Origin of the sequence: Flavobacterium sp. N3904, assembly GCF_025947305.1 — a bacterium.
Classification (GTDB): domain Bacteria; phylum Bacteroidota; class Bacteroidia; order Flavobacteriales; family Flavobacteriaceae; genus Flavobacterium.
On record NZ_CP110009.1, the window covers coordinates 1,730,147 to 1,775,000 of the forward strand.

The window sequence follows — 44,854 nt, forward strand, 5'->3', positions numbered from 1 at the left end:
TAGAAGAGTTGAAATTTGCCAACGCTCGTATGATATTTTGGTAAACAAAGTTGGTTTTCCTGCACAGGATATTATTTTCGATTTGAATATATTCCCCGTGGCAACTGGTATGGAGGAACACCGCTTGAACGCTTTGGATTTCTTTAGAGGAACCAAATGGGTTCGGGAAAATTTACCGCACGCACACATCAGCGGCGGGGTGAGTAACGTTTCGTTTTCGTTTAGAGGAAATGACACAGTGAGAGAAGCGATGCACTCGGTTTTCTTGTATCACGCCATTAAAAACGGAATGACAATGGGAATTGTAAATCCGGAAATGTTGTCGATTTACGATGAGATTCCAAAAGATTTATTGGAACATGTAGAAGATGTAATCTTGGACAGACGTGACGATGCCACAGAACGTTTATTGGACTTTGCAGAAAATGTAAAAGGCGATGCCAAAAGCAATGAAGTTGCTGTGCAAGAATGGCGTTCGGGAACAGTTCAGGAAAGAATCACGCATTCTTTGGTAAAAGGAATAGATGCCTTTATAGAAATTGATGTAGAGGAAGCTCGTTTAGCTGCCACAAAACCGATTGAAGTTATCGAAATCAATTTGATGACGGGGATGAATGTTGTGGGAGATTTGTTTGGATCTGGGAAAATGTTTTTGCCACAGGTGGTAAAATCGGCTCGTGTGATGAAAAAAGCGGTAGCTTATTTATTACCATTTATTGAAGCTGCTAAACAGGTAGGGGACAAATCTGGAAACGGAAAGATCCTGATGGCAACCGTAAAAGGGGATGTTCACGATATTGGTAAAAATATTGTTTCGGTGGTGTTGGCCTGTAATAATTATGAGATCGTAGATTTAGGTGTTATGGTGCCTCCCGAAAAAATTATTGCAGCTGCTATAGAACATGAAGTAGATATTATTGGATTGAGCGGATTGATCACGCCGTCTTTGGACGAAATGGTGTATCTCGCCAAAGAATTGGATAAAAGAGGAATGAAAATTCCAGTGATGATTGGTGGCGCAACCACTTCACGTGCACATACTGCCGTGAAAATTGCACCTCAATACAGAGAAACCGTGATTCACGTAAACGATGCGTCAAGAGCGGTTACCGTTGCTGGAAATTTATTGGATCACAATAGAAAAATTTATGCCAGCGATATTCGTGCCGATTACGATGCATTTAGAGAAACGTTTTTGAATCGTTCGCGCGACAAGAATTTCTTGACGATTGAGCAAGCCCGTAAGAATAAATTGCAATTGGATTGGAGGCATTTTGAACCTGTAAAACCAAAAGTTATTGGCGAGCAAATTGTTGAAGTGGATTTGGATGTGTTGGTTCCTTATATTGATTGGACTCCGTTTTTCAGAACTTGGGAATTGTTCGGGAAATATCCGGCGATTTTGACGGATGAAGTTGTGGGTGAACAAGCCACTTCTGTTTTTGCGGATGCACAAGCAATGTTGGAAGTAATTTTGAAAGAGAAAAAATTACAAGCCAAAGGAATCTACGGAATCTTCCATGCGAATCAAATCAATGATGACGATATTGAGTTGACTGATGAAAACGGAAAACCATTACAGACATTCTTGACTTTGCGTCAGCAGTCACAAAAAACAAAAGGAGCTCCAAATATTGCATTGGCCGATTTTATTGCACCAAAAGAAAGCGGAAAAGTGGATTATATGGGAGCGTTTTGCGTGACCACCGGTTTTGGCGTTGACGAATGGGCGGCTGAATTCGAAAAGGATTTGGACGATTACAATTCGATTATGGTCAAAGCTTTGGCTGACCGTTTTGCAGAAGCATTCGCCGAATATTTACACGAAAAAATCCGTAAAGAAATTTGGGGTTATGAGGCCGATGAGGTTTTAAGCAAACAGGCACTTATTGAAGAAGATTATAAAGGAATTCGTCCGGCACCGGGTTATCCTGCCTGTCCGGATCACTTGGAAAAACCAACTATTTGGAAACTGTTGAATGTGGAGGCAGCAATTGGAGTGACCTTGACCGAAAGTATGGCCATGTGGCCCGCTTCATCTGTTTCTGGTTATTATTTTGGAAATCCTGAAAGTAAGTATTTTGGTCTTGGAAAAATAAAAGAAGATCAGGTTATTGATTACGCCAAACGAAGAAGTGTTTCAAACGAAGTCGCTATGAAATGGTTGAATCCGAATATTGCAGATTAAAAATAGTTTAAAGTTGAAATTTTGTTTAAAGTTTAAAGGTTAAAGTTGTTCGAGAGAACCTTAAACCTTAAACCTTAAACTTCAAACTAAAGAAAATGAAAGTAACAGAACATATAGAAAATGCCAAAGGAGAAACGTTATTCTCTTTCGAAATTATTCCGCCGCAGAAAGGCAAAAGCATTCAGGAGTTATACGACAATATTGACCCGTTGATGGAGTTCAAACCGCCATTTATAGATGTAACTACTTCACGTGAAGAGTATATTTATGTAGATAAAGGCAATGGTTTACTAGAAAAAAAACTGACTAGAATGCGTCCTGGAACCTTGGGGATTTGCGCTTCTATTAAACATAAATACAATGTGGATACGGTTCCTCATGTGCTTTGTGGTGGTTTCACTAAAGAGGAAACAGAATATTTGTTGGTCGATTGTCATTATTTAGGAATTGACAATGTTATGGCGCTTCGTGGTGATGCGATGAAAGACGAACAGTCCTTTGTACCCAAAGAAGGTGGAAATAATTATGCATCCGACTTAGTGAGTCAAATTTATCAATTGAATAACGGAAAGTATTTACACGATGTAATGGACATCGACAACAAAGCCGATTTTTGCATTGGAGTGGCCGGTTATCCAGAGAAACATTTGGAATCACCTTCTCTAATTTCGGACTTAAAAAGGCTGAAAGAAAAAGTGGATGCTGGAGCCGATTATGTAGTGACACAAATGTTTTTTGATAATGCCAAATATTTTGAGTTTGTTGCCAAAGCCAGAGAAATGGGAATCACCGTTCCGATTATTCCAGGGATTAAGCCGATTGCAGTACAAAGACATTTACAAGTTTTGCCTCAAATTTTCCGTATCGATTTACCCGAAGATTTGATAAATGCTGTGGATAAATGTAAGAATAATGCTGAAATACGTCAAGTAGGAATTGAATGGGCCATTCAGCAATCCATAGAATTGAAAGCAGCAGGAGTTCCTGTTTTGCATTATTATTCTATGGGAAAATCAGAAAATATTAGACAAATAGCGAGCAAGGTTTTTTAAATAAAAAATTAGTATTAATTTCAATTTGAAATACTCGATTGGTTATTTTAACTGATTGAGTATTTCTTTTTTCTATAAAAATCTTTAGGCTGCTAATTTACTTCGTAATTTCCCTAAACATAGCTTCCAAATTCTTGTTCTTTTGATTGAGCTGTAATGTCTTTAAGCCATTGTCGTAAGCAAAATCAAAAACGGTTGGGCGCATATCTTTATCCGAAACAAAAATTAATTCCCAAGAACTGCCCTGAATGTTTTTATACGATTTTAAATGCGGAATTTGAGCAATAAGATTTTCTTCCACTTTCAAATCAAATTCGACTTCGATTACTTGTTCCTTATCGGCAGAGATTAAGTTGTCTAGTTTTTTGTCGGCAACTATTTTTCCTTTGTCGATTATGATTACTCGGTCGCAAATCGCTTCGACTTCCTGCATAATGTGTGTGGAAAGAAAAACCGTCTTGTCTTTCCCGACGTTTTTAATCACGTTTCTGATTTCGACCAATTGATTTGGATCCAATCCTGTTGTGGGTTCGTCTAGTATCAAAACATCTGGATTGTGCAATAAGGCATTGGCCAATCCAACACGTTGGCGATATCCTTTAGACAATTGTCCTATTTTTTTATGACTTCCGGTTTGTAAACCGGTAATCTGAATTACCTCTTCGATTCTTGATTTTTCTACTTTATAAACATCGGCATTAAAAGCCAAATACTCTCTCACATACAAATCCAAATACAACGGGTTGTGTTCTGGTAAATAACCAATAGAAAGCTGCACTGATTTTTCTTGGGTATTTACATCAAAACTATTCACTATTGCAACACCAGAATCTGCGTTAATATAAGTCGTCAAAATTTTCATCAAAGTCGATTTTCCGGCGCCATTAGGCCCTAAAAAACCAACAATCTCTCCTTTTTTAACAGCAAATGAAATGTTGTCTAATGCTTTTTGGGCGCCATAACTTTTCGAAATGTTTTTTACTTCTATTGACATAAAAATTTTATTTGTTGCAAAAGTAAATAGAAAATGTATAGTTCTCCATTAATAGACAAAATTTATATTTTGATTGATAAATAATCAAAATACTTAGGACAAATAAAATTAATTCGAATTGTATGAAAATTATTAATTACTGGCACAGTTCTTGTTAAATATTTACTAATTTTTAACAAATCAAATAAACTATGAAAAAAACATTAGTAATTCTTGCTTTGGCTATGATAAGCTTTGCAAATGCTCAAAAAGGGACGGTTTTGGTATCAGGAAATATGGGATTTGTTTCCCAGAAAGAGTCTACTCAATCGAATGACTCCAAAAATAAATATGTCAGTTTTTACCCGAAAGTAGGATATCAGTTCAAGGATAATTGGACTCTTGGAATTGAATCTGGATTCTCATCTGCTAAAAATGAGTATACTAGTCAGGAAAGTATATCTAAAAACTTCACAGCAGGGGCTTTTGTTCGATATTCAAAATCATTAAGTCCAATGTTTTTATTATATGCGGATTTGGGAGCTGGTTACCAGAATCGTAAAGTAACTGATACTTATCCATTACAGCCTAGCTCAACATTTACACTTGATGGAGTTTATATGAATTTGACCCCTGGTTTATTTCTAAACATTAAAAATAATTTTGGATTGAATTTTGGTATTGGGGGCTTGTTATATTCCGATACAAAGAGTAATCAAACTAACGGGAGTAATCAATATTTTTATTTCAATTTTGGTCAATCGTTTACTGCAGGAATTTCAAAAAACTTTTAATCTCTATTCTCTATAAATTTCAAAAAAGCATTCATGAAATCATGGATGCTTTTTATTTTTAGAATTAATTTCATTAAGATTTATATATTTACAATTAAACTAAATCAATATGGGAAATTATCAATCGGGCAGTTTCTTGAAAAATTACAGCAGTATTCTATTACTTCTTGGTGGAATAATGGTAGGTAGCATATTAGGTTTGGTTTTTGGAAATGGAGTTGAAGTCATAAGACCATTAGGCGATATCTTTCTGAATTTGCTTTTCACGGCGATCATTCCTCTAGTGTTTTTCACCATTGCTTCCTCCATCGCCAATTTGCAAAAAACCGAAAAACTGGGCAAACTATTTGCGATAGTTTTGGGAGTATTTCTAACAACTGTGATTATTTCGGCCATTATCATGCTGATTGGGGTTTTGCTTTTTCCCATTCATCAGGGAATAACAATCTCAAAAGTAGCCTTAGAAACCATTCAGGAAAGCAGCACGAGTTCTCAAATCACGCAACTTTTAACGGTAAATGATTTCTATGAAATATTATCTCGAAAAAATATGCTGGCACTTATATTGTTTTCTTTTCTAATCGGTTTTTCAACTTTGCGTGTAGGCGAAACCGGAAAAGATTTTGCTCGATTCCTGAATTCGGGTAACGAAGTGATGAAACAATTACTTCATCTCATTATGAAAACGGCACCTGTCGGTCTTGGCGCTTATTTTGCGTATCAAGTCGGAATCTTCGGGCCACAATTATTTGGTGCTTATGCCAAACCGTTGGCACTTTATTATGCTGTTTGTGCTTTTTATTTCATTGTATTTTTTAGTTTTTATGCTTTTTTCGCTGGCGGAAATCAAGGACTTAAGCTGTTTTGGAAAAACAACATCACACCGGCATTTACCGCCGTAGGAACTTGCAGTAGCATCGCAACTATTCCAGCCAATCTCGAAGCGGCAAAGCAAATGAATATTCCAAGCCACATACGTAATCTTGTAATTCCGCTTGGAGCGCCTTTGCACAAAGATGGTTCCAGTATGTCGTCGATTGTCAAAATTGCAGTTCTTTTTGCGCTGTTTGGCAAAGATTTAACGGATCCCTATACCCTAATTACAGCAATCGGTATCACTATAATAGTATCGATAGTCGAAGGTGGTATTCCAAACGGTGGTTATATAGGAGAGATTCTGGCCATAACGGTGTATGGATTCCCGATGGAACAAGCCTTGCCTGCCGCCATGATTATAGGGACCTTAGTCGATCCCATCGCCACTTTGCTAAATGCCAATGGTGATTTAATTTGTGCAATGGTAGTCACCCGAATCTCCGAAGGCAAGAAATGGATTTCCCAAAGTAACATCTAATCATACATTACCCCAGAAATGAGGCGTTTTTTCAACAACATTTAAAAGCAAAGGCACTCAAAAACACAATTTTTATATAAAAGGCGGTTATCCTTTTATTTTGTCGTTTGGAATTCAATAATTTTAGTGCTTAAAAAAGTGTTATTTTTATGAAATTATGACTCAGAATCCCTTTTAACAAACAAATCTTTTTTTGTTACATAAAAAATTATTTTTATTTTGGCTGACTCAAAATATGTTATACATTTGCATTAAATAATTGAAAAACAAAGAATACAATGTCAACTAACCGTTTTTATTTTAGCAACTCTTTTTATTTCTTCTTTAGGAAGTAAGGGATTGTGCTATGGTTATTTGAAAGATTAAAAAACAAATAAAACTAATATACAATCCTGATGAAAATCAGGATTTTTTTTTGACCCAATGAGAACGAAAATTGCAATACAAGGAATTAAAGGATCTTTCCACCATCAAGTGGCTCAAGACTATTTTTATCAAAATGTAGAAGTGGATGAATGTCTGTCTTTTGAGGAATTGGTAGCTAGTTTATTGTCGGGAAAATCAGATCAGGCAGTAATGGCTATAGAAAATTCTATCGCTGGACCGATCATTCCAAATTATGCGTTGATTGACAAAAACAATCTACACATTATTGGGGAGCACTATTTGGATATTCACCAAAATTTAATGGCACTCAAAGGTCAAAAGATTGAAGATATTCAGGAAGTACATTCCCATCCGATGGCTTTGTTGCAATGTATGGAATTCTTGAAAAAATATCCAAATATAAAACTGGTTGAGGACAAGGATACTGCCGAAACAGCTAGAAGAATTCACGAAAAACAGCTAACGGGAATTGCAGCTATTGCCAGCAAAACAGCTTCCGAAATGTATGATTTGGAAATCTTGGCACCAGAAATCCAGACAATAAACAATAACATGACACGCTTTGTTATTATTAAAAAAGAGAATTCGTTTGTAGCTGAAGAAGAAATCAATAGAGCATCCATCAAATTCGAGTTGGATCACAAACGAGGTAGTCTGGCAGCGGTGCTAAATGTGATGAGCGATTGCAAATTGAATTTGACCAAAATACAATCATTACCAAAAATTGAAACACCTTGGAAATATTCTTTTTTTGTGGATGTTACCTTCGATAAATATGAGGATTACGCCAAGTCCAAAGCATTGTTAACGATAATGGCCGAATATTTTAAAGTATTGGGAGAATACAAAAACACCAAACCATAATTTGGCATATAGTTAGAATTCAAAAGTAAAAAGGAAGCATAAAGCTTACGGCTTAAAGCCTAAAGCAAAAAAATAAAAATTATGATTACAACAGCAAAACGTCTCGATATCATTGAAGAATACTACTTCTCCTCCAAGTTGAGAGAAGTGAGACAACTGGCCTCAGAAGGGAAACCGATTATCAATATGGGAATTGGAAGTCCGGATTTAAAACCATCACAAGCAGTTATTGACGCTGTGGTTTCGGCAATGCAAGACGAAAATGCTCATCAATATCAAAGTTACCAAGGATTGCCGGAACTTAGAAAAGGAATGGCAGATTTTTATCAAAACAACTACGGAGTTGTCTTAGATTCTAATGTGGAGATTTTACCTTTAATAGGTTCGAAAGAAGGGATTATGCATATTTCTATGGCTTTCCTGAATGAAGGAGATCACGTTTTGATTCCGAATCCAGGTTATCCGACTTATAGTTCAGTGACAAATTTGGTTGGAGCCGTGCCGGTTTATTATGATTTGAAAGAAGTGAATAATTGGGAACCTGATTTTGAAGCTTTAGAAAAACTGGATTTATCAAAAGTAAAAATCATGTGGATTGGTTATCCGCACATGCCTACAGGAGCAAGAGGAAGTTTGGAGTTGTTTGCAAAATTGGTGGCTTTTGCCAAAAAACACAGCATATTGTTAGTCAACGACAATCCGTATAGTTTTGTTTTGAATGATAAACCAATGAGTTTATTGCAGGTGGAAGTAGCCAAAGATGTGGCATTGGAATTGAACTCTTTGAGTAAAACGTTCAACATGGCAGGATGGAGAGTTGGAATGGTCTTGGGAAATGCAACGCTTATTGACGCTGTTCTTAAAGTAAAAAGCAATATGGATAGCGGAATGTTTTACGGAATTCAAAAAGGGGCCGTTGAAGCTTTGAAAAGCGACCAATCTTGGTTTGACTCGATGAATGCCGTTTACACAAAGCGTCGTGTGTTGACAGAAAAATTGGCAGAGAAATTAGGATGCGAAGTGTACGCAGCAGGTGTTGGACTATTTGTTTGGGCGAAATTACCTGACGGAATAACATCGGCAGAGGATTTTATCGATAAAATATTATACGAGAAATCTATTTTTATCACTCCAGGAACTATTTTTGGAAGTAATGGAGAAGGTTACATTCGATTTGCACTTTGTGTAAAAGAAGAAAAAATACAAGAAGCAATTGATAGATTTTAGATAGAAATAAAATTGCTTAAAAAACGTGATGCCCTAGCCCTGATAGCAGTGGAAATCCTTTTACTTTTTCTTTTAAAAGTAAAAGATTGAAACGGATAGCAGGATTGGCTACAAAAAAATAGAACATGAACATATACGTAATTGGAATTGGATTAATTGGAGGATCAATAGCATTAGACTCAAAAGCATTATATCCACACACCAAAATTTTTGGGATAGATAGCAATGAAGACCACATCAAAGAGGCAATTGCTCTTGGTGTAGTTGATGAAGGAGCTGTTTTTGAAGATTTGGCTAAAGCTGATTTTGTAATTGTTTCCGTTCCTGTCGATGTAGCGATCACGCTTTTGCCAAAAGTATTGGATATTATTCCTGATACAACAATTGTTTTTGATGTTGGTTCAACCAAAACACCTATTTGCGAAGCGGTTGCCAATCATCCGAAAAGGAGAAATTTTATTGCTACGCATCCTATTGCGGGTACGGAATTTTCGGGACCATCGGCAGCAATAAGAGGATTGTTTGAAGGAAAGACAAATATTATTTGCGAAGTCGAGAAAACAGCTTTCAAATTGCAGGAAAAAGCATTATGGTTGTTTAATGCAGTGGGAATGAGAATTCGATATATGGATCCGAAATCGCATGATAAACACATTGCTTATGTGTCTCATTTGTCGCACATTAGTTCGTTTATGCTTGGTAAAACAGTAGTGAATAAGGAGAAAGACGAACAGGATATTTTTGACATGGCAGGTTCCGGTTTTGAAAGCACCGTTCGTTTGGCCAAAAGTTCTCCGGCAATGTGGACACCTATTTTTAAACAAAACAAAAAGCATGTTGTAAAAACATTGGAAGAATATATTGCCAATTTATCCAAATTTAAGGAGTTATTGGAAAAAGATGATTATGATGCAATTTATAACGAAATGCAAAGTGTCAATAAAATAAAAGAGATTTTAAACGGAATGAAGAAGTAGAGTAGGCAGTGTTCAGTTTGCTGTTAGAATTAAAATAAAATAAGAAGAATTAAAAATAAAAAGTAGTAAGTAATTAAAACAACAATCATCCATTCACGACTTCATCTTCGCCACGGCGAAAGGGTTGGGAGAGGAAAAAATTAAGAAAAGATGGAAAACAAGAAAGAAATGAGAAATTGGTTGAACGAATTCAATTTGACTCACCCATTTGTAATTGCAGGACCTTGTAGTGCTGAAACCGAAGAGCAAGTTTTGAAAATTGCTCATGAATTGAAAGATTCAGATGTAAGTGTTTTTAGAGCAGGAATTTGGAAACCAAGAACGCGTCCAGGAGGATTTGAAGGTGTTGGAGAAATTGGATTGAAATGGTTGAAAAAAGCCAAAGCAGAAACAGGTTTGCTTATGGGAACTGAGGTAGCTACTGCTGCACACTGTAAATTGGCTTTGGAAAATGATATTGATGTTTTATGGGTTGGAGCTCGTACAACTGCAAATCCGTTTGCGGTTCAGGAAATTGCCGATACATTAAAAGGAACAGATAAAATAGTTTTGATTAAAAACCCAGTAAATCCAGATATGGCTTTGTGGTTGGGTGGTGTAGAACGTTTGTATGCTGCCGGAATCAAAAACTTAGGAGTTATTCACAGAGGTTTTTCTACGTATGAAAAAACAAAATACAGAAACATTCCGGAATGGCAAATTGCAATCGAATTGCAAAACAAATTTCCCGATTTGCCTTTGATTATTGATCCTTCACATATTACAGGAAACCGTGATATGATCCTTGAAGTAACTCAAGAAGCATTGGATTTAAATTATGATGGTATGATTATCGAAACACATAATGATCCGGACAATGCTTGGAGCGATGCCGCCCAACAAGTAACTCCAGACGCTTTGAAACAAATTTTCAAAGATTTGAAAGTAAGAAAAGTGAGTGGTGATACCGATGATTTTACTAATAAAATGACCAAATTAAGAGCAAATATCGATGTTCTTGATGCTAATCTATTAGACTTACTAGGAAAAAGAATGAAAGTAGCTGACGAAATTGGTCAAGTGAAAAAAGACAATAATGTGGCTATTCTTCAAAACAACCGTTGGAACGAAATTCAGGAAAAAATGGTTGCCGAAGGTGCCAAAAAAGGACTGACAGAAGAATTTATCGTTAGATTATTCAAGGACATTCACCAAGAAAGTATCGGTCATCAAGAAAAAGTCTTGAATTCGTAAAAAGATTTTAGATTGAAGACTAACGATTTTTGACTTCAGATTTCGTGAGTAGAAAAATTTAGATTTCAATAAATCCCAAAGCTCAGGTTTTGGGATTTTTTGTTTATTTTGAAAGTCTTTCAAAATCGTTAGTCTACAATCATAAATGATTTATCTTTGCAAAGTCTTAGATTTTAAATCAGAAATCTAAAATCAGAAATCTAAAATTAATAATGACAGGACTCGTTTACAAATCTACAGGAAGTTGGTACACTGTAAAATCCGAACAAGGCGATTTTATAGAATGCCGTATGAAAGGGAAATTTCGCATCAAAGGAATTAAAAGCACCAATCCAATTGCGGTGGGCGATATAGTAGATTATGAACTCGAAGAATCATCAGATACTGTTACAGGAACCATTCATAAAATTCACGACAGAAAGAATTATATTGTGCGAAAGTCGGTTAATTTGTCGCATCAAATGCACATTATTGCTTCAAATATTGACCGTGTTTTTTTGCTGGTAACGATTAATAATCCTCCTACTACTTTCAATTTTATAGATCGTTTTTTGGTTACGGCCGAAGCCTATGGTATAGAAGCTATTCTGGTTTTTAATAAAATAGATACTTTAGACGATGTTACATTAGACGAACAATTGTTCATGCAACATGTCTATCAAGAAATTGGATATAAATGTTTGAGAGTTTCGGCTGCGGAAATGAAAGGAGTTGAAGTTTTGCAGGAAATGATGAAAGGCAAAGTAAGTATGTTTTCAGGACATTCCGGTGTTGGTAAATCAACATTGGTCAATGCAATGGAACCTTCTTTGCATCTTAAAACAAAAACCATATCCGAAGCTAGTAAGCAAGGACAACATACAACTACTTTTGCAGAGATGTATGATTTGTCTTTTGGAGCCAAAATTATAGATACTCCCGGAATTAAGGGATTTGGTATGGTCGATATGGATCCAGCTGAAATAAGCGGTTATTTTCCGGAATTTTTCAAATTGAAAGACCAATGTAAATTCAACAATTGTTTGCATAAAGAGGAACCACATTGTGCGATAAAAGCGGCACTGGAAAAAGATGAAATTGCTTGGTCTCGTTACAATAGCTATTTAAAAATATTGGAAGGTGATGATGAAAATTACCGTACAGATGTTTATAACGAAGATCGAATTATTAGTGATAAGTCTAGGGAGTAGCCAAATGTTAAACAGCTTTCGATTTTCAAAAAGTTAAAATATAAATAATGAAAGTAGTTTTGCAACGTGTTTCTTCAGCTTCTGTAACCATCGATTCTAAAATTGTGGCCAATATTCAAAAAGGATTATTGGTTTTAGTGGGGATTGAAGACAGCGACTCCCAAGAAGATATTGATTGGTTGGTGGGAAAAATTGCCAAAATCCGTATTTTTGATGATGAGAATCATGTCATGAATCTATCTGTTCAGGATGTTGATGGCGACATTATTGTGGTGAGTCAATTTACATTACATGCCTCTACCAAAAAGGGAAATCGTCCTTCGTATATAAAAGCTTCAAAACCAGAAATCGCCATTCCGTTATATGAAAATTTTGTAAAGCAAATCGAAAATGAACTTGGCAAAAAAGTACAAACCGGAATTTTTGGCGCCGATATGAAAGTAATGTTGATTAACGATGGTCCCGTTACCATACAAATAGACAGTAAAAATAAAGAATAAAATTAGGTTTTATTTAAACGAAATTTTCTTATATTTCGGAGCTAAATCTTTTTTATGACCTACAAGTTTGCTTCCGCGATTTCTATTGTTTTTTTATTTACTACCACATTTCTTTTTGCTCAAAAAAGTGATTTCAGTTCCCTAACCATTTCCGATAGTCTCAAAGAAAATGCCAATGCAATTGTTCGTTTGAACCAAATTGATATTGTTATCGCTTCTCAGCGCAGTATGAATATCAAAACCAAAAGAGTAGTTACCGTTCTTAATGAAAATGGATTTGATGCCACAGAAGCTTATGAAAATTATGATAAATCAAGACCTGTAAAGAGTATATTGGCAACAGTTTACGATGCTTTTGGGAAAGAAATAAAAAAAATAAAGAGAAGTGATTTTAGAGATGTGAGTGCAGTAAGTGGTAGTACATTATTCTCTGAAAGCCGCTATATTTATTTAGATTACACTCCAATTCAATATCCATTTACAATTGTTTTTGAAAGTGAAACAGAAACTTCCAATACGGCTTTTATTCCGCAATGGATTCCTTTAAATGATTATGCTGTAAGTGTTGAAAAAAGCATACTTACCATAAGTTTTCCTTCAGATCTTGGTTTTAAATATAAAGAATTCAATTTTTCGAATTTTAATATAAAAAAAACGGTAGATACATCAACAAAGCTTTCTTACGTGGCTCTAAAAATGTTAGCTCAAAAAGAAGAAACATCAAGTCCTTCAATTAACTATCTATTTCCAAAAGTGATGATGGGATTAGAATCATTTCATTTGGAAGGTGTAGATGGAAACGCTAAAACATGGAATGAGTTTGGGAAATGGTACAGCGAAAAGATTCTGACCGGGACAACAGATTTGCCCGAAGAAACAAAAGCCAAAATGAAATCGCTTGTGGGAGCAGAAACAGATCCCATTAAAAAAGCGCAAATTATTTATAAATATGTTCAGGAAAAATCCAGATACGTTAACATAAGTATTGGTATTGGGGGTTGGAAACCAATGCTGGCAGTTGATGTTGATCGTTTGGGATATGGAGATTGCAAGGCTTTGAGTAATTATACAAAAGCGCTTCTAAGTGCAGTAGACGTTCCTTCCTATAATGTGGTATTATATGGCAATCCAAGAAAGCGTGATATTGAAACCGATTTTGTGTCTATGCAGGGAAATCATATGATTTTGGCAATACTCAATAAAGATAAATATGTGTTTTTGGAATGTACCAGTCAAGTAGATCCATTTGGTTATCAGGGAACTTTTACCGACGACAGAAATGTTTTAATAATGAAACCTGAAGGAGGGGAGATTGTCAGAACAAAAATATATGACGATAAAGGGAATACTCAAATCAGTAAAGGGTCTTATACAATTGCAGAAAATGGAGATTTGTCGGGAAAAATTGGAATCGTTTCTGAGGGTTCCCAATACAATCAAAAATTTCATAATGATAAATTTTCTGCAAAAGAAATAGAAGAATTTTATAAAGAGTATTGGGGAACAATCAACAACCTGAAAATTAATAAAATCACTTTCAAAAACGATCCTGATAAAATAAGTTTTGCCGAAATTGCAGAGATAAGTGCTGCAAATTATGGTAATCTATCGGTCAATAAAATGATGTTTGCCGTAAATGCTTACAATCAAAATACGCAAATCATAAAAAGAATTCGGAACAGGAAAAATCCTTTTGAAGTACAACGAGGATTTGTAGATAATGATGAAATAGAGATTGCGTTTCCAGCCAATTTTTCAATTGAATTTCTTCCGACAAATGTGGAAATTAATACCAAATTCGGAGAATATAAAACTGAGATTGTAAAAAAAGACAATCACAATATAATTTATAAAAGAAACTTTTTTATTAAAAAAGGATTGTATACCAATAAAGAATACGATGAATATCGCCTTTTTATGGAACAAGTTTCCAGAAATGACAATGCCAAAATAATTTTAACCAAATCTTAATTTCAAAATGAAATCCAAACACCAAGCCCTTTTTTTATTTTTAATCCTATTTTGTTTCTATGCAAACGCTCAAGAATTTAAATTAGGAAAAGTCTCCATTGCCGAATTAGAGCAAAAAGTGCATCCCAAAGATACTGCAGCTGTAGCGGCAATATTATTTAAAAAGGGTGAAACAAAATTTGAGTATTCTCAAAATGATGGTTTTGTGATGTATACAGATGTTAAAATGCGTATTAAAATTTATAAAAAAGAAGGATACGAATGGGCAAACAATGAAGTTGAATATTATGTTGGAAGTAATGAATTAAAAGAAAGTGTTACTTTTTCTAATGCAATAACTTATAATTTAGTTGGCGGGAAAATTGAAAAAACTAAATTGAAAAGTGATGGTGAATTTGATGAGAAAGTTAACAAATATTGGAATAGGAGTAAAATAACGATGCCAAACGTAAAAGTAGGATCAATAATTGAATATGAATACACTTTGAAAACACCACGATATGGAACTATAAATAAATGGGATTTCCAAACAAGTATTCCAGTAGATTTTGTAGAGTATAAAACGTATATTCCAGAATTTTTTGTATATAACCCCAATCAAAAAGGATATATTTTTCCTAAAGTGAATACAGATAAAAAAGAAAAATCGATACTATTGGTAAGTAAAGAAGCTCCACATACAAATGTTGGAGGTTACGTGACAACTTCTGAAACAGTAAATTACGAAGAAATAATAACGACTTTTATTGCCGAAAATTTACTGGCGATGAAAGAAGAGGTTTTTGTTAATAATATCGAAAATTATACTTCAAGTGTTACACATGAATTAATGATGACCAAGTTTCCTAATTCATTTCCAAAAGCGTATTCCACTGACTGGAATACAGTGGTAAAAACTATTTATGACAATGATGATTTTGGATCGGAACTCAATAAAACAGGTTATTTTGAAAACGATTTGAAAGCAGTTGTTGCAGGTTTAACAAAACAAGACGAAATCATTTTAGCCGTTTTAAATTATGTAAAATCTTCTGTAAAATGGAATGACTACTACGGTTATTTTTGCAATGATGGAGTGAAACAGGCCTATAAAAACAAAACTGGAAATGTGGCCGAAATAAACTTAATGCTTACAGCTATGCTTCGTAATGCAGGATTAGATGCAAATCCTGTTTTAGTGAGTACAAGATCAAACGGAATAGCTCTTTTTCCTAATAGAACTGCTTTCAATTATGTTGTTGCTGCAGTAGAAACATCGGGTGGATTGATTTTATTAGATGCTACCGATAAGTTTTCTACACCAAATATTTTGCCGTTTAGAGATTTGAACTGGATAGGTAGATTAATTAGAAAAGATGGGACATCAGAGCAAGTTGATTTAATGCCAAATAAAGCTTCAAATGACTATATAACTATGAATTATTCTATTGCTGAAAATGGTCAAATTTCGGGGAAATTGAGAAGACAAAGAACAGATCACAATGCAAAGAATTTTAGGGAGAAAATTATAGGATTAAAACAAGATGATTATCTTGAGAAGTTGGAAAATGAAAATGACAAAATAGATATCATAGATTATTCCAGAGCAAATGAGCATGATCTGAAAATGCCAGTTATGGAAACATTTTCTTTTTCTGGTTCGAATATGTGTGAAGTTATTGGAGGCAAAATTTATGTAAACCCAATGTTATTCTTTACAATTTCACAAAGTCCTTTCAAACAAGAAGTTAGAGAATATCCAGTAGACTTTGGATATGCTTTTGAAGACAAATACATTATTAACATTCAAATTCCTCCAGGATATGTAGTAGAAACTCTTCCTGAAAAAGTATTTTTTACTATGGAAGATAATTTAGGCAGTTTTAAATATATGGCTAATATAGTTGAAAACAGCATTCAATTGTCAGTTTCGCACCAAATAAACACGCCAATAGTTTCTTCAGAGTATTATGCGATGCTTAAAGAATATTACCAAATTATGATTGCCAAAGAGACCGAAAAAATTGTTTTAAAAAAAGTATAATTAATGAAAAAGTATAAAGTAGTAGTTGGTTTGTTACTTATTGTTTTAAGTATTAACGTGCACGCACAAGAATTTAAATTAGGAAAAGTCACTATTGCCGAATTACAACAAAAGCAGCATCCAAAGGATACTTCTGCGGTGGCAGCAATTTTATTTGAAAAAGGGTCTGTGCATTATGAAGATTTAGTGACAATTACTACGGTTAAAACCAAGATTAAAATTTATAAAAAAGACGGCTTCAATTGGGCAAATAAAGAAGTAGCACACTATCTGCAAGGAGAAAGAGTTGCTTTCTCGGATGCAATTACTTACAATTTGGTCGATGGTAAGATTGAAAAAACGAAACTAAAAAGCGAAGGCGAATTTGAGACAAAAATCAATAAATATTTTGGGCAAAAAAAAATTGCTATGCCTAATGTAAAAGAAGGTTCAATTATTGAATTTGAATATACAATACGGTCTGAAAATTTTGGATCATTACGAGATTGGTATTTTCAGACAAGCATTCCTGTAAATTATACAGAATATAAAGTTAAAACTCCAAAATTTTTAACTTTCAATAAGAGGTCAAAAGGATTTATTTACCCTAGACTTTCGTCAGAACCAACTTACAATCAAGAGACTTCTACCGTTTTTACATTAGAAAATGTTCCTGCGTTGAAAGAAGAGACTTTGGTTAATAATATTGATAATTATAAAGCAAGTGTTTCTTATGAGTTGGCATTGGTGAATATCCCAGGCTATGCTTACAAAGAATTTGCTACAGATTGGAACGCTGTAGTAAAAACCATATTTGAATATGATGATTTTGGTCCTGAACTTAATAAAACAGGTTATTTTGAAGATGATTTGAAGGCTGTTATTGCAGGTTTGTCAAAACAAGATGATATTATTGTTGCCGTTTTAAATTATGTGAAATCTACGGTGAAATGGAATGATTACAAGGGTTATTCTTGCAATGATGGGGTTAAACAAGCCTATAAAGATAAAACTGGAAATGTGGCTGAAATTAATTTAATGCTTACTGCAATGTTGCGTACTTCGGGGTTAAAGGCAAATCCCGTTTTATTGAGTACACGCGACAATGGGATTACATTATTTCCATCAAGTACAGCTTTTAACTATGTGATAGCGGCTGTTGAAACTCCCGAGGGTTTAATATTGTTGGATGCAACAAGTAAGTTTTCCACTCCAAACGTTTTGCCATTTGAAGATTTAAATTGGTTTGGAAGATTAATTAGAAAAGACGGTACATCAGAAGAAGTAGATTTGATGCCAAAAAAAGCTTCGAATGATAATATAACAATGAACTATGCAATTGATGCTACAGGAAAAATAACGGGAAAATTAAGAAGGCAAAGAACAGATCATAACGCCATGAAATTTAGATTGGAAGTAGAGAATGTAAAAGAAGATGATTATTTAGAGAAATTAGAAAACGAAAACGAAAAAATTGAAATCGCAGATTATAGAAGAACCAATGAGAAAGATGTTCAATTGCCGGTAACGGAAACTTGTTCTTTTTCGGGTACAAATTTATGTGAAATTATAGGCGAAAAAATGTATATCAGCCCGTTGTTGTTTTTTACCAAAGAACATAATCCTTTCAAACAGGAAACGAGAGAATATCCTGTTGATTATGGGTTTCCGTTTATAGATAAATACACTATAAATATTGATATTCCGGAAGGATATGTGGTGGAGTTACTTCCTAAATCGGCTCAATTTAATATGGAAGATGATTTAGGCAGTTTTAAATTCTTGTCCAATGCAGCGGGAAATAAAATTCAATTTTCGGTTTCTCACCAAATAAACACTCCTATTGTTTCCGCAGAATACTATTCGATGCTAAAAGAATATTATCAGGGAATGATTGCGAAAGAAACAGAGAAAATTATTCTAAAGAAAGTGTAGTTGATGAGAAATTTTAAAATAATTTTTAGCTTGTTATTTTTCTTTTTAACTATAAGCACGAATGCCCAAAACTTTGAATTAGGCAAAGTATCAGTTGCCGAATTAAAAGAAAAGCAGCACTCTAAAGATACAAGTGCTGTTGCTGCAATACTGTTTAAAAACGGGAAGACTACTTTTACTTATTCGGGAGACCGCGGTTTTACAGCAATCACCGAAGTAACGATGCGAATTAAAATCTACAAAAAAAAGGGGTACGACTGGGCCAATTTTTCAGTGCCTTATTATGTAGGATATGAGCATTACAATGATGATGTTGTTAAATTTTCCAATGCGGTTACTTATAACCTTGTAAATGGAGCAATTGAAAAGACAAAGCTGAATAGTGAAGGAAGCTTTAAAAAAAATGTAAATGAGTATTGGAATGAAGCTTCAATAACATTGCCAAATGTAAAAGAGGGTTCAATTATTGAATTTAAATATGTTCTAAAATCGGAAAACATAGTAAAGTTTCCAGTTTTTAATTTCCAGTATGAAATTCCGGTAAATAGTGCCGAATACATAACCAGTATACCTTATTTTTTTACATATAAACCCATTCGTATCGGTTATTTTGATCTAAAAGTAGATGCAAAAGTAGTGGATGGAAGCTTTAATTTTGAGGATAAAAACCATCAAACGGTGATGTTGAGTTTCAAACAAATCAGAAGCAAGTATACAGCAGAAAATATCCCTGCACTGGAAGAGGAAAGTTTTGTTGACAACATTCAAAATTACCGATCTTCTGTACATCATGAGCTTGAAAAAACAAATTTTCCAGATGAAAAGGAAAAAAATTATTCAAAGGATTGGGATGGAGTAACCAAGACCATTTATGCCGAGAAAGAATTTGGAAAAGAATTAGAGGAGCGGGACTTTTTTTTAGATAACATAAAAGCTATTTTAAAAGGCATTGATTCGAAAGAAGAAAGACTTAATGTCATTTTTAAATTTGTTCAAAATAAAATGAACTGGAACAATGAAAATGGCTATTATACCGATAAAGGAGTCAAACAAGCTTATATAAATCAAATTGGTAATGTTGCCGAAATCAATTTTATCCTCATTGCGATGCTAAAGTCAGCCGGGATAGAGGCAAGTCCAGTTTTGGTTAGCACTCTTGAACATGGAATTCCTGTTTTTCCCAATAGAACCGTTTTTAATTATGTAATTGCTGCGGCAAATATTGATGGGAAAGAAATTTTATTGGATGCTTCGCATAAATATACAACGCAAAATATTTTGCCACTAAATGTGCTGAATTGGACCGGACGTCTTATTAAACAAGAAGGAATTTCGCAAGAAATTGATTTAGTGCCTACAAAACCATCGGCTAAATATTATACTATAATGGTAAAAGTAGATAATGCTGGTAAAATAGAAGGAAAATATAGAGTTCAAAAGACAGATTATGAGGCCTATAGTTTTAGAGATAAATATGCTGAAATGAATACAGACAATTATCTTGAAAAAATTGAAAATGATCTCAATGGGATTAAAATTAAGGATTATACTATTGAGAATAAAAAAAGTGATTTAGACAAACCTGTTATAGAAACTTTTACTTTTGCATCTGATAATCATTGCGAAGTGATAGGTGAAAAATTATTCATCAATCCGATGTTGTTTTTTACTCAATCTCAGAATCCTTTTATACAGGAAGTAAGACAAATGCCTATTTATTTTGGTTATCCTACACAAGAAAGATATAATATAAGTTTTGAAATTCCAGAGGGATATGCTGTAGAATCGCTTCCTCAGCCAATGAAGATTTTTTCAGATGGAAAAGAGTTGTCTTTTTCAATCAATACAGTTTCTCAAGGGAACAGAGTTCAGATTTTAGTAACTAAGGAGATAAATATGGCTATAGTTTCTGCCGATTTTTATGGAGCAATTAAAGAATTTTATCAAAAAATGATTGACAAGCAAAACGAAAAAATTGTACTTAAAAAAATACAACCATGAACCTAAAAAATGCCCAGCTAGACGTTGATACTTGGATCAAAGAACACGGAGTTCGTTATTTTAACGAATTGACAAATATGGCACAACTTACCGAAGAAGTAGGCGAAGTAGCCCGAATTATAGCCCGTCGTTACGGTGAACAATCCGAAAAAGAAAGTGACAAAAACAAAGACCTTGGTGAAGAATTGGCCGATGTAGTTTTCGTAGTATTGTGTTTGGCTAATCAAACAGGAATCGATTTGCAATCTGCTTTTGACAAGAAGATGGATTTAAAATCTGTTAGAGACAAAGACCGCCACAAAAACAACGATAAACTAAAATAATGTTATAAGTCAGGGCAAAGTTTTGGTACGTCCTTTTTTTAAAATAAATTTGGCAAACACATCTATCAACTCATCCAAAATGAATTTACTGTTACAAACTTCCCAACTCGATTTACAAGACCAAATTGCAATTACTGGTTCTAAAAGCGAAACCAATCGACTTTTATTACTTCAGGCATTGTATCCAAATATTACTCTTGCCAATACTTCAAATTCTGATGATAGCGAGGTAATGCAAAAGGCTTTGGTAGGGAATGAAGAAATTGTAGATATTCATCATGCAGGAACAGCGATGCGTTTCTTAACAGCCTATTTTGCTGTAAACGAAGGTCGCGAAGTGGTATTAACAGGTTCACAAAGAATGACAGAACGCCCAATCAAAGTGTTGGTTGAAGCTTTACAGCAATTAGGTGCCCAGATTACTTATGAAAAAGAAGAAGGTTACCCGCCTATTCGAATCAAAGGACAAAAAATTACTGCTCATAAAGTAAGTATTCCTGCCAATGTGAGCAGTCAGTATATATCTGCATTGCTTTTGATAGCGCCAAAGTTGGAGAACGGAATCGAACTGACTTTGGTTGGTGAGATTACCTCGGTTCCCTATATCAAAATGACTTTGGCATTGTTGAATGACTTAGATATTCAAACCAGTTTTATTGGAAACATAATTAAAGTATATCCTAAGAAAGAAGTAACAACCAAAGTAATGACCGTAGAATCTGATTGGAGTTCGGCATCATACTTTTTTAGTTTAGCGGCGCTAGCAAAAACGGCTTCTATTTCTTTAACGAGTTACAAAGAAACCAGTTTACAAGGAGATTCAGCTTTGGTTGAAATTTACAAACAAATGGGAGTAACTTCACATTTCGATGGAGATAAATTGACTTTGACCAAACAGGAAGATTTTGTTTGTGCCGACTTGAATTTAGATTTAAATAATACTCCCGATATTGCACAAACGATTGTAGTTACTTGCCTTGGACTTGGAATCGGTTGTTATCTTACCGGTTTGCATACTTTAAAAATCAAAGAAACCGATAGGCTGGAAGCGCTTCGAATTGAATTGACAAAACTGGGAGCCAATATCTCGGTAACTAATGATAGTTTGACATTAATTGCTACAAAAAGCATCAATCCAGAGATCAGAATCGACACGTATAACGACCACAGGATGGCGATGGCATTTGCTCCATTAGGATTAAAAGTACCAATTATCATCAATAATGCTGATGTAGTGTCAAAATCCTATCCTGATTTTTGGGAAGATCTAAAAAAAATAGGCTTTTTAATGATTCAAAAATGGTCATTTACGTAGGCTTTTGTTCGGTTTCCTGTCAATTCATTATTATGTAGCGTCTAGGGCAAGAAAAATAAACACCTAAACACTTGACAACGCCTATCTCACAATCGTATATTTGCATCCGAAAGATTTTTAAGTTCAGTTTAAACAACTTGGAACTTGAAACTTTAAACTTTTAAACAAACAGCAAATGAAATTATCTCACTTTCAATTTAATTTACCAAAAGAACTTCTTGCAGAATATCCAGCCGAAAACAGAGACGAGTCTCGTTTGATGGTTATTGACCGCAAGAAACAAACGATAGAACATAAAATGTTTAAAGACGTTATCGATTATTTTGATGATGGTGATGTTTTGATTTTAAATAATACTAAAGTTTTTCCAGCTCGTTTGTATGGAAATAAAGAAAAAACTGGAGCGAGAATTGAAGTGTTTTTGCTTAGAGAACTAAACGCAGAACAAAGACTTTGGGATGTTTTGGTAGATCCAGCTCGTAAAATCAGAATCGGGAATAAATTATACTTCGGAGACGACGATTCTTTAGTTGCTGAGGTAATTGACAACACTACTTCTCGTGGTAGAACCTTGCGTTTCCTTTACGATGGTTCTTACGAAGAATTCAGAAATAAATTGACAGAACTAGGAGAAACTCCTATTCCTAAATATATTAGCCGTGACGTAACTCCAGAAGATGCTGAGCGTTACCAAACAATTTATGCCAAAGAAGAAGGTGCTGTGGCAGCTCCAACTGCTGGTTTGCACTTTTCTAAACATTTGTTGAAGAGATTAGAAATCAAAGGAATCAAATTTGCCGAAGTAACTCTTCACGTTGGTTTGGGAACTTTCAATCCTGTAGAGGTTGAGGATTTGTCTAAACATAAAATGGATTCTGAAGAGTTGAAAATTACTCAAGAAGCTTGTGATATTGTAAACGCTGCCAAAGCGGCTAAGAAAAGAATCTGTACCGTAGGAACAACTTCTATGCGTGCTGTAGAAAGTTCAGTTTCATCACAAAATACTTTAAATCCTTATGACGGTTGGACAAACAAATTTGTTTTTCCTCCTCACGATTTTAGTATCCCAACATGTATGATTACCAATTTTCACACACCAAAATCTACTTTATTAATGATGGTTTCTGCTTTCTGTGGTCATGATTTAATGAAAAGAGCATACGAAGAAGCAATCAAAGAAGAATACAAATTCTATTCTTACGGAGATGCCATGTTGATTATCTAATCACATTCAAAACTAAATACAAAGTCTCGTCAGCAATGGCGAGATTTTTTTTTCTGCAAACGTTTCTACAAACTGAATACTGCTATCTGATCACTGCCAACTGAATAAGGGCGTATTACGGGCTGTCCATTACAAGTTTTTACCCAAAACCAAAGTAATACTAGCACTCCGGGAGCTTCCTCTGGTCGCTTCCTCGTTGCTGTATTACTAAATGGTTTCAGGTAAAAAATTTTCATTTCCATCCCTAACGCAATTCGTTTCCATAAGAACTTCGTTGCTTTAAATGTAAAATACAGATTGAAAATATTTGAATTATTATTAAATTAATTTTTTTTGCTGACGATTTGTCTTTTTTCTTTATTCTGACATCTTTTCTCTGTTTTCTTTTTTCTATTTTTACGACTTTAAAACACCCAAAAAATGGATTTTCAAAACAGCTTAGAATTTGCACAACTACTCGATGCGCAAGATCATTTACATAAATACCAAGACGAATTTATTTTTCCAAAAGTCAATGATAAAAAGGTAATTTATTTCACAGGTAATTCTTTGGGATTGCAGCCCAAAAGAACAAAACAATATGTTGACGAAATAATGAACGATTGGGCAAATCTAGCCGTTGAAGGTCATTTTTATGCCGAAAAACCGTGGTGGGATTATCAAGAACGTTTTGCCAATCCGTTGAGTAAATTAGTTGGTGCTTTGCCAAGCGAAGTCACTGTGATGAATACTTTGACCGTAAATCTGCATCTTTTAATGGTTTCCTTTTACAGGCCAAAAGCCAAACGTTTCAAAATCATTTGCGAAGAAAAAGCCTTTCCTTCCGATCAATATATGTTTCAAAGCCAAGTGCATTTTCACGGTTATAAACCTGAAGATGCTATTGTAGAAATCAAACGTCGCGAAGGAGAACACAATATCCGTTTGGAAGATATTTTAGCAAAAATAGAAGAAGTAGGCGAGGAGCTGGCTTTGGTTTTAATAGGTGGAGTCAATTATTACACGGGACAAGTTTTCGATATGAAAACCATTACTGCCGCTGGACACAAACAAGGTGCTTATGTAGGTTGGGACTTGGCTCACGCCGCCGGAAATATTAAATTAGAATTGCACGATTGGAATGTTGATTTTGCCTCTTGGTGTAGTTACAAATACATGAACTCAGGACCAGGGAATGCTTCGGGTTGTTTTGTTCACGAAAAACATCACGACAATAAAGATTTGCCTCGATTTGCAGGTTGGTGGGGACATAACAAAGAACGTCGTTTCAAGATGGAACCCATTTTTGACCCAGTTCAAGGAGCGGGAGGTTGGCAAATAAGCAATCTGCCAATTTTGTCATTAGCACCTTATTTAGCTTCTGTTGAAATGTTTGACGAAATTGGAATGGATCAGTTAATCCTTAAAAGGGATAAAATTACTTCCTATCTAGAATTTATTCTGAACGAAATAAGCAAAGAAGTTCAAGGTTCCTTTGAGATAATTACTCCAAAAGAGTCATCCGAAAGAGCTTGTCAATTATCGGTCTTTTTGCATGGAGAAGGGCGAAGTCTTTTTGATTACTTGATGAAAAACGGCGTAATCACCGATTGGCGCGAACCCAATGTGATTCGTCTTGCACCAGTTCCTTTGTACACTTCTTATGAAGATATGTTTCACTTTGGACAAATTTTGAAAAAGGGGATTTTAGCAAAATAAAAAAACGGGAATAGTTGTAAAGACAATTCCCGTTTTTTTTGAAAAATAAATTTTTATTCTTTCTCTTTTGGAAATGGTTTCGTTGGGATTCCCTGTCTGGCATATTGAAAACGGTCTATGAGTTTGGGTAAAAAATAGCCGTCAACACCATTCAGGGCCATTACGTTACCTTTGTCCAGTTGCAACCAACCATCTTTGTGTTCTAAGATTTCGTCATAAAAAATATGCTCGATAGAGGCGATAATGTGGATTGTATTGTTTTCTTTGATGAGATATTCGTTTACAAATTTGCAATAAAGCTGTACAGGACTTCCTTTTACAAAAGGGATATTAATGCCTTCTTTGTATTCTTCTTCTAAATTGGTTTTGTCAAATTCTGAGATACCAGAATCATAATTTGCCGAAGTATGATGCGCATCCGCAATCATGTCTACGGTTACATGATTTACGGTAAAATATCCAGTTTCCATTATGTTTTTATAAGTGTCTCTTGGCACAATTGTGGGGCGAACAATAAATCCTATAAGTGAAGGACTACTGCCTAAATGTGTGACACTACTAAAAATGGCAACATTTGTATTGCCTTCGATGGATTTTGTGGCAATTAAATTGGCTGATTTAAATCCAGTACATGAATTAATTAGATTCAATTTTTCAATCTTCTCCATCTGAGAAATGGTATCTTTTGAAATGTGCTTCATGTGTTTTTAAATTTAGACAAATATAAGCAACGAGAATTTATTCCTATTAATTTTATTGAAAAAGCTCAATAATAAGATTGAATTTTAACTTTTATTATAGATATTGTCAATTTTAAACAAAAATAATAATAATAATGCGAAAAGTGATTCTAAAGCAATTTTATTTATATTTGATAAAAATTACTTAGTTTTAAAATTAATAGTTGAATTAATTGACCCGTTATTTTTTAATAGTATAAAAAATTAAGACTTAAAATCACCCCCAATGAAAAAAACAAAAAAAGGCCTACTGATTTTTCTTTTTTTAATACTTGGCTTAATTGGCATTTTTGTTATTTATGATTTATATCAAAAACCAAAATATGAGGGTAAATTACCTTTAAAAAATATTCAAAAAGAAACAACCGTTTATTTTGATGATTTTGGAGTGCCACATATTTATGCAACCAATCCAAAAGATGCAATGGTTGCTCTTGGATATGTGCATGCACAGGATCGATTATGGCAAATGGAATTATTAAGACGTATTGTTCCGGGCCGTCTCTCCGAAATATTTGGTTCAGTAGCTTTAAAAAACGATAAGTTTTTCGTCGGTTTAGGGATTGAAGAAGCTTCTCAGCAAGCAATCAAAAATTTAAATAAAAATGGCCCTGCTTATCAATTGACGATGGCTTATTTGGACGGAATCAATCAATACATCGAGCAGGGAACAACGCCTGTAGAATTTCAATTATTAGGCGTAAAAAAACAAAAGTTCACCATTGACGATGTGTATAATATTTTTGGATATATGTCTTTCAGTTTTGCAATGGCTCAAAAAACAGATCCGTTATTGACAGATATTCGAAACAAATATGGTATGGATTATCTAAAAGATTTTGGAATAGACGGCTCTTTCAACACAACTCGGATTAGAATTGCAAAGCAAAAATCTCAAGAATATACTGCAATCTCCAAATCAATTGCGTCACTTCTGGATCAATCTCCCGTAGCTCCTTTTGTTGGAAGTAACAGTTGGGTTATTGCTCCTCCAAAAACAAAAAACAAGAAAGTAATCTTTGCCAATGATCCGCATATTAATTTTTCACAACCAGGTACTTGGTATGAAGCGCACATAAGTACACCGCAATTTGAATTGTACGGATGTTACCTAGCAGGAACACCTTTTCCTTTATTGGGACACAATCGGGATTATGCATATGGTTTGACCATGTTTGAAAATGATGATGTTGATTTTTATCAAGAAGAAAATAATCCGAAAAACAGTAACCAATACATAACTGCAAAAGGTTTTCAGAATTATAGCATTAGAAAGAAAACAATAAAAGTAAAAGACACCTCTGATGTAAATTTGACTATAAAAGTAAGTCAGCACGGCCCCGTTATGAATGATTTATTGACAGGCCTAAAGAGTGATAAACCAGTAGCAATGTCTTGGATTTACACCCAACAACCCATCAGCAGTATTGAGGCTATTTATGCGATTTCGCATTCCAGATCAATGACCGATTTTCAAAATGGAGTTGCGCTTATTGCTGCACCAGGACTGAATGTGATGTATGGTGATGCCAAAGGGAATGTGGGTTGGTGGGCAAGTGGAAAACTCTATAAACACAATCCAGATGTGAATACCAATTTTATACTCGACGGGACAAGCGGAAAAGAGGAAATTGCAACCTACTTGGATTTCTCCAAAAATCCATCGGGTGTTAATCCAGATTGGAATTATGTGTATTCAGCAAACAATCAGCCTGAAGCAATAGATGGGTTTTTGTATCCAGGCTACTATCTTCCCGAAGACCGGGCAAAAAGAATCACACAATTGTTAGAAGAAAAATCAGATTGGGATAAGAAATCGGTAAGTAAAATGATAGTTGACAACACTTCTGCAATTGCTCCAATAGTAGTAAAAAGTTTGATTTCAAATCTGAATTTCAATTCGCTTTCCAAAACAGAAAAAGAAGCAATAACCATTTTGGAAGGATGGAATGGTTCAAACAACTTGAAAGATGTAGCACCAACGATTTACAATAAATGGATTTATTTGTATCTAAAAAATACTTTTCAGGATGAGTTGGGTTCTGATGGGTTTAAGCAATTTTTAGGAACCCATATTATGAAACAGGTTGTTGCCAGACAAATCTTGAATGTAAATTCGCCTTGGTGGGATAATATCAAGACCAAAAATCAAAAAGAAACCAGGACTCAAATTATAGCGCAATCTTTCAAAGAAGCAATAAATGATTTAGAAAAACAATTAGGAAAAAATCCAGCTGATTGGGAATGGAAAAAAGTTCATATTGTAGAATATGAACATCCAATTGGGAAAATTGCACTATTGCGACCTTTTTTTAATGTTGGTCCTTTTGCGGTTCCTGGTTCGAACGAGGTGATTAACAATCAATATTTTGATTTTGTAGAGGATGGATTTTATAAAGTAAAAGGCGGTCCATCAAGCCGAAGAATAATTGACTTCTCCGATATTGAAAATAGTTTAGGAATTTTGCCAACCGGTCAATCTGGAAATCCATTTAGTACGCATTATGACGATCAGGCAGAGTTGTACAATGCGGGGAAATTCAGAAAAATGAAAATGAACAAAGAAGAAATCATTAGAACATCAACAAAATTGATTTTTTATCCTAAAAAGAAGTAATATTAATCCCAGATGTATTTCCAAGAACCATCTTTTTGTTTTTTCCAAACGGTATGAAAAATGCCTTTGTAAATTTGTTCTTTTCCGGAAGCATCTGTAAATGTCCAAACGTATTTCCCATAGCTCGAAGCCATATCACCAGCATCAGAAACGGTTACGGCATCAGGAGACCAAGTAACAGTTGGATTTTTAATCTTTTGATTTAAATAATAATTTTTAATATTGGCTTTTCCAATGATTAAAGTATCGTGTTCTCTTTTTATTACGGCATTAGAATCGGCAAATTGATAAAAGCCTTCGGCAGGTCCCTTTTCGGCAACTAACTTTTCAAAATCTTTTTCAGTTTTGACAATCTCTAACTTTGCATATGTTAGGTTTTTAGTTTCAGACTTTGGTGAGCAACTATTCAAAATGAGGAGAATAAAGCAGAGTTTGATTATTTTTTTCATGAGTTGAAATTATTTTTTAAATATAAAATATACCGCCAAAATCAAACATAAAAAACCAGCAAGATGATTCCATCGTAAGGTTTCGTTTTTAAAAAACAGTAAAGAGAACAATACAAAAATGACTAAAGTAATCACCTCTTGAATTACCTTGAGCTGCATCAAAGAAAAAGGACCTCCATTGCCTTCATAACCAATTCTGTTGGCGGGAACCTGAAAGCAATATTCGAACAAAGCCAAACCCCAACTTATTAGAACAATGGTAATCAAACCTGCATTCTCAAACCATTTTAACTCTTTGAATTTAAGGTGTCCGTACCAAGCCAATGTCATAAACACATTTGATAGTATTAATAAACCAATTGTGGCGTATGCTTTCATATTATTTTATTCTAAAGGAAATTTGGAGTTGTTTTATTTTTTAAACATTTTAGACAAAATACCAAAAGCACCTCTAATAAAAGTAGCGCTGGTTACTACTTTCAAAACCGATTTTGTAACCACACTTGCTGTACTGGGTTCGGCACTTTCTTTCTTGTTTTCTTGTTCTGTGACTGCTTGTTCTTGTGCTGATTCAATTTTTTTGGTCAGCATCTCATAAGCGCTTTCGCGATCGAGAACTTCACTGTATTTTTTAACCAACTTTGATTTAGCATTAATTTCTTGAATTTCTGCATCGGTCAAAACATCCATTCGGCTCATGGGAGCACGCATCATGGTGGCCACAAGAGGGGTCGGAATTCCTTTTTCGTTCAAAGCCGTTACAAAAGCCTCTCCAATTCCTAAACTGGTTAAAACTTCGTCTGTTTTGTAATATGCGGAGGTCGGATAATTATCTGCAGATTGTTTGATTGCTTGTCTGTCGTTGGCTGTAAATGCCCTCAAGGCGTGTTGTATCTTCAATCCGAGTTGTGCCAGAACACCACTTGGTATATCCATTGGGTTTTGAGTTACAAAATAAACGCCAATTCCTTTGGAACGAATCAATTTTACTATGGTTTCAATTTGCTCTAATAATGCCTTGCTGGCTTCATTAAAAATCAGATGTGCTTCGTCTATAAAAATAACCAATTCCGGTTGATCTGCATCTCCTTTTTCGGGCATTTGTTGGTATATTTCGGCTAATAAACTCAACATAAAAGTCGAAAATAATTTAGGTTTGTCTTGAATGTCGGTTAGCCGAATAATATTAATATATCCTTTTCCGTTTTCATCCAGACGCATTAAATCATCAATTTCAAATGACATTTCGCCAAAAAACAAATCAGCTCCTTGTTGCTCTAGCTCAATTATTTTTCTTAAAATAGTTCCCGTAGTCGAGGTCGATATTTTGCCATAACTTTCTTCAATTTCATCTTTTCCTTCGTCGGTAATATAATTAATAACCTTTTTAATGTCTTTTAAATCCAACAATGGCATTTTTTTATCATCGCAAAATTTAAAAATAACCGAAACTACGCCAGCTTGTGTGTCATTCAGATCTAATATTCTGGAAAACAAAACAGGTCCAAACTCTGAAACGGTAGATCGAAGTCGCACGCCATCTTGTTTTGAAAGTGACATTAATTCTACAGGAAAACTGGAAACAGAATAGGGAATATTCAGCTTTGCATGACGTTCTTTTATAAAATCTTTTTCTTCGCCTTCTTTGGCAACACCACTAAAATCACCTTTTATATCCATCATTAAAACAGGAATTCCAAACGATGAAAGCTGTTCGGATAATACTTGAATGGTTTTTGTTTTTCCTGTTCCGGTAGCACCGGCAATTAGTCCATGACGGTTGAGTGTTTTTAATGGAATTTTGACGGGTGTATTGGATAAAGTTTCGCCGTCTAAAATTGCTCCGCCTAATGTTATACTTTCGCCTTTGGACAAATATCCGCTATTTATATACTCTGAAAAATCTTCTTTTTTACTCATGGTAAGTGGATGTTAAAATCAATTGCAAGTTATTGATTTTTTTTCAAAACCTATAATTAAGGATTTACTGTAAAAAATATTCTTAAATCACGCGTTATTCTGTAATTTGTTTTTTTTCTATTTTTCCTGTTTTTTTGAATAAAAATATTCAGAACACTTAAAAATACTTTTTTTTTGAAACAATTTTATCGAATAATTGAATAAAATGATCAATTATCCTTAAAAAACGTAATAGTGTGTTGTTAAGAATAAAATAATTTGTAAGATTAGTTAAAAAAAAGTTTTTTTATTTCAACTAAAAATTTAAATTTGCTCCTATACAAGTTTATTATAACTAAAAATAAATATTTAAAATTAAGAAAAATGGCAAACGTTAAAGTTAAAAAAGAAAGCACTTCAAACGGTGGAGGAATGGTTTCAGGGATTATTATTGCAGCATGTATTTTTGTAGGTTGGTTAATCTGGTCACAAGTAATGGGGGATCCTTCGAATTTTGAAGGATTGGATCCAGAAAAAGGACATCCAATTAATGTGTTAGGTCAAGTTTATAAAGGAGGATTTATAGTACCAGTTTTATTAGGTATGTTATTGATGGTTTTTGTTTTTTCTATCGAAAGATTTTTTGTTATTGCGAAAGCTGCTGGAAAAGGGAATTTAGATAAATTTATGAAAACAGTTCAGACTAGCATCAAAACTGGTGATATCGATGGAGCAATTGCTACATGTGACAAACAACAAGGTTCTGTTGCAAATGCAATTAAATCTGCATTAGTTAAATATCAAGAGGTTAAAAAAGAAGGATTCAACAGTGAAGAAGCTGCTGAAACAATACACAAGGAAATTGAAGAAATTACTTCTCTTGAAATGCCAATGTTAGAAAAAAACATGACTATTATTTCTTCTTTAGTTTCTTTAGGAACACTAGGAGGATTATTAGGAACAGTATCTGGGATGATTAAAGCGTTTGGTGCTTTGGCTTCTTCTGGAACTCCAGATCAAGCTGCACTTGCAGTTGGTATCTCAGAAGCTTTGATTAACACAGCTACAGGTATCTCCACATCTATTACAGCGATTGTTGCTTACAATTTCTTTACTTCAAAAATTGATGATTTGACTTACTCTATTGATGAGGCTGGAACTACAATTGTAAATACTTACAGACATTTCAGAGGTAGTTTAAAACAATAATTAATTTTTGATAAATTTTATCAAAATAATAGACATAAATAATGGCTAAAATAAAAATGAAAAAAAAATCCACATCTACCGATATGACGGCGATGTGTGATGTTGCGTTTCTTTTGCTTACGTTCTTTATTTTGACTGCCACTGCTAAAACACCTGAAGTATTACCAGTTGATACTCCACAGTCTACTGTGGATACAAAATTACCTGCTGATAATTTGTCAACTTTGACAATTGGTAAGGCCAATGGGAAAACTGCTGTGTTCTTTGATTTAAAAGGAAGAGATGTTCGTAAAAAAGCGCTTGAATTGATGGGCCAAAAATACAATATCGCTTTTTCTGAAGCAGATGCTGAAAAATTTGCGTTAATGGAAAGTTTTGGTGTGCCAATTTCAAATTTGAAACAAATTTTGGATATGAAGGCAGCAGACAGAACTAAAGCGGGACAGCCTGGTATCCCTAAAGATTCATTAGACAACCAATTGAAAGATTGGGTTTTATATTCTCGTAAAGCAAATATAGAAATTAACAACAAGGAATTGCAGTTTGCAATAAAAGGAGATGCCAAGGAGCAATATCCAGCAATCAAACAAGTAATGGATATTTTGCAAGATCAAAAAATCAATAGCTTTAATTTGGTTACGGGTTTAAGAGGAAAGAATTTTTAATTAAAAAAGATACACTAAAATGGCTGAATTAAATACCGGCGACGGTGGAGGCGGAAAAGGTGGCAAAGTAAGAAGTAAAAAACAAAACTCAAAGGTAGATTTAACTGCCATGGTGGATTTGGCTTTCTTACTAATCACATTCTTTATGCTTACCACTACGTTGTCTAAACCTCAATCCATGGATTTGACGTTGCCAGATAAAGAAAAAGATAATACTCCTCAGAGTAATATTAAAGTAGATGAAAATCGCACGATGACTTTATTGCTTGGAGAAAACGGAAAATTGGTACGTTATGTAGGAATGTTGGATAAACCTCTAGCGGCTCCAAAAGATTTTACGTATGGTAAAGATGGGATTCGCAAAGAATTAATTGACAGAATGGGAAAAGTAATCGCATATTCAACTGCTAAAGGGAAACCAAAAGACGGGATGATTGTAATTATCAAACCTAGTAAAAAATCGACCTATCGTAATTTGGTTGACGTTTTGGATGAAATGGCGATTGTTGGCGTAAATGCTACAGGATCTTATGCTATTGTACCTGAGTTTTCACCGGAAGAACAAAAATTGTTAGAAGCCAAAAAATAATTTTTTGCTAATAACCTAATAATTATAAAAAATGAAATTAGATTTAATAAAAAATCAATGGATTGAGATCGTTTTCGAAGGTCGTAATAAGCTTTATGGAGCTTACGAACTAAGAAAATCGAATCGTAAGACTTCTATGAGAGCGCTTATCATTGGTAGTATTCTTTTTAGCCTTGCCGTTAGTGCTCCGCTTATTGCGAGTTACTTGCCAAAAGGGGGTGAAGAAGTTGATACCGATATCAAGATTACTGCTGTAAAATTGGCACCTAAGAAGAAAGTAGAAGATGTAAAAGATCTTGCGCCTCCACCTCCACCTCCACCAAAACAAGATCAGGTTAAATTTGTTAAGCCTGTTGTTGCAAAAGCTGAGGATGTTACTGAAGATCCACCAAAAATGGATGATATCAAAGACAAAAAAACTGGGGCTGAAACAATCAAAGGGGATCCAGACGCACCACTTACTGTTGAAGAAGTTGGTAATGGACCAGTTGTAGAAGTTATTGAAGAAGACACAAGTGTTCACTCATTAGCTGGAATTGAACAAAAACCTGAGTTTCCAGGTGGTATTGAGAAATTTTACGCATTTGTGGGTAAAAATTATACTCCACCAGAAGAAGAAGGTCTTAAAGGAAAAGTATATGTAACTTTCGTAGTTGAAAAAGATGGATCTTTAACTGATATCAAAGTAATACGAGATATTGGTTATGGAACTGGAAAAGAAGCTATCAGAGTTTTAAATAAATGTCCGAAATGGCTTCCTGGAGAACAAAATGGTAAAAAAGTAAGGGTGTTATACTCTCTTCCAATTACTATTCAATCTGCAGAGTAATGTTGAATAATTTATTTAATAATATCAAGAAGAAATCGCTTATTGAGCGATTTCTTCTCATTATAACCATTTTGGTTTTCCTGAGTTATTTTTTTATGGGGCTCATGGTTATCTTTTGGTCAAAATTTCCTTTTGATATAACTATGAATTATAGAATTGCATTAGGAACAGTTTTGATCGTTTATTCTATTATTCGTTTTTTTCGATTTTATAATGCTAATACAAATAAATGAATAATTATGTCTGGAAATAAAAAATATGTAGTTTTAATTTTTATGTGCCTTTTATTTGCTTATTGCAATCAAAAAGGGGAAGAGTCAAAAAATGAAGAAACTATTTTAAAAGGGACAGCTACAATTTTTGTAGACGAAACGATAACTCCAATTGTAGAAGATGAAGTAATGGTTTTTGAAAGTAAGTATGATGCAAAATTCACCTTAGTTTCAAAATCAGAATCCGAAATTCTAAATTCATTATTTGATAAAGAAGCTAAAATCGCGGTTTTAGCCCGTAATTTATCTAAAAAAGAGTTAAATATTTTCGAACAAAGAAAAATACTTCCTAAAATAACTAAATTTGCGACAGACGCAATTGCATTGGTGGCAAATAAAAACAGCAATGACACGTTGATAGCTTTGAAAGATGTTGTCGGATTTATGAAAGGAGAAAGAACTTCAAAAATCAAAGGTCTTGTATTTGACAATCCAAATTCTAGTACTGTAAGATATATTAACACTTTGGCAGGATTGAATCAAATTCCAGAAAATGATGTTTACTCTTTTAAAACGAATAACGAGGTTTTAAAATATGTTTCCGAGAATGATGGTATGGTTGGAATTGTTGGTGTAAATTGGTTGTCTCAGCCTAACCCATCAATGGAAAAAGTAATTTCTAATATCAATGTTTTAAATGTTAAAGGAATTGGCGGAAAAGATTTTTATTCGCCTTCTCAAAATAATTTGGCAGAAGGAACGTATCCTTTGGTACGAGATTTGTATATTATAAATTGTCAAGGAACTTCTGGTTTAGGAATGGGATTTGCTTCTTTTGTAGCGGGGGATATTGGTCAAAGAATCGTTTTAAAATCAGGATTGCTTCCTGTAGTGATTCCAGCCAGAAAATTAAATATAGTAAGAGAAAAAGAAAATAAAGAAGAAAAATAAATTAATTTAAACAAGATGAATAAAGTTAAAGTTTTAAGTTTTGCTTTTTTGGCTTTTGTTGCAATCAGTCATGCGCAAGATATTAATCAAGCCAAAAAAGCAATTGATGCTGAACAGTTTGAAAGTGCAAAAACGATATTAAAATCAATAATAAATGCAAAACCTACTAATGGTACAGCATCTTTTTATTTAGGGAATGTATATATGTTGCAAAACAATATAGATTCTGCCAAAATTTATTATCAAAAGGGATTGGAAGGAAGTGAAGGAGCAAAACTTAACAATATTGGTTTTGGTTTAATCGATCTTGACAATGGAAATGAAGCTGCGGCTGAAGAGAAGTTTGCGTTAGCAACCAAAGATCTGAGAAAAAAAGATATTGAAGAGTATTTGTACATTGGTCGTGCCTATACTTTTTCTACAAAGCCAAATTATAAAAAAGCTATTGAAGTTCTAAATAAAGCTAAAGCAATTAATCCTCAAGATCCACAATTAAATTTGGCACTTGGAAATGCTTATTTTGGAGATAAAAACCAAAATGATGCTTATTCTGCATATAGAAATGCTTATACTATTGACAATACTTTAATCAGAGCTAAAATGCAATTGGGTGTTTTGCTTAAAGGAGCAAAAGCATATACAGAAGCTATAAAAGCATTTGATGAAGTTATTGCTATTAATCCAAATTATGGTCCTGTTTATAGAGAATTAGCTGAAACTTATTACTTATGGGGTAGAAATGAACCATCAAAATATAGAATTTATGTGGATAAAGCCCTTGTAAATTATGAAAAATATTTGTCTTTGACAGATTATTCTATTCATTCCAGAATGAGACATGCTGACTTTTTAGTGCTTGCGGGAGAATACAAAGCATTAGAAGCGGAAGCTAACAAAATGGTTGAGTTGGACAAAGTTAATCCTAGAATTTTACGTTATTTAGGATTTTCGGCCTATCAAAACGGAAATTATGATGTTGCCATAAAATCATTGGTAAGTTTTATTGAAAATCCCTCAAATAAAGTTATTGCTTTAGATTATCAAACTTTGGGTTTTGCCAGAATTAAAAAAGCTGTAGGTGAGGATGGTAAAGCGGTTGATAACGATTTGTTTGATAAAGGTGTTTTAGACGTTAAAAAAGCATCTGAGATGGATCCTAATGGCTTATCAATAAACTTAAGCGAGTTAGGAAAAAAATTATATGAATTAAAATTATACAAACAAGCTGCTTCACTTTATGAAATAGCAGTTGCTAACAAAGAATCTAAAAATTATGTTTTAGACAATTTTTATCTAGGTAATTGTTTGTATTTTGATAATACCAGAAAAGATATTGTTAAGCCTGATCCAATTGCTTTGCAAAGAGCTGATCAAGCATACGCAACTGTAATAGAAGCTTCTCCAAAAACCCAAGATGCTTATATTTATAGAGCTAGAACAAATAGTTTATTGGAAAATGACGAAATGACTATTAAATACTATAACGATTATGTTACTATAGTTACTGAAAAAGGACCAGAAGAGTTGGCAAAACCAGCAGTAATTAAAAAAATAATTGAAAGTTATAATACTTCTGCTGCTAGTTACGCAAACACTGATAAGGCTAAAGCAATTGAATATTTTAATAAAACTTTGGTTCTAGATCCTGCTAATGAATATGCATTAAGCTCATTAAAAGCTTTAAAATAGCTTTAATTTTAATTTATTAAAAAACTGATAGTTTCAAAAAAGCTATCAGTTTTTTTTTGAAATATGTTTTTCTTCAAACTAAAAATCTGAAATCTAAAATCTGCAATCTAAAATCATAAATTGCCTATCTTTGCATCCTAAATTAAAAAGATGTTATCAAAAGAAGTCCAATTAGAAGTTAATAAAGGAACCATGCTGCCGTTAATGGAAGAGTTTTACACCATTCAGGGAGAAGGTTTTCATACTGGAACAGCTGCTTATTTTATTAGAATAGGAGGTTGCGATGTGGGTTGCCATTGGTGTGATGTTAAGGAAAGTTGGAATGCTGAATTGCACCCGCCTACTAGTATTGAATCAATTGTTGAAAATGCTACCAAATATGCTGATACGATTGTGATTACTGGGGGGGAGCCATTAATGTGGGATATGGCACCATTAACGCAAAAATTAAAAAACAAAAAATTAAAAGTTCATATAGAAACCTCAGGAGCTTACCCATTAAGTGGAAATTGGGATTGGATTTGTCTTTCTCCTAAGAAAAATAAATTGCCAACTCAAACGGTTTATGACAATGCAAATGAACTAAAAGTAATTATTTATAATAAACATGACTTTATTTTTGCCGAAGAACAGGCTGAAAAAGTAAATAATAATGCAATTCTTTTTCTGCAACCAGAATGGAGTAAGAAAGAGGAAATGACACCTTTGATAGTTGAGTATGTCATGAATAATCCTAAATGGAGAGTTTCATTGCAAACTCATAAATATTTGAATATTCCTTAATTCTTTTTTCATCTTAAATTTCTTAAATACTAGTTTTTAGGGAGTTGTATTTAAAACTTGTTTTCTTGTTAATTTTCTTAGGCTTATTTCTATTAAAAAGATAACGATAACAAATACAGTCGGTTATGTTTTGTTGGTATTAATATGATAATTTTACATTTATATTTTTACATATTTATCTTTTTTTATCTATATTTTTTTTATATTTACTAAAACCTACTGAAGGTTGCTAATGGTTTAATGTCTCTTGGCAATCGTAAATATTAAAATATTTATATCATGAAAAGAATTCTACTTTCAGCTATTACTTTGTTTATAGTGCAATTTGCCTCTGCACAAGCTAATACTACTATGATTGATGATGCCCCTTACAATTATGAAGATGTAGAAATCAGACCTGAATTTCCTGGAGGATACGATGCATTTATGAAATTTATTGGAACAAATTTCAAAATGCCGGAATATGAGGGAAATGGAGGTACTTTAAAAGTGGCTTTTATCATCGAAATTGATGGAACTGTTACCAATGTAAAAGTGGTTAAAGATCTTGGAGAAGGAACAGGGCCAGAAGCCAAAAGAGTAATTTCTATGTCTCCGCGATGGTCTTCAGGTGAATTTAGAGGAAAAAAAGTTAGGGTACTTTATGAGTTGCCTATAAAAATTGCGAGTCAAGGATAGCATTTGTTTCAAGCAATAAAGAATGATTTATTCAAAACCAAATGCTGTCATGCATTTGGTTTTTTATTTTGAAAAATATTTCTACCATCCTTTTCTTTTCTTTAGCTCTGTAATATGGGCAAGATGGTGATTTCCATGCCAAGCATAAGTTCCAATTAATTCTTGTATTTGAATTTCTTTATTATGTTCAGGGTGTATAAATGACTTTTTTAATTCGGCATGATTGAAACTTTCCATCAAATAGGCCAATCTATAATGGAGTCCTTCCAATAATAATAAAGAGGGTTGAATTGGCATCGTTAAGTTGTCTTCTAATTGTGCCCATCGATCTTCATAGTAGAATTTTATAACTGGAGTCTCTTCAGTCAAAGTCCATTTTAATCGAATGTAACAATTCATATGACTGTCGCTGCAATGATGAATAACTTGTCTAATCGTCCATCCTTCTTGACGATATGGTGTATCTAGTTGTTCGTCTGACAAATGGGCAACTTCTTTTTTTAGTCTTTCTGGAAATGAAGCTATTTCTTTAATTTTGTCAGTAATATACACTGTTGAATATGTTTCAGGGGCTTCAAATTTCCCAATCGGATATTTTAATTTTTCTAACTCTGAATTGTCCATAACTATTTGAATTAAAATTGTTTGTTTTTCTTTTAAATAGAAAGTTTTGCTAAATAATCATAATGTTCACCTTCTAAAACTAATTCGCATTGCAATCCATTTGCGAAAGCTGCATTTTGCAATGTATTGTAATCAAGGAACAACCAATCTAGTGGTAATTCTTTTTCGCCTTTGTATGTAATAGTAAATATAGTTTCACCATAATATTCATTTTCTGATGGTATCCATTTACCACCATCTTCATCTTCGTCAAACATATATATAATGTCTGAAGAATCGATGAGGATTTGTCCATTAGGATTTAATAGGCTTTTTAGTTTTTGCAAAAAAACAGCTGTTTCTTTTAGTCTTCCAAATATTCCGGTGCCATTCATCAACAATAAAATGGTATCGAATTTTTCGTTTTCCAATGTCATTATATCTTGAACTCTTGCATTTTTCAAACCACGAAGTGTGCACGCTTGTATTGCATTTTCAGAAATATCGATAGAAGTCACGTCAAGATTCCTGTCATTTTGCAAAGTCAAACTATGACTTCCTGCACCACATCCTACATCGAGAATTTTTCCTTTGGCTAATTGTAATGCTTTTTGTTCAATTATTGGCATTTCATCATAACTCCTAAAAAGATAGGAAACGCTCATCTCGTCTTCTTCTGAAATCGAAGTTTCTGTAATTAAATCCTCGGGTTGGTTGTTAGTTTGATAATCCAGTATGGCTCTTCCGAAAAGGTCTTTCATAAAATTTAGTTTCAAGTTTAAATTTCCGAGTTTAAAGTTTAGTACTTTTGCCAAATCATCAATAAATTTCGGCATTGAAACCAGCTTTAAACGAATTAGGAAAACTAGCCAAAGATAAGCATATCGAAAACAAAAAGTATTTTGATAAGCTAAAAAAGAAAACGCCAAAGAATTTAGATTATGTAATGCAAGACATTCATGATGCCGAATTCAAAAAAACCAATTGTTTGAAATGTGCCAATTGTTGTAAAACTACCGGGCCATTGTTTACTTTGGCAGATATTGAGCGTATTTCGAAATTTTTAAAGCAAAAGCCACAACAATTCATTGAGCAATATTTGAGAATTGATGAAGATAAGGATTATGTGTTGCAAAGTGTACCTTGTACTTTTTTGGATCTTGACAATAGTTGTTTTATTTACGATGTGAGGCCAAAAGCCTGTCGAGAATTCCCTCATACGGATAGAAAAAAGTTTCAGCAAATAACAGATTTAACACTTAAGAATGTCTCAATTTGTCCTGCGGCATTTAATATAGTTGAAGAAATGAAAAAGAAATTGCCGCTCTAAACGATTACTTTTTGGAATTAGTGGTAATTTAAAGTTAACCAAATGGTTTTGCTAAGCGTTAAATGAAACTTTATGTATATTTGTTCAGTCCCTCAAAATAAAACAATTTGAATTTAGAATATTTCATAGCCAAAAGACTTATAACCGCCAAAGATTATAAAAGCAGTATATCAGCACCCATTATTAACATTGCAATTTCAGCCATTGCAATAGGAATGATTATGATGATCGTGTCGGTAGCCACGGGAATTGGTTTGCAAAATAAAATACGCGAAAAAATATCTGCTTTTAATGGCCAAATTATAATTTCAAATTATGATAACAACCAGTCTGAGATTACCTTGTTGCCCATTGCAAAGAATCAGGATTTTTATCCAAAGTTCACTTCAGTTCCAGCGGTAAGTCATGTGCAGGCAATTGCTAGTAAAGCCGGAATAATAAGGACTGAATCTGCTTTTGAAGGAATTATTTTCAAAGGTGTCGGGACTGATTACCAATGGGAGAATATAAAAGAGTATCTGGTTTCGGGTAAATTGCCAGATTTTTCTAAAAGCATCAACAATGAAGTGGCGATTTCTCAATTTCTTGCCAATAGATTAAATCTAAAAGTAGGCGATTCTTTTAACACCTTTTTTATAAAAGAGGACCAAAATCAATTGCCAAATGTTCGTAGATTCAAAATTACAGGAATATTCAATTCTGGATTTCAGCAATTCGATGCTACCTATATAATAGGTGATATTCGGCACATACAACGAATCAATAAATGGTCGCCCAATCAAATTGGAGCATTTGAGGTTTTTGTGAAAGATTTTAGTAAAATTAAAGAAACTGGAGAACAGGTGTACAAAATGACATCTTCGACACTAGATACAAAAACCATTATTGAAAAATACAGTTACATATTCGAGTGGTTACAATTGTTTGATTTCAATATTATTGTCATATTGGTAGTAATGATACTCGTAGCAACAATAAACATGGTTGTTGCTTTATTGGTTCTCATCTTAGAACGTACTCAGATGATTGGTATTTTAAAAGCATTAGGAGCTAATAATTGGTCTGTTAGGAAAGTATTTCTATACAATGCTTTCTATCTAATAGTAAGAGGATTGTTTTGGGGAAATATCATAGGGATTTCATTGTTGTTACTTCAACAATATTTTGGTATAATAAAACTCAACCCCGAAAATTATTATGTCAACCAAGCGCCAGTGTATCTTAATTTGGGATATATCTTGGCTTTAAATCTGCTTACAGTAACAATTTGCGCTTTGGTGTTATTGATTCCTTCCTATATAATCACCAAAATTACCCCAGTCAAAGCTATTCGTTTCGATTAAGTATTAATAGTTGCAGTAATTAGGAGCTGAAAACCTGCTATTCGTTACAATCTTCTTGTGCCGAACCCCGGCACAAAAAGGATTTTCCCTTCCATCAGGGCTATGACCTTTGTTTGGGAAGAAAATAAGAAAAAAAACATACACCTATATATAGGTAGCAATAATGTCGACAGGGAATTGATATCATGAATTGACACAAAAACGCACCAGCCAACAAAAAAAAACACTCTTCGCCGAGGCCAAGACACTCCCGAAACAAGGTAAAACCGTTCAATTTATCAAAAACACCTATTAGAAAATGGTAAATTCACAAAAAGGTTGTGCTGTAAATTGTGATATATCAATGTGTTAAAAAATAAGTGTAAAATTAAAGCAAAATAAATGTAAAAAGTCATTGTTTAAACGGATAAAGGGACTACTTTTGCACCCGCAACAGCGCATAAGTTCTTTAATATTCTGATAAGCCAAACGAAATTAACACTGAAAATAAATTTTCAAAAAAGATTTCAAAAAGCTTGTGAGAGAAGAAAAAGCTTTGTACTTTTGCACCCGCTAATCGAAAGACTAGTGAGTAAAAAAAGAAGAATACGTTCCTAGACATATTGAATTGACAGCCGTTTTAAGAGAGATCTTAAAACAAAAGAATAAGAGTAATAGAATCGATAGATTTGAATATTGACCACTAGAATTGGAGTCGAATAACAATAGCTTAAGCAATTAAGCAAACAATATACGATGAAGAGTTTGATCCTGGCTCAGGATGAACGCTAGCGGCAGGCTTAACACATGCAAGTCGAGGGGTATAGTTCTTCGGAATTAGAGACCGGCGCACGGGTGCGTAACGCGTATGCAATCTACCTTTTACAGAGGGATAGCCCAGAGAAATTTGGATTAATACCTCATAGTATAGCGACATCGCATGATGATGCTATTAAAGTCACAACGGTAAAAGATGAGCATGCGTCCCATTAGCTAGTTGGTAAGGTAACGGCTTACCAAGGCTACGATGGGTAGGGGTCCTGAGAGGGAGATCCCCCACACTGGTACTGAGACACGGACCAGACTCCTACGGGAGGCAGCAGTGAGGAATATTGGACAATGGGCGCAAGCCTGATCCAGCCATGCCGCGTGCAGGATGACGGTCCTATGGATTGTAAACTGCTTTTGCACAGGAAGAAACACTCTCTCGTGAGAGAGCTTGACGGTACTGTGAGAATAAGGATCGGCTAACTCCGTGCCAGCAGCCGCGGTAATACGGAGGATCCAAGCGTTATCCGGAATCATTGGGTTTAAAGGGTCCGTAGGCGGTCTTATAAGTCAGTGGTGAAATCTCCCCGCTCAACGGGGAAACGGCCATTGATACTGTAGGACTTGAATTATTAGGAAGTAACTAGAATATGTAGTGTAGCGGTGAAATGCTTAGAGATTACATGGAATACCAATTGCGAAGGCAGGTTACTACTAATGGATTGACGCTGATGGACGAAAGCGTGGGTAGCGAACAGGATTAGATACCCTGGTAGTCCACGCCGTAAACGATGGATACTAGCTGTTGGGAGCGATCTCAGTGGCTAAGCGAAAGTGATAAGTATCCCACCTGGGGAGTACGTTCGCAAGAATGAAACTCAAAGGAATTGACGGGGGCCCGCACAAGCGGTGGAGCATGTGGTTTAATTCGATGATACGCGAGGAACCTTACCAAGGCTTAAATGTAGTTTGACCGGACTGGAAACAGTTTTTTCGCAAGACAAATTACAAGGTGCTGCATGGTTGTCGTCAGCTCGTGCCGTGAGGTGTCAGGTTAAGTCCTATAACGAGCGCAACCCCTGTTGTTAGTTGCCAGCGAGTCATGTCGGGAACTCTAACGAGACTGCCAGTGCAAACTGTGAGGAAGGTGGGGATGACGTCAAATCATCACGGCCCTTACGCCTTGGGCTACACACGTGCTACAATGGCCGGTACAGAGAGCAGCCACTGGGTGACCAGGAGCGAATCTACAAAACCGGTCACAGTTCGGATCGGAGTCTGCAACTCGACTCCGTGAAGCTGGAATCGCTAGTAATCGGATATCAGCCATGATCCGGTGAATACGTTCCCGGGCCTTGTACACACCGCCCGTCAAGCCATGGAAGCTGGGGGTGCCTGAAGTCGGTGACCGCAAGGAGCTGCCTAGGGTAAAACTGGTAACTAGGGCTAAGTCGTAACAAGGTAGCCGTACCGGAAGGTGCGGCTGGAACACCTCCTTTCTAGAGCCTTAGTGTTAGTATTTATACACGCTGAGGAAAGAAGACGAAAAGACTATTGGTTACAAAGATTGAAATTTTATTACTCTTGCTGTTAATTTAAAAAACATGTGCTAAATAAGCACAAAAATAAGAATGAAGAGTGTCTCGTAGCTCAGCTGGTTAGAGTACTACACTGATAATGTAGGGGTCGACAGTTCGAGTCTGTCCGAGACAACAAAACAGTTACGAATTTGTAAATTACGAATTACGAATTGAAAAAGTTCATAAACATAGATTGAAAGGAAATTCTAGGGTTGAAAGATTACGAATTACAGCAATTCATAATTCATAATTCACAATTCATAATTAAATTGGGGGATTAGCTCAGCTGGCTAGAGCGCCTGCCTTGCACGCAGGAGGTCAACGGTTCGACTCCGTTATTCTCCACTATTCTAGTGAATAGTAAAGAGTGAATGGTAATTAGTTTAGACTAATCACTACTTACTAAGTACTAATCACTAAGAAAAAAGTTCATTGACATATTGAGATAAGAAATAATAAAAAGTAGAAAGCAGTTTTTATACTTTTTAAGTATAGAAACGAAAAAAAACGGTCGTAATTAAGTTTACGATTGGTACAATAAGCAAAATAAGGGCGTATGGGGGATGCCTTGGCTCTCAGAGGCGATGAAAGGCGTGATAAGCTGCGAAAAGTTACGGGGACGGGCACACACCGATTGATCCGTAAATACCTGAATGGGGCAACCCACTATGTTGAAGACATAGTACACCGATAGGTGGGCAAACCCGCTGAACTGAAACATCTAAGTAGGCG

Annotated in this window: 36 protein-coding genes, 2 tRNA genes and 2 rRNA genes (2 of these 40 cut by a window edge); 33 read left to right on the forward strand and 7 right to left on the reverse strand. The window is 34.4% G+C overall.

Features of this window, described 5'->3' with window-relative positions:
- Both metH and metF read left to right on the forward strand, forming a co-directional pair.
- Positions 1 to 2,188, forward strand: partial view of a methionine synthase gene (gene metH, locus OLM57_RS07105; protein WP_264566532.1) — the 3' portion only. 494 nt of this gene lie to the left of the window's left edge; only the last 2,188 of its 2,682 coding nucleotides appear in the window; the start codon falls outside the window, past its left edge; it ends in the stop codon at positions 2,186 to 2,188.
- 95 nt (positions 2,189 to 2,283) lie between these two features.
- The gene (gene metF / locus OLM57_RS07110) at positions 2,284 to 3,240 is read left to right on the forward strand and encodes a methylenetetrahydrofolate reductase [NAD(P)H] (protein ID WP_264566533.1); all 957 of its coding nucleotides are present in this window, start codon (positions 2,284 to 2,286) and stop codon (positions 3,238 to 3,240) included.
- 97 nt (positions 3,241 to 3,337) lie between these two features.
- On the opposite strand, the gene gldA is transcribed toward metF, so the two are convergent.
- Positions 3,338 to 4,234 carry a gliding motility-associated ABC transporter ATP-binding subunit GldA gene (gene gldA, locus OLM57_RS07115; protein WP_264566534.1) on the reverse strand — a complete coding sequence of 299 codons (897 nt, stop codon included), beginning with the start codon at positions 4,232 to 4,234 and terminating at the stop codon, positions 3,338 to 3,340.
- Positions 4,235 to 4,425: 191 nt separating this feature from the next.
- On the opposite strand from gldA, the gene OLM57_RS07120 reads away from it, so the two are divergent.
- From OLM57_RS07120 to kynU, 16 genes are all read left to right on the forward strand, one after another.
- Positions 4,426 to 5,007: a porin family protein gene (locus tag OLM57_RS07120; protein WP_264566535.1), complete on the forward strand. Its 582-nt coding sequence runs from the start codon at positions 4,426 to 4,428 to the stop codon at positions 5,005 to 5,007.
- 109 nt (positions 5,008 to 5,116) lie between these two features.
- Positions 5,117 to 6,361, forward strand: coding sequence for a dicarboxylate/amino acid:cation symporter (locus tag OLM57_RS07125; RefSeq protein WP_264566536.1), 1,245 nt, complete (start codon positions 5,117 to 5,119; stop codon positions 6,359 to 6,361).
- A gap of 423 nt (positions 6,362 to 6,784) precedes the next feature.
- On the forward strand, positions 6,785 to 7,612 hold the full coding sequence (locus tag OLM57_RS07130; RefSeq protein ID WP_264566537.1) for a prephenate dehydratase: 828 nt from the start codon (positions 6,785 to 6,787) through the stop codon (positions 7,610 to 7,612).
- Between the two features lie 81 nt (positions 7,613 to 7,693).
- A complete protein-coding gene (locus OLM57_RS07135) occupies positions 7,694 to 8,839 on the forward strand; it encodes a pyridoxal phosphate-dependent aminotransferase (RefSeq protein ID WP_264566538.1) in 1,146 nt (381 codons plus the stop codon).
- Between the two features lie 125 nt (positions 8,840 to 8,964).
- Positions 8,965 to 9,816, forward strand: coding sequence for a prephenate dehydrogenase (locus OLM57_RS07140; RefSeq protein ID WP_264566539.1), 852 nt, complete (start codon positions 8,965 to 8,967; stop codon positions 9,814 to 9,816).
- 150 nt (positions 9,817 to 9,966) lie between these two features.
- Positions 9,967 to 11,049: a bifunctional 3-deoxy-7-phosphoheptulonate synthase/chorismate mutase type II gene (locus OLM57_RS07145; protein ID WP_264566540.1), complete on the forward strand. Its 1,083-nt coding sequence runs from the start codon at positions 9,967 to 9,969 to the stop codon at positions 11,047 to 11,049.
- Between the two features lie 212 nt (positions 11,050 to 11,261).
- Positions 11,262 to 12,239, forward strand: a complete 978-nt coding sequence (gene rsgA / locus OLM57_RS07150; protein WP_264566541.1) for a ribosome small subunit-dependent GTPase A — start codon at positions 11,262 to 11,264, stop codon at positions 12,237 to 12,239.
- Between the two features lie 47 nt (positions 12,240 to 12,286).
- Positions 12,287 to 12,739, forward strand: a complete 453-nt coding sequence (dtd, locus tag OLM57_RS07155; RefSeq protein ID WP_264566542.1) for a D-aminoacyl-tRNA deacylase — start codon at positions 12,287 to 12,289, stop codon at positions 12,737 to 12,739.
- Between the two features lie 54 nt (positions 12,740 to 12,793).
- A complete protein-coding gene (locus tag OLM57_RS07160) occupies positions 12,794 to 14,710 on the forward strand; it encodes a DUF3857 domain-containing protein (protein ID WP_264566543.1) in 1,917 nt (638 codons plus the stop codon).
- A 7-nt stretch (positions 14,711 to 14,717) separates the two neighbouring features.
- Positions 14,718 to 16,733 carry a DUF3857 and transglutaminase domain-containing protein gene (locus OLM57_RS07165; RefSeq protein WP_264566544.1) on the forward strand — a complete coding sequence of 672 codons (2,016 nt, stop codon included), beginning with the start codon at positions 14,718 to 14,720 and terminating at the stop codon, positions 16,731 to 16,733.
- Positions 16,734 to 16,736: 3 nt separating this feature from the next.
- On the forward strand, positions 16,737 to 18,647 hold the full coding sequence (locus OLM57_RS07170) for a DUF3857 domain-containing protein (RefSeq protein ID WP_264566545.1): 1,911 nt from the start codon (positions 16,737 to 16,739) through the stop codon (positions 18,645 to 18,647).
- Positions 18,648 to 18,650: 3 nt separating this feature from the next.
- Positions 18,651 to 20,648: a DUF3857 domain-containing protein gene (locus tag OLM57_RS07175; RefSeq protein WP_264566546.1), complete on the forward strand. Its 1,998-nt coding sequence runs from the start codon at positions 18,651 to 18,653 to the stop codon at positions 20,646 to 20,648.
- Positions 20,645 to 20,971 carry a nucleotide pyrophosphohydrolase gene (locus OLM57_RS07180; RefSeq protein WP_100843242.1) on the forward strand — a complete coding sequence of 109 codons (327 nt, stop codon included), beginning with the start codon at positions 20,645 to 20,647 and terminating at the stop codon, positions 20,969 to 20,971. Before OLM57_RS07175 ends, OLM57_RS07180 begins: the two co-directional genes overlap by 4 nt.
- Positions 20,972 to 21,050: 79 nt before the next feature.
- Entirely contained in the window at positions 21,051 to 22,286 is a 1,236-nt protein-coding gene (gene aroA / locus OLM57_RS07185; RefSeq protein WP_264566547.1) for a 3-phosphoshikimate 1-carboxyvinyltransferase, read from the forward strand.
- A gap of 175 nt (positions 22,287 to 22,461) precedes the next feature.
- Positions 22,462 to 23,511, forward strand: coding sequence for a tRNA preQ1(34) S-adenosylmethionine ribosyltransferase-isomerase QueA (gene queA, locus OLM57_RS07190; RefSeq protein WP_264566548.1), 1,050 nt, complete (start codon positions 22,462 to 22,464; stop codon positions 23,509 to 23,511).
- A gap of 420 nt (positions 23,512 to 23,931) precedes the next feature.
- On the forward strand, positions 23,932 to 25,209 hold the full coding sequence (gene kynU / locus OLM57_RS07195; protein ID WP_264566549.1) for a kynureninase: 1,278 nt from the start codon (positions 23,932 to 23,934) through the stop codon (positions 25,207 to 25,209).
- 53 nt (positions 25,210 to 25,262) lie between these two features.
- On the opposite strand, the gene OLM57_RS07200 is transcribed toward kynU, so the two are convergent.
- On the reverse strand, positions 25,263 to 25,910 hold the full coding sequence (locus tag OLM57_RS07200) for a flavin reductase family protein (protein WP_264566550.1): 648 nt from the start codon (positions 25,908 to 25,910) through the stop codon (positions 25,263 to 25,265).
- Positions 25,911 to 26,175: 265 nt separating this feature from the next.
- On the opposite strand from OLM57_RS07200, the gene OLM57_RS07205 reads away from it, so the two are divergent.
- Positions 26,176 to 28,566, forward strand: coding sequence for a penicillin acylase family protein (locus OLM57_RS07205; protein ID WP_264566551.1), 2,391 nt, complete (start codon positions 26,176 to 26,178; stop codon positions 28,564 to 28,566).
- 2 nt (positions 28,567 to 28,568) lie between these two features.
- On the opposite strand, the gene OLM57_RS07210 is transcribed toward OLM57_RS07205, so the two are convergent.
- The 3 genes from OLM57_RS07210 to OLM57_RS07220 are packed head-to-tail and all read right to left on the reverse strand — an operon-like array spanning position 28,569 to position 30,935.
- A complete protein-coding gene (locus tag OLM57_RS07210; RefSeq protein ID WP_264566552.1) occupies positions 28,569 to 29,015 on the reverse strand; it encodes a YybH family protein in 447 nt (148 codons plus the stop codon).
- Between the two features lie 9 nt (positions 29,016 to 29,024).
- Positions 29,025 to 29,393, reverse strand: coding sequence for a DMT family protein (locus tag OLM57_RS07215; protein WP_264566553.1), 369 nt, complete (start codon positions 29,391 to 29,393; stop codon positions 29,025 to 29,027).
- Positions 29,394 to 29,426: 33 nt separating this feature from the next.
- Positions 29,427 to 30,935, reverse strand: coding sequence for a DUF853 domain-containing protein (locus tag OLM57_RS07220; RefSeq protein ID WP_264566554.1), 1,509 nt, complete (start codon positions 30,933 to 30,935; stop codon positions 29,427 to 29,429).
- Between the two features lie 363 nt (positions 30,936 to 31,298).
- Here OLM57_RS07220 and OLM57_RS07225 point away from each other — a divergent pair, with 363 nt between their 5' ends.
- From OLM57_RS07225 to OLM57_RS07260, 8 genes are all read left to right on the forward strand, one after another.
- Positions 31,299 to 32,123, forward strand: a complete 825-nt coding sequence (locus OLM57_RS07225) for a MotA/TolQ/ExbB proton channel family protein (protein WP_264566555.1) — start codon at positions 31,299 to 31,301, stop codon at positions 32,121 to 32,123.
- Between the two features lie 41 nt (positions 32,124 to 32,164).
- Positions 32,165 to 32,788 carry an ExbD/TolR family protein gene (locus tag OLM57_RS07230; protein ID WP_264566556.1) on the forward strand — a complete coding sequence of 208 codons (624 nt, stop codon included), beginning with the start codon at positions 32,165 to 32,167 and terminating at the stop codon, positions 32,786 to 32,788.
- A 19-nt stretch (positions 32,789 to 32,807) separates the two neighbouring features.
- Entirely contained in the window at positions 32,808 to 33,377 is a 570-nt protein-coding gene (locus OLM57_RS07235; protein ID WP_264566557.1) for an ExbD/TolR family protein, read from the forward strand.
- Between the two features lie 31 nt (positions 33,378 to 33,408).
- Positions 33,409 to 34,206, forward strand: a complete 798-nt coding sequence (locus tag OLM57_RS07240) for an energy transducer TonB (RefSeq protein ID WP_264566558.1) — start codon at positions 33,409 to 33,411, stop codon at positions 34,204 to 34,206.
- Between the two features lie 239 nt (positions 34,207 to 34,445).
- Complete coding sequence (locus OLM57_RS07245; protein ID WP_264566559.1) at positions 34,446 to 35,369, forward strand: PstS family phosphate ABC transporter substrate-binding protein; 924 nt, start codon at positions 34,446 to 34,448, stop codon at positions 35,367 to 35,369.
- Positions 35,370 to 35,384: 15 nt separating this feature from the next.
- A complete protein-coding gene (locus OLM57_RS07250; RefSeq protein WP_264566560.1) occupies positions 35,385 to 37,058 on the forward strand; it encodes a tetratricopeptide repeat protein in 1,674 nt (557 codons plus the stop codon).
- A 150-nt stretch (positions 37,059 to 37,208) separates the two neighbouring features.
- Positions 37,209 to 37,841: a 7-carboxy-7-deazaguanine synthase QueE gene (locus OLM57_RS07255; RefSeq protein WP_264566561.1), complete on the forward strand. Its 633-nt coding sequence runs from the start codon at positions 37,209 to 37,211 to the stop codon at positions 37,839 to 37,841.
- 279 nt (positions 37,842 to 38,120) lie between these two features.
- Positions 38,121 to 38,519, forward strand: a complete 399-nt coding sequence (locus OLM57_RS07260; protein WP_264566562.1) for an energy transducer TonB — start codon at positions 38,121 to 38,123, stop codon at positions 38,517 to 38,519.
- Between the two features lie 81 nt (positions 38,520 to 38,600).
- Here the strand turns inward: OLM57_RS07260 and OLM57_RS07265 are convergent, their stop codons facing one another.
- Both OLM57_RS07265 and OLM57_RS07270 read right to left on the reverse strand, forming a co-directional pair.
- Positions 38,601 to 39,143, reverse strand: coding sequence for a YfiT family bacillithiol transferase (locus OLM57_RS07265; protein WP_264566563.1), 543 nt, complete (start codon positions 39,141 to 39,143; stop codon positions 38,601 to 38,603).
- A 32-nt stretch (positions 39,144 to 39,175) separates the two neighbouring features.
- Entirely contained in the window at positions 39,176 to 39,883 is a 708-nt protein-coding gene (locus OLM57_RS07270; protein WP_264566564.1) for a class I SAM-dependent methyltransferase, read from the reverse strand.
- Positions 39,884 to 39,957: 74 nt separating this feature from the next.
- On the opposite strand from OLM57_RS07270, the gene OLM57_RS07275 reads away from it, so the two are divergent.
- From OLM57_RS07275 to OLM57_RS07300, 6 genes are all read left to right on the forward strand, one after another.
- A complete protein-coding gene (locus OLM57_RS07275) occupies positions 39,958 to 40,452 on the forward strand; it encodes a YkgJ family cysteine cluster protein (protein ID WP_264566565.1) in 495 nt (164 codons plus the stop codon).
- 107 nt (positions 40,453 to 40,559) lie between these two features.
- Positions 40,560 to 41,795 (forward strand): ABC transporter permease, encoded by a 1,236-nt coding sequence (locus tag OLM57_RS07280; RefSeq protein ID WP_264566566.1) that lies wholly within the window; start codon positions 40,560 to 40,562, stop codon positions 41,793 to 41,795.
- Positions 41,796 to 42,527: 732 nt separating this feature from the next.
- Positions 42,528 to 44,041 (forward strand): 16S ribosomal RNA (locus OLM57_RS07285).
- A gap of 140 nt (positions 44,042 to 44,181) precedes the next feature.
- A tRNA-Ile gene (locus OLM57_RS07290) sits at positions 44,182 to 44,255 on the forward strand.
- 138 nt (positions 44,256 to 44,393) lie between these two features.
- A tRNA-Ala gene (locus OLM57_RS07295) sits at positions 44,394 to 44,467 on the forward strand.
- A 190-nt stretch (positions 44,468 to 44,657) separates the two neighbouring features.
- Positions 44,658 to 44,854, forward strand: a 23S ribosomal RNA gene (locus OLM57_RS07300); it runs 2,694 nt beyond the window's last position.
- The 16S and 23S rRNA genes sit together here with 2 tRNA genes alongside, the layout of an rRNA operon.

Coding starts and splice junctions, on each gene's coding strand:
- OLM57_RS07170 (WP_264566545.1), top strand. CDS start 16,737: ATGAAAAAGTATAAAGTAGTAGTTGGTTTGTTACTTATTGTTTTAAGT.
- queA (WP_264566548.1), top strand. CDS start 22,462: ATGAAATTATCTCACTTTCAATTTAATTTACCAAAAGAACTTCTTGCA.
- OLM57_RS07210 (WP_264566552.1), bottom strand. CDS start 29,015: ATGAAAAAAATAATCAAACTCTGCTTTATTCTCCTCATTTTGAATAGT.
- OLM57_RS07180 (WP_100843242.1), top strand. CDS start 20,645: ATGAACCTAAAAAATGCCCAGCTAGACGTTGATACTTGGATCAAAGAA.
- OLM57_RS07220 (WP_264566554.1), bottom strand. CDS start 30,935: ATGAGTAAAAAAGAAGATTTTTCAGAGTATATAAATAGCGGATATTTG.
- OLM57_RS07130 (WP_264566537.1), top strand. CDS start 6,785: ATGAGAACGAAAATTGCAATACAAGGAATTAAAGGATCTTTCCACCAT.
- OLM57_RS07225 (WP_264566555.1), top strand. CDS start 31,299: ATGGCAAACGTTAAAGTTAAAAAAGAAAGCACTTCAAACGGTGGAGGA.
- OLM57_RS07215 (WP_264566553.1), bottom strand. CDS start 29,393: ATGAAAGCATACGCCACAATTGGTTTATTAATACTATCAAATGTGTTT.
- aroA (WP_264566547.1), top strand. CDS start 21,051: ATGAATTTACTGTTACAAACTTCCCAACTCGATTTACAAGACCAAATT.
- OLM57_RS07160 (WP_264566543.1), top strand. CDS start 12,794: ATGACCTACAAGTTTGCTTCCGCGATTTCTATTGTTTTTTTATTTACT.
- gldA (WP_264566534.1), bottom strand. CDS start 4,234: ATGTCAATAGAAGTAAAAAACATTTCGAAAAGTTATGGCGCCCAAAAA.
- OLM57_RS07125 (WP_264566536.1), top strand. CDS start 5,117: ATGGGAAATTATCAATCGGGCAGTTTCTTGAAAAATTACAGCAGTATT.
- OLM57_RS07145 (WP_264566540.1), top strand. CDS start 9,967: ATGGAAAACAAGAAAGAAATGAGAAATTGGTTGAACGAATTCAATTTG.
- OLM57_RS07250 (WP_264566560.1), top strand. CDS start 35,385: ATGAATAAAGTTAAAGTTTTAAGTTTTGCTTTTTTGGCTTTTGTTGCA.
- OLM57_RS07235 (WP_264566557.1), top strand. CDS start 32,808: ATGGCTGAATTAAATACCGGCGACGGTGGAGGCGGAAAAGGTGGCAAA.
- OLM57_RS07165 (WP_264566544.1), top strand. CDS start 14,718: ATGAAATCCAAACACCAAGCCCTTTTTTTATTTTTAATCCTATTTTGT.
- OLM57_RS07265 (WP_264566563.1), bottom strand. CDS start 39,143: ATGGACAATTCAGAGTTAGAAAAATTAAAATATCCGATTGGGAAATTT.
- OLM57_RS07245 (WP_264566559.1), top strand. CDS start 34,446: ATGTCTGGAAATAAAAAATATGTAGTTTTAATTTTTATGTGCCTTTTA.
- dtd (WP_264566542.1), top strand. CDS start 12,287: ATGAAAGTAGTTTTGCAACGTGTTTCTTCAGCTTCTGTAACCATCGAT.
- OLM57_RS07135 (WP_264566538.1), top strand. CDS start 7,694: ATGATTACAACAGCAAAACGTCTCGATATCATTGAAGAATACTACTTC.
- OLM57_RS07270 (WP_264566564.1), bottom strand. CDS start 39,883: ATGAAAGACCTTTTCGGAAGAGCCATACTGGATTATCAAACTAACAAC.
- metF (WP_264566533.1), top strand. CDS start 2,284: ATGAAAGTAACAGAACATATAGAAAATGCCAAAGGAGAAACGTTATTC.
- OLM57_RS07175 (WP_264566546.1), top strand. CDS start 18,651: ATGAGAAATTTTAAAATAATTTTTAGCTTGTTATTTTTCTTTTTAACT.
- OLM57_RS07230 (WP_264566556.1), top strand. CDS start 32,165: ATGGCTAAAATAAAAATGAAAAAAAAATCCACATCTACCGATATGACG.
- OLM57_RS07260 (WP_264566562.1), top strand. CDS start 38,121: ATGAAAAGAATTCTACTTTCAGCTATTACTTTGTTTATAGTGCAATTT.
- rsgA (WP_264566541.1), top strand. CDS start 11,262: ATGACAGGACTCGTTTACAAATCTACAGGAAGTTGGTACACTGTAAAA.
- OLM57_RS07200 (WP_264566550.1), bottom strand. CDS start 25,910: ATGAAGCACATTTCAAAAGATACCATTTCTCAGATGGAGAAGATTGAA.
- OLM57_RS07120 (WP_264566535.1), top strand. CDS start 4,426: ATGAAAAAAACATTAGTAATTCTTGCTTTGGCTATGATAAGCTTTGCA.
- OLM57_RS07140 (WP_264566539.1), top strand. CDS start 8,965: ATGAACATATACGTAATTGGAATTGGATTAATTGGAGGATCAATAGCA.
- OLM57_RS07255 (WP_264566561.1), top strand. CDS start 37,209: ATGTTATCAAAAGAAGTCCAATTAGAAGTTAATAAAGGAACCATGCTG.
- OLM57_RS07205 (WP_264566551.1), top strand. CDS start 26,176: ATGAAAAAAACAAAAAAAGGCCTACTGATTTTTCTTTTTTTAATACTT.
- kynU (WP_264566549.1), top strand. CDS start 23,932: ATGGATTTTCAAAACAGCTTAGAATTTGCACAACTACTCGATGCGCAA.
- OLM57_RS07240 (WP_264566558.1), top strand. CDS start 33,409: ATGAAATTAGATTTAATAAAAAATCAATGGATTGAGATCGTTTTCGAA.